This is a genomic window from Klebsiella sp. HN106 (assembly GCF_051209435.1).
Lineage (GTDB): Bacteria > Pseudomonadota > Gammaproteobacteria > Enterobacterales > Enterobacteriaceae > Klebsiella > Klebsiella oxytoca.
The window spans coordinates 57,672-115,342 of record NZ_JBLURD010000003.1; the positions used below are offsets into that span (position 1 = coordinate 57,672).

The 57,671-nt window shown below is 54.9% G+C and carries 47 protein-coding genes and 1 tRNA gene (2 of these 48 cut by a window edge); 25 read left to right on the forward strand and 23 right to left on the reverse strand.

Going from position 1 to position 57,671, the window contains the following annotated elements; all coding sequences use genetic code 11:
• From ACSIPU_RS11275 to ACSIPU_RS11290, 4 genes are all read right to left on the reverse strand, one after another.
• Window positions 1–314, reverse strand: partial view of a hypothetical protein gene (locus ACSIPU_RS11275; protein WP_435322018.1) — the 5' end (the start) only. The gene continues 1,918 nt to the left of window position 1, outside the view; the window shows 314 of its 2,232 coding nt (coding positions 1–314); it begins with the start codon at window positions 312–314; its stop codon lies beyond the left edge, outside the window.
• Window positions 311–5,020 (reverse strand): hypothetical protein, encoded by a 4,710-nt coding sequence (locus ACSIPU_RS11280; RefSeq protein WP_407100525.1) that lies wholly within the window; start codon window positions 5,018–5,020, stop codon window positions 311–313. The genes ACSIPU_RS11275 and ACSIPU_RS11280 overlap by 4 nt, the downstream gene beginning before the upstream one ends.
• Before the next feature lie 1,140 nt (window positions 5,021–6,160).
• Window positions 6,161–7,426 (reverse strand): tyrosine-type recombinase/integrase, encoded by a 1,266-nt coding sequence (locus ACSIPU_RS11285; protein WP_435322020.1) that lies wholly within the window; start codon window positions 7,424–7,426, stop codon window positions 6,161–6,163.
• Between the two features lie 198 nt (window positions 7,427–7,624).
• A tRNA-Leu gene (locus ACSIPU_RS11290) sits at window positions 7,625–7,709 on the reverse strand.
• Between the two features lie 234 nt (window positions 7,710–7,943).
• Here ACSIPU_RS11290 and ahr point away from each other — a divergent pair.
• The 6 genes from ahr to ACSIPU_RS11320 all read left to right on the forward strand — a co-directional run bounded on the left by ahr (window position 7,944) and on the right by ACSIPU_RS11320 (window position 14,264).
• Entirely contained in the window at window positions 7,944–8,963 is a 1,020-nt protein-coding gene (ahr, locus tag ACSIPU_RS11295) for an NADPH-dependent aldehyde reductase Ahr (protein ID WP_004108819.1), read from the forward strand.
• A gap of 190 nt (window positions 8,964–9,153) precedes the next feature.
• Window positions 9,154–10,026 carry a carbohydrate ABC transporter permease gene (locus ACSIPU_RS11300; protein ID WP_004108822.1) on the forward strand — a complete coding sequence of 291 codons (873 nt, stop codon included), beginning with the start codon at window positions 9,154–9,156 and terminating at the stop codon, window positions 10,024–10,026.
• Entirely contained in the window at window positions 10,016–10,903 is an 888-nt protein-coding gene (locus ACSIPU_RS11305; RefSeq protein WP_004108826.1) for a carbohydrate ABC transporter permease, read from the forward strand. The genes ACSIPU_RS11300 and ACSIPU_RS11305 overlap by 11 nt, the downstream gene beginning before the upstream one ends.
• Before the next feature lie 10 nt (window positions 10,904–10,913).
• Window positions 10,914–11,738: a phosphodiesterase gene (locus tag ACSIPU_RS11310; protein WP_004108829.1), complete on the forward strand. Its 825-nt coding sequence runs from the start codon at window positions 10,914–10,916 to the stop codon at window positions 11,736–11,738.
• A 5-nt stretch (window positions 11,739–11,743) separates the two neighbouring features.
• Complete coding sequence (locus ACSIPU_RS11315) at window positions 11,744–12,814, forward strand: ABC transporter ATP-binding protein (RefSeq protein WP_196557801.1); 1,071 nt, start codon at window positions 11,744–11,746, stop codon at window positions 12,812–12,814.
• 139 nt (window positions 12,815–12,953) lie between these two features.
• Window positions 12,954–14,264, forward strand: coding sequence for an ABC transporter substrate-binding protein (locus ACSIPU_RS11320; RefSeq protein ID WP_004108836.1), 1,311 nt, complete (start codon window positions 12,954–12,956; stop codon window positions 14,262–14,264).
• A gap of 172 nt (window positions 14,265–14,436) precedes the next feature.
• Here the strand turns inward: ACSIPU_RS11320 and ACSIPU_RS11325 are convergent, their stop codons facing one another.
• From ACSIPU_RS11325 to iolD, 5 genes are all read right to left on the reverse strand, one after another.
• On the reverse strand, window positions 14,437–15,936 hold the full coding sequence (locus ACSIPU_RS11325; protein ID WP_004108837.1) for a sugar porter family MFS transporter: 1,500 nt from the start codon (window positions 15,934–15,936) through the stop codon (window positions 14,437–14,439).
• Between the two features lie 168 nt (window positions 15,937–16,104).
• Entirely contained in the window at window positions 16,105–17,004 is a 900-nt protein-coding gene (iolE, locus tag ACSIPU_RS11330) for a myo-inosose-2 dehydratase (RefSeq protein WP_004108838.1), read from the reverse strand.
• A 24-nt stretch (window positions 17,005–17,028) separates the two neighbouring features.
• A complete protein-coding gene (locus ACSIPU_RS11335; protein WP_004098146.1) occupies window positions 17,029–17,913 on the reverse strand; it encodes a sugar phosphate isomerase/epimerase family protein in 885 nt (294 codons plus the stop codon).
• Between the two features lie 41 nt (window positions 17,914–17,954).
• Window positions 17,955–18,968, reverse strand: coding sequence for a Gfo/Idh/MocA family protein (locus ACSIPU_RS11340; protein WP_004108840.1), 1,014 nt, complete (start codon window positions 18,966–18,968; stop codon window positions 17,955–17,957).
• Window positions 18,969–19,016: 48 nt separating this feature from the next.
• Entirely contained in the window at window positions 19,017–20,957 is a 1,941-nt protein-coding gene (iolD, locus tag ACSIPU_RS11345; RefSeq protein WP_004117570.1) for a 3D-(3,5/4)-trihydroxycyclohexane-1,2-dione acylhydrolase (decyclizing), read from the reverse strand.
• A 526-nt stretch (window positions 20,958–21,483) separates the two neighbouring features.
• Here iolD and ACSIPU_RS11350 point away from each other — a divergent pair.
• Both ACSIPU_RS11350 and ACSIPU_RS11355 read left to right on the forward strand, forming a co-directional pair.
• Window positions 21,484–23,397: a bifunctional 5-dehydro-2-deoxygluconokinase/5-dehydro-2-deoxyphosphogluconate aldolase gene (locus tag ACSIPU_RS11350; protein WP_004108844.1), complete on the forward strand. Its 1,914-nt coding sequence runs from the start codon at window positions 21,484–21,486 to the stop codon at window positions 23,395–23,397.
• 151 nt (window positions 23,398–23,548) lie between these two features.
• The gene (locus ACSIPU_RS11355) at window positions 23,549–24,406 is read left to right on the forward strand and encodes a MurR/RpiR family transcriptional regulator (RefSeq protein ID WP_004098142.1); all 858 of its coding nucleotides are present in this window, start codon (window positions 23,549–23,551) and stop codon (window positions 24,404–24,406) included.
• Between the two features lie 196 nt (window positions 24,407–24,602).
• Here the strand turns inward: ACSIPU_RS11355 and iolB are convergent, their stop codons facing one another.
• Both iolB and ACSIPU_RS11365 read right to left on the reverse strand, forming a co-directional pair.
• Window positions 24,603–25,412 (reverse strand): 5-deoxy-glucuronate isomerase, encoded by an 810-nt coding sequence (gene iolB, locus ACSIPU_RS11360; RefSeq protein WP_004108848.1) that lies wholly within the window; start codon window positions 25,410–25,412, stop codon window positions 24,603–24,605.
• Between the two features lie 18 nt (window positions 25,413–25,430).
• Window positions 25,431–26,936: a CoA-acylating methylmalonate-semialdehyde dehydrogenase gene (locus ACSIPU_RS11365; RefSeq protein WP_004108850.1), complete on the reverse strand. Its 1,506-nt coding sequence runs from the start codon at window positions 26,934–26,936 to the stop codon at window positions 25,431–25,433.
• Between the two features lie 360 nt (window positions 26,937–27,296).
• Between ACSIPU_RS11365 and ACSIPU_RS11370 the strand changes: the two genes are divergently transcribed.
• Together ACSIPU_RS11370 and ACSIPU_RS11375 are read left to right on the forward strand one after the other, a co-directional pair.
• Window positions 27,297–28,118, forward strand: coding sequence for a TIM barrel protein (locus ACSIPU_RS11370; protein WP_004108853.1), 822 nt, complete (start codon window positions 27,297–27,299; stop codon window positions 28,116–28,118).
• 86 nt (window positions 28,119–28,204) lie between these two features.
• The gene (locus tag ACSIPU_RS11375; RefSeq protein ID WP_004108856.1) at window positions 28,205–29,707 is read left to right on the forward strand and encodes a helicase HerA-like C-terminal domain-containing protein; all 1,503 of its coding nucleotides are present in this window, start codon (window positions 28,205–28,207) and stop codon (window positions 29,705–29,707) included.
• A 41-nt stretch (window positions 29,708–29,748) separates the two neighbouring features.
• Here ACSIPU_RS11375 and lptG read toward each other — a convergent pair whose 3' ends face one another.
• A complete protein-coding gene (gene lptG / locus ACSIPU_RS11380; RefSeq protein ID WP_004108859.1) occupies window positions 29,749–30,831 on the reverse strand; it encodes an LPS export ABC transporter permease LptG in 1,083 nt (360 codons plus the stop codon).
• Complete coding sequence (gene lptF / locus ACSIPU_RS11385; RefSeq protein ID WP_004108862.1) at window positions 30,831–31,928, reverse strand: LPS export ABC transporter permease LptF; 1,098 nt, start codon at window positions 31,926–31,928, stop codon at window positions 30,831–30,833. Before lptF ends, lptG begins: the two co-directional genes overlap by 1 nt.
• Before the next feature lie 267 nt (window positions 31,929–32,195).
• Between lptF and pepA the strand changes: the two genes are divergently transcribed.
• The 5 genes from pepA to ACSIPU_RS11410 all read left to right on the forward strand — a co-directional run bounded on the left by pepA (window position 32,196) and on the right by ACSIPU_RS11410 (window position 38,929).
• Window positions 32,196–33,707: a leucyl aminopeptidase gene (gene pepA, locus ACSIPU_RS11390; protein WP_004108865.1), complete on the forward strand. Its 1,512-nt coding sequence runs from the start codon at window positions 32,196–32,198 to the stop codon at window positions 33,705–33,707.
• Window positions 33,708–33,829: 122 nt separating this feature from the next.
• Window positions 33,830–34,273 carry a DNA polymerase III subunit chi gene (gene holC / locus ACSIPU_RS11395; protein WP_004098129.1) on the forward strand — a complete coding sequence of 148 codons (444 nt, stop codon included), beginning with the start codon at window positions 33,830–33,832 and terminating at the stop codon, window positions 34,271–34,273.
• Window positions 34,273–37,128, forward strand: coding sequence for a valine--tRNA ligase (locus tag ACSIPU_RS11400; protein WP_016808109.1), 2,856 nt, complete (start codon window positions 34,273–34,275; stop codon window positions 37,126–37,128). The genes holC and ACSIPU_RS11400 overlap by 1 nt, the downstream gene beginning before the upstream one ends.
• A gap of 122 nt (window positions 37,129–37,250) precedes the next feature.
• Entirely contained in the window at window positions 37,251–37,754 is a 504-nt protein-coding gene (locus ACSIPU_RS11405; RefSeq protein ID WP_004108871.1) for a GNAT family N-acetyltransferase, read from the forward strand.
• Between the two features lie 152 nt (window positions 37,755–37,906).
• The gene (locus ACSIPU_RS11410) at window positions 37,907–38,929 is read left to right on the forward strand and encodes an alpha/beta hydrolase (protein WP_196557798.1); all 1,023 of its coding nucleotides are present in this window, start codon (window positions 37,907–37,909) and stop codon (window positions 38,927–38,929) included.
• 40 nt (window positions 38,930–38,969) lie between these two features.
• On the opposite strand, the gene miaE is transcribed toward ACSIPU_RS11410, so the two are convergent.
• Both miaE and rraB read right to left on the reverse strand, forming a co-directional pair.
• The gene (gene miaE / locus ACSIPU_RS11415) at window positions 38,970–39,728 is read right to left on the reverse strand and encodes a tRNA isopentenyl-2-thiomethyl-A-37 hydroxylase MiaE (RefSeq protein ID WP_004117554.1); all 759 of its coding nucleotides are present in this window, start codon (window positions 39,726–39,728) and stop codon (window positions 38,970–38,972) included.
• A gap of 52 nt (window positions 39,729–39,780) precedes the next feature.
• Window positions 39,781–40,200, reverse strand: coding sequence for a ribonuclease E inhibitor RraB (rraB, locus tag ACSIPU_RS11420; RefSeq protein WP_004108894.1), 420 nt, complete (start codon window positions 40,198–40,200; stop codon window positions 39,781–39,783).
• A 99-nt stretch (window positions 40,201–40,299) separates the two neighbouring features.
• Here rraB and argL point away from each other — a divergent pair, with 99 nt between their 5' ends.
• A complete protein-coding gene (gene argL / locus ACSIPU_RS11425) occupies window positions 40,300–40,395 on the forward strand; it encodes a putative translational regulatory protein ArgL (RefSeq protein WP_370798676.1) in 96 nt (31 codons plus the stop codon).
• Window positions 40,365–41,369: an ornithine carbamoyltransferase gene (argF, locus tag ACSIPU_RS11430; RefSeq protein WP_004108896.1), complete on the forward strand. Its 1,005-nt coding sequence runs from the start codon at window positions 40,365–40,367 to the stop codon at window positions 41,367–41,369. Before argL ends, argF begins: the two co-directional genes overlap by 31 nt.
• Before the next feature lie 2 nt (window positions 41,370–41,371).
• On the opposite strand, the gene ACSIPU_RS11435 is transcribed toward argF, so the two are convergent.
• The 6 genes from ACSIPU_RS11435 to ACSIPU_RS11460 all read right to left on the reverse strand — a co-directional run bounded on the left by ACSIPU_RS11435 (window position 41,372) and on the right by ACSIPU_RS11460 (window position 47,830).
• On the reverse strand, window positions 41,372–42,097 hold the full coding sequence (locus tag ACSIPU_RS11435) for a GntR family transcriptional regulator (RefSeq protein ID WP_001727696.1): 726 nt from the start codon (window positions 42,095–42,097) through the stop codon (window positions 41,372–41,374).
• An 84-nt stretch (window positions 42,098–42,181) separates the two neighbouring features.
• Complete coding sequence (locus ACSIPU_RS11440) at window positions 42,182–43,600, reverse strand: YfcC family protein (RefSeq protein ID WP_024273635.1); 1,419 nt, start codon at window positions 43,598–43,600, stop codon at window positions 42,182–42,184.
• A 56-nt stretch (window positions 43,601–43,656) separates the two neighbouring features.
• Complete coding sequence (locus tag ACSIPU_RS11445; protein ID WP_064372672.1) at window positions 43,657–45,222, reverse strand: amidohydrolase; 1,566 nt, start codon at window positions 45,220–45,222, stop codon at window positions 43,657–43,659.
• Between the two features lie 94 nt (window positions 45,223–45,316).
• A complete protein-coding gene (locus tag ACSIPU_RS11450; protein WP_032728797.1) occupies window positions 45,317–46,147 on the reverse strand; it encodes a PfkB family carbohydrate kinase in 831 nt (276 codons plus the stop codon).
• Window positions 46,148–46,158: 11 nt separating this feature from the next.
• The gene (locus ACSIPU_RS11455; protein WP_004108909.1) at window positions 46,159–47,133 is read right to left on the reverse strand and encodes an SIS domain-containing protein; all 975 of its coding nucleotides are present in this window, start codon (window positions 47,131–47,133) and stop codon (window positions 46,159–46,161) included.
• A 244-nt stretch (window positions 47,134–47,377) separates the two neighbouring features.
• Window positions 47,378–47,830 (reverse strand): YhcH/YjgK/YiaL family protein, encoded by a 453-nt coding sequence (locus ACSIPU_RS11460; RefSeq protein WP_024273633.1) that lies wholly within the window; start codon window positions 47,828–47,830, stop codon window positions 47,378–47,380.
• A gap of 193 nt (window positions 47,831–48,023) precedes the next feature.
• Between ACSIPU_RS11460 and ACSIPU_RS11465 the strand changes: the two genes are divergently transcribed.
• The 5 genes from ACSIPU_RS11465 to ridA all read left to right on the forward strand — a co-directional run bounded on the left by ACSIPU_RS11465 (window position 48,024) and on the right by ridA (window position 51,839).
• A complete protein-coding gene (locus ACSIPU_RS11465; RefSeq protein ID WP_077260121.1) occupies window positions 48,024–48,128 on the forward strand; it encodes a pyrBI operon leader peptide in 105 nt (34 codons plus the stop codon).
• A gap of 36 nt (window positions 48,129–48,164) precedes the next feature.
• Entirely contained in the window at window positions 48,165–49,100 is a 936-nt protein-coding gene (gene pyrB, locus ACSIPU_RS11470) for an aspartate carbamoyltransferase (protein ID WP_004108911.1), read from the forward strand.
• A 12-nt stretch (window positions 49,101–49,112) separates the two neighbouring features.
• Window positions 49,113–49,574, forward strand: coding sequence for an aspartate carbamoyltransferase regulatory subunit (gene pyrI / locus ACSIPU_RS11475; RefSeq protein WP_004098115.1), 462 nt, complete (start codon window positions 49,113–49,115; stop codon window positions 49,572–49,574).
• Window positions 49,575–49,844: 270 nt separating this feature from the next.
• Window positions 49,845–51,299, forward strand: coding sequence for an N-acetylglucosamine-binding protein GbpA (gene gbpA, locus ACSIPU_RS11480; protein WP_196557796.1), 1,455 nt, complete (start codon window positions 49,845–49,847; stop codon window positions 51,297–51,299).
• Window positions 51,300–51,452: 153 nt separating this feature from the next.
• A complete protein-coding gene (gene ridA, locus ACSIPU_RS11485) occupies window positions 51,453–51,839 on the forward strand; it encodes a 2-iminobutanoate/2-iminopropanoate deaminase (protein ID WP_196557794.1) in 387 nt (128 codons plus the stop codon).
• Window positions 51,840–51,906: 67 nt separating this feature from the next.
• Here the strand turns inward: ridA and mgtA are convergent, their stop codons facing one another.
• Together mgtA and mgtL are read right to left on the reverse strand one after the other, a co-directional pair.
• Complete coding sequence (gene mgtA, locus ACSIPU_RS11490; RefSeq protein ID WP_109220879.1) at window positions 51,907–54,615, reverse strand: magnesium-translocating P-type ATPase; 2,709 nt, start codon at window positions 54,613–54,615, stop codon at window positions 51,907–51,909.
• A 145-nt stretch (window positions 54,616–54,760) separates the two neighbouring features.
• Entirely contained in the window at window positions 54,761–54,814 is a 54-nt protein-coding gene (gene mgtL, locus ACSIPU_RS11495) for a mgtA regulatory leader peptide MgtL (protein ID WP_139025212.1), read from the reverse strand.
• A 180-nt stretch (window positions 54,815–54,994) separates the two neighbouring features.
• On the opposite strand from mgtL, the gene treR reads away from it, so the two are divergent.
• The 3 genes from treR to treC form a co-directional block, all read left to right on the forward strand.
• A complete protein-coding gene (treR, locus tag ACSIPU_RS11500; protein ID WP_016809082.1) occupies window positions 54,995–55,942 on the forward strand; it encodes a trehalose operon repressor TreR in 948 nt (315 codons plus the stop codon).
• A 128-nt stretch (window positions 55,943–56,070) separates the two neighbouring features.
• Window positions 56,071–57,489 (forward strand): PTS trehalose transporter subunit IIBC, encoded by a 1,419-nt coding sequence (gene treB, locus ACSIPU_RS11505; protein WP_004108948.1) that lies wholly within the window; start codon window positions 56,071–56,073, stop codon window positions 57,487–57,489.
• Between the two features lie 54 nt (window positions 57,490–57,543).
• Window positions 57,544–57,671, forward strand: the start of a protein-coding gene (treC, locus tag ACSIPU_RS11510) for an alpha,alpha-phosphotrehalase (RefSeq protein ID WP_108704284.1). It continues 1,528 nt past the right edge of the window; the window shows 128 of its 1,656 coding nt (coding positions 1–128); it begins with the start codon at window positions 57,544–57,546; its stop codon lies beyond the right edge, outside the window.

Below are 57,671 nucleotides of genomic sequence, written 5' to 3' on the forward strand. Positions count from 1 at the left end.
GTTGCAGGCGCCAGGAAAAAAAAGACGTGATGGTAATTTGGTAAGCAATGCAGTTCATATTTTACCTCCTGCCCGGCTTCCAGCCCAAGCTTCTGCCGCACGCAAGATTTTACCTCCTGATGAATTCGCGCATAGTAATCAGCGGATTTTTCTTTTCGCTCTTTAGTAAAGCGCTGAACCATAAAGTCTATCGTATAGATATTAGATATAGGGGCCAATAGACGCTGGATGGTCGTCAGCTGATCTTCTTCAAGCTTGATCAAATTGGTTCGGGCAATCGGAGTATCCGTCAGTTCATTCAAATTAGGGATCATGAGACTTTTCCTTTAGTCGGCAACTTTTCTACACCCAGCAAGGTTAGTAACATTGGGTTAATGTCCAATGTCATGCTCAGTTTCGAGTTTTCCTGAGCTCGTCCGCTCTCTCGATTTTTGGGCTGATAGTACTGGTAGTCGGTTTGCAACAGGTTAAGGTAGTGGATCGTGTGATCCACGTTATCTTGCCACATCAGATTATTGGGGTTCTGGCTGTAGGCGACGTTCAGATAGACAAATCGAATGCGTTCGTAACGGCCTGACAGCACAGCCTGAAGCTGTTTCTGCCCCTCTGTATCCGCCTTTTGGCTGGTGATATTACGGATCTGGCGAATCTTGTTGTTGCTTTTCTCAAGCGTTTCTTCTGCCCGCGTTAAATCATCCAACTGCGTCGCCCAGCGTTTAACGTCGATGCAGAGCAGGTCGTTACCCACTTCAATAAAGCGGTCAAAAAACTCATATACTAGCGGTTCAAGGCGTTCAAACACCTGTTGATCAGAAAGTGGGGTAACGCCATAGCTTTTTAGCACTTTATCGAAGAGATATTCACCGACATTGCCTTTGAGCAACGGAACTAGCCTGGGGTTGGGTACCCATTTTTTGAATGCCGTTTCCTGGATGTTGTCACATTCACGAATCAACTCGCCGACCAGGTTGCCGGGGGTAAAATCGACATCGTTTCTATACTGCGGAAAGAGGGTGAGCTCAGGCCGGTACTCTCTTGCGCCGCCAGCGAAATCCGACAGGGCGGAATAATCTCTGTGGACAAGTCCATCCGGGCCGCGTTTGTGGCAAAGTAAAATAGTTTGGTTGCCCTGATGGCGGTCGATAAACAGGGCGTGGTGGATTGATTGCATTTGCCGATTGGCGGCATACAAGGAATTAGCCTGAAGTTTTTCCAGCCAACGCATGGGATCGGTAAAGGAGTCAGAAGCGCGGAATAAATTACACAATTCGAGATATTCAAGGTTGCCGGCGCGTACCTGATTTATCCAGTCGGTTTTCAGGACTCGCTTTTGAACAGCATCGATGCGGCGACCATTTTCTACGATAGCCTGTTCAAACGCATACCGCTGTTCTGCATCACTAAATGACTGGTTCTGACTCAGCTTTTCGCACTCCTCCATTAGGCGGTGGTTAAGCAAGGACATGCTTTCTGATACTACCTCGTTACCGCTATCTTCACTGAGAGCGGCGAACTGGAATGCAACATTACGGAACACATCGCGGGGTAAAAAGATTTCTGTTTTCAATAGAGTGTCGCGACGCTCGACTCGCCCTACGGCCTGCACGACGACTTTGAATAAGCTCATATCATGTTCGGCCATTAACAGGCGATAGTTTTCGCCGTGGGCGAAATTAACGTTGAAATCGGCCAGCTTGTGGACGGTAATATCGTCATCAGCGTAGTGTTTAAGCACGGTAACGTAGTTAGGTAATGTATTAAGGTTGCCGCTGTTGTCCTTTACTTCGCTGTAAAACGAGGAGTTGATGAGCACTAAGCGCTCAAAATCGACATCCAGACGCGGTGCATTGATATCATTAATATCGCCGTCATGGTATTTAACAAAGTAGTTGAGGCCGGTGCCTGCACTTTTGTAGCTGCTCATAAATACCAGTACGGTATTGCTGTTCTGGAGATAGGTTTCTTGCCTAATATCTTCGACATTAGCCAGTGGTGAATCAAAAAAGACCAAATGGACGGTGTGACGCCCTTTAAATGGGGTAAAGGTCAGGATCTGGTCATGTTTCTTATCGTTATCCGTTTTTTCATCGCACCGGGAGTGCATACCGTACTGCTGACGCCAGGCTGATTGATGAGTGCGCCAGGCGCTGATAAAGGCCCGCTTAAATGTCCCTGAAAGGGACAAAATCAGGCTGTTTTTACCCTCGTAGGCGGCAAGCAATAACGCTTCAAGTTCCCGCTGGTACTGACGCCGTTTATAGGTATTTTTCAGGTCGTACTCCAGCGGTTTCTTCAGCGCGTCGAAAAAGTTGTCATACGTCCTGCGATAGATCTCACAATTTTGGTAGATATCGGTCAATTTTAACTGCTTATCATCGAACACCCTGAAGTCGACGTTGCGGATACTGGCTCTCAACGCGCGTAGTGCTCTAAGCGTATCGATATCTGTTTTTTTACGTTCAATGACTCGATAGCCAAGGTCACGGCTATAGCGCTCCAGGAAGTGACGATTGAAGTTACCGTTTTTGGTGTGGCTAAAACCACTGGTGGCGCTAAGTCCAATCACTTTATTGTGCGTGCCCGTTAATAAACGTAGCAGCATGGCTTCAGGCAACTCTTGTACCAGATCCATCTCAAACGCCAGAATAATTGTACGCTCGGCTCCACTGTTCACGTAATTGAGTTCAACTATCGGCGTCATCGTGAATACGGTTTTGGGTTGCAGATAAGTGTAGAAATGATCAATCAACAGGTTTTTATCGGTGGTGCGATCGAAGATATGTCGCACCACTCCAGCTACATTATTGGCTGCGTCAACAAATTGGCCCAAAGGTGTATTCTGGCTGCTGGAGTTATCCTGGCCACCATTTTTTACCCAGCGCTTAAAGTGTCGGTTGGTGATATCAGAACAGGCGGCGAGGATGACGGAGACCAATTGGAACAGATCGTGCAGGGTGGGATTGGTGTCGCTGGCATCATTTTCGACTTCGTAATATAGCTCGGTGCGCGTTATGTCGCCTTCGCTGTTGCGCATACGAATGCGTTTCAGCCCCTCTTCATTAACGTACATTTTGGGGTTAAAGCTGAACACATTCCGGGTAATGGAAATGATGCGTTCGGCGGCGTCGCCATTAACTTCGAATGCTCCTAACTGGTCGCGAAACATCTCTAGGATCGAGCCCAGCGTCGTACCGGGTGATAATTCGCACTTTTTCGCCAGTAGGTCTCGAAGGATGGTGATGAATTTGACCATCTCTTGCTCAAAGGTCGTTTGCGCTTCTTTGGGCTTTTTCCGGCGCTCCAGGCTGAGTACCGCATTGTGAATACGTCCCGCGACAGAGATAACATGCGCCAGATTATTTTCCTGTGTGATTAGCTTTACATGGCATGTTTCTTCAAGACGGGTGTAGGCTTCATGTAGTTCATCAATGATTACCGTAAAGCGAATATTTTTCTGGCGAAAAGGGCAGTCTGGATTACGTCTGAAGTGTTCATCACGAAGATAAGCAACCTGCCCGGTATGGCCAGCTGCCGCAACGGTGCTGATCTGTGGATCTTTGGGAGCCAGCTTGCCGCCAATCAGCAAATCGAAACCTACGGACTCAAAATGCACGCCTTCACCTCGCTGACGAGGCGCCAGTCGGTAAGTTGATGTGTCGAACTTATTTGTAGTCATTAATAGCACCGACGGGCGGTACTGGCAAACTTCGAAAGGCAATACCTGTTTGATAAGCTCGAAGTAGACTTCGTGTACGCTTAGTTCAGACTTGCTTGGTTTTCGTGCTGTCTCCGCGTGTTGCATTCGCTCTTGGCGCGCCTGGAGCCCGCGACGAATGTACTCTTTAATGGAAGCTTTTTCACTATCTGGTCCAAATAGTAATTTACAGGCTGACTCAATCGTATTGCGGATACTATGGCGACAGTTTTTTAGCTGCTCTTCAAGAATTTCTCTTTCGTAGTTGGTATCCTGAGAACCGTATGTTGTCAGCTTTTTTAACTGCTCTTCACAGCGATCAATTTGTGAGACATGGTAATTGAGCGAACGCATTGCGCTGCCAATATATTTGCTACCCTTCGCCCCTTCGTACCACTGAATATAGCGGTCGCGATTTTTCAGGCCCGTGGCCCAGTCCATAAAGTCGAGATCGGCAATATCCTTACGAGAGAGAACGCAAATGAATTCGCCGCCAGAAGCCAGAATTTTGTCTTTCTGGCTGCTATCCAGGTCGATTTGTGATTTTTGCGGCGACATGAACAGCAGGTTGGTAAAGCCACCTTCGGGAAACAGATCATCTGACTTTTGTTTTTTGGCGAAACACTCCAGATATTCGACATACCCTTGAATTACGCCATAACTTTTGCCGAACCCCGTGCCATCGGAACTGAAGATGACCTCCGCGCCATCACGTTCATGCACGTGGTAAAGTTGAGAAACTTGGGCGCGGCAAGCGTTAATATCTTCAACCAGCGTTATGTCAGGAATTTGCCTGGAGATGAGATCTTGCAGATTATTATTGATAGTTATCTCTCCAACACGCTCACACTCACGGTAACTATTGATGGTTATTTGGCCACTGTCGATCAGAAGCTTTTCTATCTGCATGGAGCAAAGATGCAAGGCTTTTGCAATTTCATTGATAGTATTGGACAGTGATTCGTGTGGATTGCTATTCGTGAAGTGGTTTAGTGCTGCTGCAACGGTATCTGGATGCAATGCTTTTCTGAGAGTGGGAAAGGTGAGGCTGTAATCGTATAGCGCCAAATCATTGTTTATCAGACAGCGAAACAGCTGTTTAGTGGGATCGCCTCCAGGACGGCTGGCAAATCCCAGGATTTTTGCCTGTTCGAGTCGATACAACAATGCTGCGGCATCGCGATCAGGTGAGTCAAATGCATCGTGAAGCTGCTGGCTAAATGGCATTGTGGCATTCAGCCGGTTATGGCTGACCAACGCAGAAAAGTGCTGACGTACCAAGGTAAGCAGCTTACAATCTTCCTTTATAGTCCAGTTTTTTCTCATTCTTCTTCCCCTTAATATAAATGCACCTGCAACCACTCAGCCAAACGCTCAACGTCAAAACCCGTAATCCATACTCCCACGCCAAAAACGTCTTCGATAAATATTCATCATATTTTCGAGGCACTTTTCAGAGATGCTCTTGGCAAGACGGGACTCAGGGGGACAAACCTTCCTGTAGTGCATTGCTTAGCGTCTGCTTAACTTTCCCGAGCGTGTTTTTCAACTTCAACTACGGCAGCAAATGACACGGTCTGAAAACCGTGCAGGATAGGCCATATCTACAACGTGTTTACTATTTGAGCACTCACTGTGATAGGGCAGTCACCTTTCCGATAAATGGTGAACCGTCCCTGACGAACAACAACATGAACGCACATCTCTTCATCGCCTGATCAAAGTAGCTGCCAACTATTTTTCGCCTCAACATTGATGTTTTTTTACTAACGATTTCGACTACCTTCCGAAGCGACCACAACAAATAAAATATTGGTTACATATCAGTCTTATATCACCGGAGTAAGTTGACTTTTGATTAGCTATTTCAAGATATTAATAGCTAATCATGCTTCCCCAAATTGCTTACTTATAGCAAAGTCATATAGCATAAACTGAAGGGCGAATTGTTAAATCATACCGTGACTGCGCTGAAGAACAAGCATAAAAACCACATAGTTAACATGGTTTATGTGTTTCAGTTGAATGATAAATAGACAGTATAAAATCCAATCCAATAGCCGCGTTCAAGCGATTAATTTTTTGATGGGCTTAACAAGCACGAGCTGCAATGTCGGCAAATCCACTTGGTTGCTGGAAGAATATGATACCTTCAACACCTAGCCGATTATCTCCGCCGTTGGCAGAGAACCGTTCAGCGTTGTTAGCCAACAGTTATAAATTTAAATTAATGGCTAGAAGAATCTATCTCGGGGTAGATCATCAACATTACTTACTCTAAACCACGTTACACATGGCCTCCGGCGCAGCGAAGTCATCAAAAAAGAGTATTATAAAAATATGTTGAATTCCGCCTTTAAGGAGAAAGGTTGCCTGGCAGTCGTAATGCCGTTAACGATACAGCGCACAACACGGGTATAAACAGCCATTTCATTGATAAATAACTGAATGGCTGTTTATATTCAATCAAGATAAGGGTTCATTAATCTTTGCATAGAGATAAGGTGATGTGGCCTCATTGCGATTCGCATCAAGATAATCCGCCCACCACTGCAGCATCAACCTGCGCTCCCCCAGATGTTCCGCTTTATGGATGTAGGCAGCCCTAACAGAGCTACGCTCCTGATGGCTCATCTGCCGCTCTACGGCATCCCTCGACCACAAGCCCGATTCAATCAGTGAGCTACACGCCATTGTCCTGAAACCATGCCCACATACTTCCGTTTTTGTATCATAACCCATCACTCTCAGAGCCTTGTTCACCGTATTCTCGCTCATCGGCTTACGCGGATCGTGATTGCCAACGAAGATCAGCTCTCGGTTCCCATTCATGCTTTTGATCTTTTCCAGAATAGCTAAGGCCTGACGCGACAAAGGAACAAGATGAGGTGTCCGCATCTTTGAACCACGCTGTGAATGTTTAACACCGTCCAGCGGTTCACGCTCACCAGGAATCGTCCACATAGCCGTTTCAAAATCGACTTCTGACCAGCGGGCAAAACGCAGCTCGCTTGAGCGGATAAAAACTAACAAGGTAAGTTCGACAGCAAGTCGGGTTAATGGTCTTCCGGAATAGTGATCGATGCGGTGAAGCAATTCAGGAATACGGTTCAGTTCCAGCGCAGCACGGTGCTGTCTTTTTGCCGTAGCAACCGCACCGGCAATCTCTTGCGCGGGGTTATAGTCGATTAAGCCGCTCTGAACAGCAAAGCGCATAATCGCGGTAGTTCGCTGTTGTAAGCGGGCGGCGACTTCGAGTCGTCCGGATGATTCCACAGCCTTAATGGGCACAAGCAGATCTCGTGTCTTCAGGTCAGCAATATTGCGTTTGCCGATAGCAGCAAAGAGATTATCCTCAAGACTTTTCAATACACGAGCACTATGCGATGCGGACCACTTCTGATTGTTGGCATGCCATTCTCGGGCAACCACTTCAAACGTTATCGCTTCCTGCTCTTGCTCTACCTTAACAGCTTTCTTATTCTCACTAGGGTCGACGCCGTTAGCTAATAGCTTACGGGCCTCATCCCGGCGTGCCCGGGCATCCGCCAATGACACTTCAGGGTATTTCCCCAGCGCCAGCATCTTCTCTTTGCCACCGAAGCGATAACGCAGTCGCCAATATTTGGAACCGTTGGGGTGAACCAGCAATACCATGCCGTCGCCATCAGTCAGCTTATAGGCTTTTTCTTCAGGCTTAGCCGAACGAACCTTCACATCACTCAGAGCCATGATGAGTATCCTTTCAAGGGTTCTGTGTGGGTACAAACATTATCGAACCGGGATATACCCACAGTTGTACCCGCATCAGTAAGTTGATGTAGATTGAATCAGGTTGACTTAGGTTGAGTGAAAAAGCGAGGAAAGCCTTGCGGATACTGGATTTCAGGCACAAAAAAAGACGTCCGTTGACGTCTATTGATGTTCCGATGGTGCCGAAGGCCGGACTCGAACCGGCACGTATTTCTACGGTTGATTTTGAATCAACTGCGTCTACCGATTTCGCCACTCCGGCACGGAAAGGATACGGAAAACGTTCTGGATTATACCTGTCATACGCTGCCATGCAAGCAACGTTGCATTCACCTGCCACCAAGTGATGAATTTTTCATCGGCTCAGTGGGTTAGCCTCTTCAGGGCACATTTTTCCCTCCTCTATACCCCTCCTTCCCCCCTCCTTCTGCCAAGCGTCCCCTCGCCCCATGCTCTACACTTCCTTCTTAACTACGCCAAACCCAAGGAAACTGTCATGAGCACTATTAAAAGTTACGCCGCCAAAGAAGCGGGCGCCGATCTGTCGCTGTGGGAGTACGATGCCGGCGACCTTAAGCCGGAAGATGTCGAAGTGCAGGTGGAGTACTGCGGGATCTGCCACTCCGACCTGTCGATGATCGACAACGAATGGGGCATGTCGAGCTATCCGCTGGTGGCCGGTCACGAGGTGATTGGCCGGGTGGCGGCGCTGGGCAGCGCGGCGCAGGATAAAGGGCTGAAGGTTGGTCAGAAGGTCGGCATTGGCTGGACAGCGCGCAGCTGCGGCCACTGCGACGCCTGTATCAGCGGCAACCACGTGAACTGTCTGGAAGGCTCGGTGCCCACCATCATCAACCGCGGCGGCTTCGCCGATAAGCTGCGCGCCGACTGGCAATGGGTGATCCCGCTGCCGGAAAACGTCGATCTTGAATCCGCCGGGCCGATGCTCTGCGGCGGCATCACGGTCTTCAAACCGCTGCTGATGCATCACGTCACGGCGAACAGCCGCGTCGGCGTCATCGGCATTGGCGGCCTCGGCCATATCGCCATCAAGCTGCTGCACGCGATGGGCGCGGAAGTCACCGCCTTTAGCTCTAACCCGGCGAAAGAGCAGGAAGTACTGGCAATGGGCGCCGATCGCGTGGTGAACAGCCGCGATCCCGAAGCCTTAAAGGCGCTGGCCGGCCAGTTCGACCTGATTATCAACACCGTCGCCGTCGACCTCGACTGGCAGCCGTACTTTGAAGCGCTGGCGTACGGCGGCAACTTCCACACCGTCGGTGCGGTAATGAAGCCGTTCCCGGTCCCCGCTTTTACCCTGATTGGCGGCGACCGCAGCATCTCCGGCTCGGCCACCGGCAACCCGTCCGAGCTGCGCAAGCTGATGAAATTTGCCGGACGCAGCAAAGTCGCGCCAACCACCGAGCTGTTCCCGATGTCGCAGATCAACGAGGCGCTGAAGCACGTTCGCGAGGGCAAGGCCCGCTACCGCGTGGTGCTGAAAGCCGACTTCTGATCGTTCCTCATCATGCTTCAGGCCGCAGCCGCGCGGCCTGAACGCCACTGGCCGGGGTGATGCCGGGCGGCCCGTCTGCCCGGCGCTTGTTTCCCTGGTCATTAAACCGTCATCTCCCCGCCATACGTTTGCAGTCAATCCTTCTCACAATCCGGGCTTCTACAAACGCCTGAATGAGACGTCCGCCACCATGAGAAAAACCTGGCTTCCCTGGCTGATACTGTCGCCTTCCCTGCTGTTTTTATTACTGTTTACCTGGTTTCCCCTCGGGCGATCGATTTATGACAGCCTGTTCGATACCCGCATGGTCAGCGACGGCGGCCAGTATGTCGGGCTGGAGAACTTTAGTCGTCTGTTCGCCGACAACGTCTTCTGGCAGTCGCTGGTGAATAACCTGCTTTATATCCTGCTGACGGTGGTACCGGGCGTGACCCTCGCCCTGCTGCTGGCGGTCGCCCTGACCGAGAATCACCGCGTCAACCGCTGGCTGCGCACCGCGTTCTTCTTCCCGATGATTATCCCGATGGTCAGCGCCGCCGCGCTGTGGCTGTTTATCTTTATGCCGGGCCTTGGCCTGCTCGACCACTATCTGGCGAAGCTGTTCGGCCCGATGAACAACAACTGGCTGGGGCGCAGCAATAGCGCGCTGCTGGCGCTGGCGCTGATTGGCGTGTGGAAGTTCGCCGGTTATTACATGCTGTTTTTCCTCGCCGGGCTGCAAAGCATTCCGGCCTCCACGCGCGAAGCGGCGATCATGGAAGGCGCCACCCGCACGCAGATATTCTTTAAGGTCACGCTGCCGCTGCTGCGCCCGACCCTGAGCTTTGTGATAACCACGGCGCTGATCTACTCCATCACCCAGATCGACCACGTGGCGGTGATGACCCGCGGCGGGCCGGATAACGCCACGACAGTACTGCTCTACTACATCCAGAACCTCGCCTGGGACACCCATGATTTAGGTAAAGCTTCCGCCGCCACCTTCCTGACGCTGGCCGGGCTGTTTGCCTTCTCGCTGATTAACCTCAAACTGCTGGAGAAAGGAGCGCACTATGAGCGCTGAAATCTCGCCGCTGGCGCTGCGATCGCACAGCGCATCGCGCCCGCTCTGGCTGCGCCTGCGCCGCTCGCAGCCCTTTACGCTCACGGTATTAATGTGCTGCCTGGCGCTGCTGTGGATGAGCCCGTTTTTATGGATGCTGGCGACCTCGTTTAGCGCCACGACCTTCGGCGAGGATATGGCCTCCCTGCTGCCCCGTATGCCGCTGACGCTGGATAACTTTCGCGATGCCTGGGCCAGCGCCGACTGGCTGAGCCTCTACGCCAATACCCTTATCTTCACCTTCGGCACCTTCTTCGTGCAGCTGTTGACCATCACCACCGCCGGCTACGTCTTCGCCTGCCACGAGTTTCGCGGCAAGAAGACGCTGTTCCTGATGTTCCTCGTCCAGCTGATGATCATGCCGGTGGTGATGATGGTGCCGAACATGCTGACCCTGAAAACCTTCGGCCTGCTCAACACCCTCACCGGGGTGATGATGCCCTACTTCACCTCGGCGTTCGGCGTGTTCCTGATGCGTCAGGCGTTTCTGGCCATACCCAAAGAGCTGGAAGAGGCGGCGCTGATGGAGGGCTGTCGCTGGTGGCAGGTGCTGTTCCGCGTGCTGCTGCCGATGTCCTGGCCGTCGGTGCTGGCCTTCGCCACCGTCAGCATTACCTACCACTGGAACGAGTATCTGTGGCCGCTGATGATGCTGAACGACCCGGACAAACAGGTGCTGACCGTGGGGCTGGTCTCGTTCGCCATGGGCGCCGAATCCGGCGGTCAGTGGGGCATCATCGGCGCCGGCACGCTGATGGTCTGCCTGCCGCTGATGCTGGCGTTTATCCTCTTCCAGAAACAGTTCCTGCGAAGCTTCGGCTTCTCCGGGATCAAATAAGGAGCTCTTCATGCTGTTAGCGCAAATTTCCGATACCCATTTCCGCAGCCGCGGCCAGAAGCTGTACGGCTTTATTGACGTCAACGCCGCCAATGCCGACGTCGTCTCCCAGTTGAACGCCCTGCAGGAGCGTCCGGACGCGGTGGTGGTGAGCGGCGATATCGTCAACTGCGGCCGCCCGGAAGAGTATGAGGTCGCCCGCCAGATCCTCGGCAGCCTGAACTATCCGCTGTATCTCATTCCCGGCAACCACGACGATAAAGCGCTGTTTCTGGAATACCTGTATCCGCTGTGCCCGCAGCTCGGCCGCGACGCGCAAGACATGCACTACGCGGTAGACGATTTTGCCACTCGCCTGCTGTTTATCGACTCCAGCCAGGCGGGTACGTCGAAAGGCTGGCTGACCGAGGAAACCATCAAGTGGCTGGAAGCCCAGCTGTTTGATGGCGGCGATAAACCGGCGACGGTGTTTATGCATCATCCGCCGCTGCCGCTGGGCAACGCGCAGATGGACCCTATCGCCTGCGAAAACGGCCATCGTCTGCTGGCGCTGGTTGAGCGTTTCCCGTCGCTGACGCGCATTTTCTGCGGCCATAACCACAGCCTGACCATGACCCAGTATCGTCAGGCCATCATCTCCACCATCCCGGGAACCGTCCACCAGGTGCCCTATTTTCATGAAGATACCCGTCCGTATTACGACCTCTCTCCAGCGTCGTGCCTGATGCATCGCCAGGTCGACGAGCAGTGGGTGAGCTATCAGCATCCTCTGACCCATTACGCCGGACCGTGGATGTACGACGAAAATATCAGCTGCCCAACGGAAGATTGCTAAACGCCATGCTTAGTCTGCAAAACATCAGTAAACAGTTTGACGGTAAATCGGCCCTCAGCGCCCTGTCGCTGGATATTCGCGAAGGGGAATTCGTGGTGCTGGTGGGCCCGTCCGGCTGCGGTAAAAGCACCCTGCTGCGCCTGCTCGCCGGGCTGGAGCCGGTCAGCGAGGGGGAGATCTGGCTGCACGATGAGAACATCACCGAAATGTCGCCCAGAGAGCGCAACTTCGCGATGACCTTCCAGAACTATGCGCTGTTTCCGCACCTGTCGGTGCGCGACAACATCACCTTCGGCATGAAGGTGCGCAAAGAGGAGAAGACCAGCTGGCAGCCGCGGGTGGATAAAGTCGCGCAGATGCTGCAGCTGGATACCCTGCTCGATCGCAAACCGGCGAAGCTCTCCGGCGGCCAGCGGCAGCGGGTGGCGATGGCGCGGGCGATTGTGCGCAATCCGCGCCTGTTCCTGATGGATGAGCCGCTCTCCAACCTCGACGCCCGCCTGCGTAGCGAAGTGCGCGACAGCATTATGGATCTCCACCAGCAGCTCAGAACCAGTACCGTCTACGTCACCCATGACCAGACGGAAGCGATGTCGATGGCCGACCGCATCGTGGTGATGAACAGCGGCCACGTACAGCAGGTCGGGCGACCGGAGTATCTGTACGCCAACCCGGCCAACCTGTTTGTCGCCGGGTTTATCGGATCTCCGGCGATGAATCTGCTCTCACTGCCCTGCGCTGATGGTGAGGTATTACTGGGTGAGCTGCGCTATCCGCTGCCGCCGCGCTACCGTGAAGAATCCCGGGTGTGGTTAGGCATTCGCCCGGAACATATCAGCGACCGCGTGGAGGAGAGCCATCTGCGCCTGCCCGCCACCGTGCTGCAACGAGAACTGATGGGAGCCGATTATTTGCTCCACGTCAGCACCCCCATCGGCACCTTACGCTTTAGCCGTCGCCATCGCGGCGCGGTGCCGGAGAAAGGCGATTCGCTGATCCTCGGCTTTTCACCTGCCGATGTGCATCTTTTTCATGCTGAGAAACAGCATAATTTAGCGCCGGTACATCAGGCGTAATTGTTGCAGTCAGTTTGGACACGGACAGCGCGGAAGAACCGGAGCGTACGTGTAGTACGTGAGGATTCTGAGCACTGCCTAGGGCCAAACTGGCAAATAAAATAGCCTGTGGACAGGTGCTTACTGATGGAGACAAACTATGTTTAAACCTCTCACCGCTCTCGCGGTTGGGCTCAGCCTTGCCCTGAGCGGCGCGGCGCTGGCGAAAGAGAAGATCGACTTCATGTTTCCGGCGCCGGTGGACGGCAAGCTGACCATGGAGATGACCCGCGTCATTAAGCAATTCAACGAGTCGCAGCAGGATGTCGAAGTGCGCGGGATCTTTACCGGCAACTACGACACCACCAAGATCAAAGCCGAATCAGCGCAGAAAGCCGGGCAGCCGCCCGCGCTGGTGATTATGTCCGCCAACTTCACCACCGATCTGGCGCTGAAAGATGAGATCCTGCCGATGGACGAACTGTTCCAGTATGGCGATCAAAAAGCGGGGGATTTTCTGGTGAAGGCGTTCTGGCCCGCCATGCATAAAAACGCCCAGGTGATGGGCACCACCTATGCGATCCCGTTCCATAACTCGACGCCGATCCTCTACTACAACAAAACGATGTTCGATCGGGCCGGGATCAAACAGCCGCCGCAAACCTGGGCCGAGCTGCTGGCGGACGCCAGAAAGCTGACCGACGAAAGCAAAGGCCAGTGGGGGATCATGCTGCCGTCGACTAATGATGATTACGGCGGCTGGATCTTCTCGGCGCTGGTGCGCGCTAACGGCGGGAAATACTTTAACGAGGACTATCCGGGCGAAGTCTATTACAACACGCCAACCACCATCGGCGCCCTGCGCTTCTGGCAGAACCTGGTCTATAAAGACAAAGTGATGCCTTCCGGGGTGTTAAATTCGAAACAGATCGGCGCCAGCTTCTTCTCCGGCAAAGTCGGAATGGCGATGCTGAGCACCGGCGCGCTGGGCTTTATGCGCGAGAACAGCAAAGATTTTGAGCTGGGCGTGGCGATGCTGCCGGCTAAAGAGCAGCGGGCGGTACCGATCGGCGGCGCCAGCCTGGTCAGCTTCAAGGGCATCAACGACGCGCAGAAAAAAGCGGCGTATCAGTTCCTGACGTATCTGGTGAGCCCGCAGGTCAACGGCGCCTGGAGTCGCTTTACCGGTTACTTCTCCCCGCGTAAGGCCGCCTACGATACGCCGGAAATGAAGGCGTATCTGCAGCAGGATCCGCGCGCGGCTATCGCCCTCGAACAGCTGAAGTATGCCCACCCATGGTACTCCACCTGGGAGACCGTTGCCGTGCGTAAGGCGATGGAAAATCAGCTGGCCGCGGTGGTCAATGATGCCAATGTTACCCCGGAAGCCGCGGTGCAGGCGGCGCAGAAGGAAGCCGATGCGTTGATGAAGCCCTACGTCGATAAAACCGCGCTGGCGGAAGTGAAGTAGCCCTTTCCCTCGCTATCCCCGCCGATAGCTGAGGTATCTTCTGTCATACCGTACGGAAGCAGTGTACCCCCTCCCCCTGTTTCAAGGGGGAGGGGATCGTTCGATACGGCTCATTAGCCCGGTCCGTACAGACCGCTGAGTACCGCTCCAGCATCGCAGATACCGCTCAGCGTTACACTTTATTCGCCTGCGATTCAGCCACTATTCGCCGGGCCCTGGCGGCCTGCCCTTCTTCACTGGTGTCCAGCTTATCCCGCAGATAGTGCTCGATTTGTTCAAGACTACGGTGGCGAGTTTCCGGTACGCATTTAATGACGAATATCGCGCCAAATACGCCAATACCAGCGAAGATAAAAAAGGTGCCTGAAAGCCCTAACCACGCCAGCAGTATCGGGAAGAACAGGGAGATCAGGAAGTTGGCAATCCACATTGAAAATACCGCCCCCCCCATAAAAATACCGCGCAGACGGGTTGGGAAAATTTCCGACATAAGCAGCCAGGTCACCGGTGACAGCGCCCCCTGCTGAAAGCTCAGAAACAGTAACATCCCTGCCAGAACCATATAGGCACGCAGCGCATCAGGCTGGCCGTTAACCGTCTCCGGTAACAGATAGCTGACCGCACCGATAAAGACCAGGCAGGCGGTGCAGCCGAACTGACCAATCATGGTCATCGGGCGACGGCCAATTTTGCCAAGCATCCAGATGCCAACGAATGTCATCAATACTGAGACTACGCCGTTGGCGATAGTGGCAAACAGTGCGGCATTATCAGTCATACCAACCGAGGTCAGTACCGTGGGGGCATAGTACATAATGGTATTTACACCGGTAAGCTGTTGAATAACCGCTATACCAATACCGATCATAAACAGCTTGAACAACCACGGGGTCATAATCTCGCTGAACCGGGGCTTACCGAGATTGCGCTGTTCATCCAGCGTTTCGGTGATTTCCAGCAGCTCCCACTCAACATCATCTTTATGCCGGGTGCGCTCAAGCACGCGACGAGCTTCCGCCAGGCGCCCTTTCATCGCGTACCAGCGCGGTGAATCCGGCATAAACATCATGCCAAACCAGAGCAGCACGGCGGGTAGCGTCGCCACCGCCAGCATCCAGCGCCAGGTGCTTTCCCCGCCCCAGACTTCATGGAACGTGGCATTAGAAATATAGGCCAGCAGTTGACCGGATACGATCATCAGTTCCTGCAAAGTAACCAGCTGTCCGCGCTTATTCGCGGGAGCTATCTCGGCAATATAGACCGGAACGGTAGCCGCCGCCCCGCCGACCGCGACGCCGAGAATAAGACGAAAGAAAATCATCCAGTTAACGTCCGGCGCCATAGAGGTACCTATCGCGCCGATGGCAAAAAGCACCGCCAGCCACAGAATAATTTTCTTTCTGCCCGCCGCATTCGCCAGATTGCCAGATAGCAGTGCGCCAAAGGCGGCGCCGAACAGCAACGAGCTGGTGACCAGACCGGTGGTAAAGGGAGTGAGATGAAGCTCGGTGCCCATAAAGAGTAAGGCACCGGAAATCACCCCGGTATCATAGCCAAAAAGTAAACCGCCAAGCGTCGCGATCAGGGCGACAACTTTTACAAAGGGCGTTGTCGGGGTATTGCTATTCGGTCCCGACGCTTTATTGAGTGTAAGATATTGTTCCTTAGACATAATAGACTCCAGTAACCCGCCTTGTTTGAGGGAAGATTTGCTCTAGTCTGAATGCAGAGGCCGAGGCCTCACCGACGTGTTGTTTTCGTTCTACGTCTTGAGCTACTGCTGAGTGATGGGGCAAAAAAAGCAGGCCATACGGCGTATGGCCTGAAAATGAAACAACGATTAGATTCCTGCCGTCTCGCGGATGTATTTACGCGCTTTTACGGCGTATTCGAATGGGTTGGCCAGCGCCGGATCCTGCTCGGCCTCAACCACCATCCAGCCTTTATAGCCATGCTCGTCCAGCAGTTTAAACACCGGACGGAAATCAATGACGCCGTCGCCCGGCACGGTGAAGGTCCCCTTCTTCACGCCGTCCAGGAAGGAGAGTCCTTCGCGGCGCACCTGCTCGATCACCGGCGGACGTACGTCTTTCAGGTGAACATGGTTAATGCGCGGCAGATATTTTTTCAGAATCGCCAGCATCGGCTCTTCGCCGCCTTCGGAATACCAGGCGTGTCCGGTGTCGTAGAGCAGGAAGACCTTGTCATCCACCAGCGACATAAACTTGTCGATCTCTGCCGTCGTCTGAATACCGGTCCCCATATGGTGGTGCAGACAGACCTGCATGCCCTTTTCCGCCGCCAGACGACCGAGGGTGTTATAGCCTTCCGCCACCCGCTGCCACTCTTCTTCGCTAAAGCACGGTTTCTCATTCTCCAGGATAGGCTTTTCCAGCCCCTGAATACTGCCGCTCTGCTCCGAGCAGCCGATCACTTTCGCGCCCATAGCATGCAGGAAATTCATGTGGTTAACGAATTCATCAATGGTTTTTTCCCGCTGGCCGTTAGCAAAAAAGGTGCTGAACCAGGCGTTGCAAATCTGAATGCCGCGGATATCCAGCATCGGCTTGAGAACCGCCGGATCGCGTGGATATTTGCTGCCGACTTCGCTGCCGGTAAAACCCGCCAGCGCCATTTCGCTGACGATTTGCTGAAAAGTATTCTCGCTGCCCAGCTCCGGCATATCGTCGTTAGTCCAGCCAATCGGGGCGATAGCCAGTTTTACGTTATCTTTGTTCATAGTAGGGGGCTCCTGCCGCTGCGCCTACCGGCGCAGCAATTCACGTTCGATGAGTTCACGGGTTTCCACTGCCTGGTATTTCATTTTTTCCGGGTAGCCGAACAGCGAGGTGGCCACGATAGGCTCACCGCCGACCTTGAAGGTCTGCTCGGCAAATTTCATATCGCGCAGGGTGCGGAACAGCGCGTCGAAATCAACATCCCCTTCCCCGACGCCCACGTGCTGGTGAACGACGGCATCTACGCCCGGTGGATTAACGATATAGCGGCAGTGTTTTGTATGGTTGCGGGTATCCGCGATCAGCACATGGGAGAGATCGCTTCCCGCGTAGCGCAGCATCTTCTCAACGTCACCCACGCCTTTGTCATAGAAGAAGGTGTGCGGGACGCTGTAAACGTACTTAACGTTATCGCTGCGGAACGACTTCACGATATCGACGGTTTCGTTGTTCTCTTCGCAGAAGTCCCACGGATGCGCCTGAATTTCAACGCGGATGCCTTCGCGCTCAAAAATCGGCAGCAGCTCTTCCATGGAGCGATAGAACATCTCATCGCAAATCTCCGGCTGGTTAGGATCGCCGGAGAACTCGGTGTTGATCACCTGTACACCCATTTCAACCGCGATTTCGATCAGCCGTTTCCAGTTTTTTACTGCTGCCTGACGGCGCAGCTCATCCGGACCGGACCAGCGGTAGACGCAGATAAACGAAGAGAGCTCTACGCCGGTATCGCGCAGCGCCTGCTTGTACTCAGCCATAATTTCCCGGCTGGCGCGCGGGTGCTTGTAGAACGGGTTGATCTGCGGGTGCGGCGATTGCTCAATGTACTTGTAGCCCCACTCCGCCACCTGATGGACCATTCGGGTGACCCCGAGGTCTTTAATGACATCAACGTCAAAAGCAATTTTCATCGTCGTTACCTGTGCAAAGAAGTTCCGTCAGCAAAGCGGGATTAGCGTTTGTAGAAATCAGGGCACTCAGGCAGCGTCACCTCAACCGGTTCGCTGGTGCCCTGGGCTTTGATACAGGCGTCGGCTGCAACGGATGCCGCGTAGCCATCCCATGCCGATGGGCCGTGCAGCTGGCCGGCCTGAACATCATTGATAAAGGCCTGCAGCTCAACGTCATACGCTTTGATAAAGCGATCCTTCCAGTCGGTCAGGATAGCGGTCGACAGGTTAGCGGCTTTGCGCATCTGCACAGCCGACGGCTCAGGCAGGCGGGCAATACCGGTTTCCCCCACCACTTCACACTGGATGTCATAGCCGTACTGACAGTTCACAAAGACTTCCACGTCGATCAGCGTGCCTTTTTTCGTTTCAAACGACACGATCTGCGGGTCTTTCAGGCGCGCATGGGTGTGGGAAGTGGAGCGCGGAAAGCGCACCTGCACGGAAACATAGTCGTCATTCAGCAGCCAGCGCAGTACATCCAGCTCGTGAATCAGGGTGTTGGTGATCGCCATGTTGGTGATGTAATCCTCACCTACCGACTGGTTGCGGTGCGCGCAGCGCAGCATCAGCGGCGCGCCGATATCGCCGTCATCGATCACTTTTTTCAGCGCCAGATAGCCTTCGTCATAAGGACGCATAAATCCGACCTGCACCAGGCGGCGACCGGCTTTCATTTCCGCATCAACGATGCGGCGGCAGCCTTCCGCGCTCATCGCCAGCGGCTTCTCGCAGAACACCGGCTTCCCGGCGGCGATGGCGGCCAGCGTGTACTCTTCGTGGGTGGGGTCCCATGAGGTAACCAGAATGGCATCCACATCGCTGGCCTTAATCACGTCATGACCGTCGGCGTACACTTCGGCATGCACGCCCGGCAGCGCAACCGCGGCGCGCGCGTTCTCTTCGTTGATATCCGAAACCGCCACTACCGTGGCTCCCTGCAGTACCTGAGTGCAACGACGGATATGTTCTTTACCGATAGCGCCGGCACCGATGACACCTAATTTGAGTGACATAGTTGGTTTTCTCCCGAGATTTGTAGGGTTCAGGGTTTGTGTTCTGTTTTAGTAATCCCGCGCCTGAGCGCGTTTTTCATTGATCATTTGCGCAACCTTACGGATCCGCTCGGAGAGCGCTGACTGCGCGACGCCGACGTTCCACCAGCTGCCATATTTGTGCACCATGGTTTTCGGCAGCACTTTAATGTCTATCAGGGTGCTGACGGTTTCGCGGCGCGCGGCGTCCAGCGCGTGGCGTAGTTCTTCTAGCGTCGTGACGCGCCAGGTTTTGCAGCCGTAGCCGGCAGCGACGGTGGCGAAATCTACCGGTACCAGGCCGCCCTGCAGCTGGCCCGATTCGGCGCAGCGGAAGCGGAACTCGGTGCCGAAGCTGTCCATACCGTGTTCCATCTGCAGGTTGTTGATACAGCCGTTGGCCATGTTGTCGAGCAGTACGATGTTGATCTTCGCGCGCTCCTGCAGGGAGGTCACCAGCTCGGAGTGCAGCATCATGAATGAGCCGTCGCCCACCAGCGAATAGACCTCGCTTTGCGGTTGGGCTAACTTCACGCCCAGCGCGGCGCTGACTTCATACCCCATGCAGGAGTAGCCGTATTCAACGTGATAGGTGTTGGTGGCCCGGTTGCGCCAGACGCGCTGCAGGTCTCCCGGCAGGCTACCTGCCGCCGCCACAATCACCGCATCCGCCGGCAGCGTTTCGTTGAGTACGCCAAGGACGCTGCTTTGCGTCAGGGTGGAGTCGGTTATCTGGCGAAATTCGCGATACACCGATTCCCGATCCAGATGGTCGTCGATTTCCGGGACGAAAGCGGTTTCCTGCCATACCGCCTGGTAAACGCGCTGGGTCTCTTTCAGCTGGCGGCTCTGCACGCTTTCAATCTGCTCGCCCCAGCCTGCTTGCCAGGATTCGCCGGACAGGGCGTCATCGAGGGCGGTGAGGGCTTCGCGGGCATCCGCCAGCATCGGAATCCCATCCAGCTTCCAGGCATCGAAGTTGCTGACGTTAATATTGAGGAAGCGCACGCCCGGGTGCTGGAAAATCCATTTTGACGAGGTGGTGAAATCGCTGAAACGCGTGCCGAGACCGATGACTAAGTCCGCCTCTTTCGCCAGCAGGTTCGCTGCCAGGCAGCCGGTTTCGCCGACGCCGCCCACGTTATACGGATGCGAAGAGACAACGCTGCCTTTACCCGCCTGGGTTTCGGCAAACGGTACGCCGTAGCGTTCGGCAAAATGGGTCAACGCTTCGCCGGCGCCGGAGTATTTCACCCCGCCGCCGCAGACGATCAGCGGCTTACGGCTGGCTTTAATCGCCGCCACGGCATCCGCCAGCTGTGCGGCGCTGGCCGGACGGCGGTCAAGGCGGTGTACCCGACGGGTAAAGAAGGACTGCGGATAATCCCAGGCTTCGCCCTGGACATCCTGCGGCAGACAGAGCGTGACCGCACCGGTTTCCGCCGGGTCGGTCAACACGCGCATGGCGTTGATGCAGGCGCTCATCAGCTGTTCCGGACGGGTGATGCGATCCCAGTATTTACTCACCGCGCGAAACGCGTCATTAGTGGTAATGCTGAGATCGTGGCTCTGCTCAATTTGCTGTAACACCGGGTCAGGCTGGCGGGTCGCAAACACATCTCCCGGCAGCAGCAGCAGAGGGATGCGGTTGGCGGTCGCGGTGGCGGCAGCGGTAATCATGTTTGCCGCGCCGGGGCCAATGGAGGAGGTGCAGGCAATAATCTGACGACGCAGGGACTGTCTGGCAAAACCGGTGGCGACATGCGCCATCCCTTGCTCGTTACGCCCCTGATAGACCCGCATTTCACCGCTATCTTGTTCAAGAGCCTGGCCCATTCCCAGCACGTTGCCGTGGCCAAAGATAGCAAAGATACCTTTGACGAACTTATGCTCTTCGCCATCGACTTCCAGGTACTGGTTATCCAGGAACTTCACCAGCGCCTGCGCCATTGTCAGTCTCAGTTTGCCCATGTTGCCCAATCCTTATTGTTCAGTATTTGCGTGTAGGTCAGCGTTTTACCCCGCCCAGCGTGACAAGCGATGGGCCAGGAAAATCGTTAACGCCACTGGAATACTTCTGGATTATAGGCAAACATTTTTTTCATTAAATAGAAATACAGAAGAAATATTTCATTTTGCGAGAGGGATCAAACTCTCTATGCATTTCACCCGTTTCATTCACATCCTGTATCCGGGATAACACGCAATTTACGCGGTACTGCTCTTAATATCCCCTTAAAAATCATAGGTAAAGAGTGATAGTAAATGGCCGGTAGTTCAGCTTTACCTCGGCGCGCAGGATCTGAGGCAGAATGGGGCTCGGCGCGGCAGAGTGGTATATCCCTCACATTTTTGGTTTTTTAATTTCGATCTAGTTTGCAAATGAAATATTTATTTCTCAAACTAGGGATAACCAATAACCCTCAGGCTGTTTTCGGAGACGCTGTCGGCATCCCGACTCTTCCGTACAGCAGAAATGCAAAAGGAAACCCTAGCTATGAATGCAGCAGTAAAGCGACTCGACGTCATCTGTATTGGCCGGGTGGCAGTCGATCTCTATGCCCAGCAGATTGGCGCGAGGCTGGAAGATGTTGCCAGTTTTTCTAAGTACCTGGGTGGCTCTTCCGGCAACGTCGCCTTCGGCACCGCTATACAGGGATTAAAATCGGCGATGCTTGCCCGCGTGGGCGATGAGCACAATGGTCGTTTTTTACGCGAAACGCTCAGCCGCGCCGGCGTCGATACCGAATATCTGATCACCGATAAGCAGCGCCTGACGGCGTTAGTGATGCTGGGGATTAAAGATCAGGAGACATTTCCGCTCATTTTTTACCGCGATAACTGCGCCGATATGGCCCTTTCGCCAGAAGACATTAAGGAAGAGTACATCGCCTCCTCCCGGGCGCTGGCGGTAACCGGTACCCACCTTTCGCACGCCAACACGCGTGAAGCGGTGCTGAAGGCGCTGGAGTACGCGCGCCGTCACGGCCTGCGTACGGCGCTGGATATCGACTATCGTCCGGTGCTTTGGGGGTTAACCTCTTTGGGCGACGGCGAAACGCGTTTCATTGAGTCCGGTCAGGTGACCAGCCAGCTGCAGGAAGTCCTGCATCTATTCGATTTAGTGGTGGGGACTGAAGAGGAGTTTCATATTGCCGGCGGCAGTACCGATACTCTGACCGCGCTGAAAAACGTGCGTAACGCCACGAAAGCGACGCTGGTTTGCAAACGCGGTCCGATGGGCTGCGTGGTGCTGGAAGGCGACATTCCCGACAGCTGGGATAGCGTGCCGCTGCAGCAGGGCGTGCGCGTAGACGTGCTTAACGTCCTCGGCGCTGGCGATGCCTTTATGTCCGGCCTGCTGCGCGGCTGGCTTAACGACGAAGGCTGGGAGCAGGCCTGTCGCTACGCTAACGCCTGCGGCGCGCTGGTGGTTTCACGTCACGGCTGCGCGCCCGCGATGCCAACCAAAGCCGAACTTGACGACTATCTGTCGCGAGCAGAATCTGTCCCGCGTCCGGATATCGACGCTCGCCTCAACCATCTCCATCGCGTCACCAGCCGCCGCCAGGCGTGGCCGGAGCTGTGCATTTTCGCCTTTGACCACCGTAAGCAGCTGGCAGACCTGGCGCTGGAAACCGGGCGTGATGAATCCTGTATTCCGCAGCTGAAGCTGCTGCTGCTGGCGGCCGCGGAAGCCGCCGCAGACGAAGCCGGTCTTGACGGCCGCAGCGGCATTCTCGCCGATGGCACCTACGGCCAGCGCTCGCTCAATGCCATCACCGGCAAGGGCTGGTGGATTGGCCGGCCGATTGAAATGCCAAGCTCGCGCCCGCTGCGCCTGGAACATGGCAACATCGGTTCCCAGCTTATCGACTGGCCGCTGGAGCACGTCGTGAAATGCCTGGTCTTCTATCATCCTGCCGACCCTGCCGAGCTGCGCGCCGAACAGGATGCGCTGCTGCTGGAGGTCTGGCAGGCGTGCAATAAGTCCGGGCATGAGCTGCTGCTGGAAATCATCCTGCCGGAAAACGGTCCGGATAAAGATGAACGCCATTACCACGACATGCTGGAGCACTTCTATCAGCTGGGCATCCAGCCGGACTGGTGGAAGCTGCCGCCGCTGTCGAGCGCGGAGTGGGAAAGGATTGGCAAACTGATCGCGCGCGAAGATAGCTGGTGCCGCGGGATCTTAATCCTCGGCCTGGACGCCCCTTCGGACCGTCTGCGCGCCGGTTTTGCCGAAGCGGCGAAGCATCCGATGATCAAAGGTTTTGCCGTAGGACGCACCATTTTTGGCCAGCCTTCACGGCGCTGGATGCAGGGAGAGCTCAGCGACGAGGCGCTGATTAACGAAGTGAAACGCAACTACCTCACGCTCATCGGCTACTGGCGAGAAGCCCGCGGCTGATACTAACCAGGCCCGCATCCTTTCCCCAAGATGCGGGCTTTTTTCTGGATCTTCGTGAAATGAATCGCGTATTTCATCGTAGTAAATGAAAAATTCGCTTCATTTGATACACTGGAAATTATATTCCTTTCATTTTCTCAGAGCGCAATCTATGGCCAATAATCCAACCCAACTTACCATCTTGCAGGATGAAATCAGGCGTCGCTACGATACGTTAAGCAAACGCCTGAAACAGGTAGCCCGCTATATTCTCGATAACAGCAATAGCGTGGCTTTCGATACCGTGGCCTCTATCGCGCAACAAGCTGACGTCCCCCCTTCCACGCTGATCCGCTTCGCTAACGCCTTTGGTTTTAGCGGTTTCAACGAAATGAAGCAGATGTTCAAGCAGCACCTGATGGAAGAGACTGCTAACTATACCGAGCGCGCGCGTCTGTTCCGCCAGACCACCACGGATGACGCAACCCCGCCGGAAACGCCGACCGAAATCCTGAATATGTTCACTATGGTTAATACTCAGGCGCTGCAGCAGCTGGCGATGCAGACCTCCGGCGACGATCTGCAGCGTGCGGTCGCGCTGTTGGCGGAAGCGGAAAATATCTACGTTATCGGCCTGCGCCGCTCTTTTAGCGTTGCCTCCTATCTGACCTACGCCCTGCGCCATCTGGACCGTAAAGCGTTCCTGATTGACGGTCTGGGCGGCATGTTTACCGAACAGCTCAGCCTGGTCGGGCCGAAAGATGTCGTCGTGGCGGTGAGCTTCTCTCCATATGCGCGGGAAGTGGTTGAACTGGTGGAGCTCGGCGCGCAGCGTAAAGCACGTCAGATAGCGATTACCGACAGCCAGGTCAGCCCGCTGGCGGCCTTCAGCGACGTCTGCTTTGTCGTGCGCGAGGCGCAGGTTGATGGTTTCCGCTCGCAGGTGGCCTCCCTGTGTCTGGCTCAGACGCTGGCGGTCTCGCTGGCGCTGAACAGCAGCAAGGATGCAGAAACGAAGCAGTTGGCTTAAATTTTTCATTATTCCCGGATTGCGACGTAAACGTCTTATCCGGGCGACTTGTCCGCAGACGATGGTAAACCCGTAGCCCGGCTGAGCGCAGCGCGAGCCGGGGATGTGGCAGAATTGCGACGACGATCTTATTCGGGCTACAGGATCAAAAAGGCTGGCTAGCATGGCTAACCGGCCTTTTTGTCTTCAACTGTTGTTAATCGTGGCGGGGATAATCAGGGCTGTTGATCCACGCGTGATCCTCTTCCCAGGTAAACATCCATTTGCGATCCGGACCGGCCATCACGTTCAGGTAGTAGCTGTCATACCCGGCAATCGCCGCTACCGGATGGTAGCCGCGCGGTACCATGACCACATCGTGGTTGTAGGGAGCCATACAGGCATCAAGGCTACGGTCATCGGTATAGACGCGCTGGAAGGCAAAACCCTGCGGCGGATCGAAACGGTGGTAGTAGGTCTCTTCCAACTGGGTTTCCTGACCCGGCAGCGCCGTGTCGTGCTTGTGCGACGGCCATGAGCTGGTCGCTCCTTCGTCAGTGTAAACCTCCACCACCAGCAGGCAGTCCGCCTGCGCGCTATCCGGCAGAATATTGTGCACCAGCCGCTGGTTACGCCCTTTACCGCGATGCTCTACGCCCACGTCCTGCGGGGAGATAACTCGAGCCGGTAAAGTTCCTTTACCCGGGGCGCTGCATACCGCCAGCTCAAGGTCAGAATCTGCCGTCACTTCGACTTTATCCTGCGGCGGCACGTAAACTGACCAGGGCGGGGTCCGCTCAAACGGCGACATACGCTGGCCCAGATTCGGAAAATCGGCCTGCGAGGTTTTTACCGAAGCCAGCCCGGCGACCAGCACCAGGCACAGCTCGCGATCGCCGCTTTCCAGGGTAACGGTTTGCCCTTTCTTTAACATCCAGACATCAAAACCAATGTACTTCCACCCCGCGCTCTGCGGGGTGATGTGCTGAATCTGCCCTTCTTTTTTTGCTTTAGCCAGTAAAGACATGGCGCTCTCCTTCGCCGATTAGCCTAACGTCGGCATGCTGAATTCAGATACGGTTTGCTGACCCTGCGGCCAGCGGACGGTGGCGGTTTTCATACGCGTATAGAAACGCACGCCATCCGGCCCATGCACGTTCAGTGCGCCAAATACGGAGCGTTTCCAGCCGCCAAAGCTATGGAAGGCCATTGGAACGGGTACCGGTACGTTGACCCCAACCATTCCGGCCTGGACATCATGTACAAACTCACGCGCGGTGTGGCCGTTGCTGGTAAAGACGGCGCTGCCGTTGCCGAACTCATGGCTGTTTACCAGCTCCAGCGCGCTGTGGTAGTCCGCCACGCGGACAATACCCAGTACCGGGCCAAAAATCTCTTCGCGCCAGATAGTCATTTCCGGCGTCACGTTGTCGAACAGCGTTCCGCCAACGTAGTAACCCTCTTCGAAACCGGCAACTCGCAGCTTACGCCCGTCAACTACCAGCGTCGCCCCTTCGCTGACGCCTTTATCAATATATCCCAGCACTTTTTTCTGATGCGCCTCTGAGACGACCGGACCCATTTCGTTTTCTTCTTTTCCACGCATACAGCCCGGGCCGACCTTCAGGGACTCCACCAGCGGCTTGAGGCGCGCAATGAGTTTATCTGCCGTTTCATCGCCCACGGCGACGACCACCGGCAGCGCCATGCAGCGCTCGCCCGCAGAGCCGAACGCGCCGCCCATAATCGCATTCACGGTGGCATCAAGATCGGCATCCGGCATCACAATCGCGTGGTTTTTCGCCGCGCCAAATGCCTGAACGCGCTTACCATAAGCGCTGGCGGTTTTATAAATATGCTCCGCCACGCCGGAAGATCCCACAAAGCTTACCGCCGCAATACGCGGATCCTTGTACAGCTGCTCAGCATCTTCATTGCTGCAGTGCACCACGTTAAAGACGCCGTCCGGCAGCCCCGCTTCTTTCAGCAACTCCGCCAGGCGCACCGCAGCGCCAGGGGCCAGCGCTGGCGGCTTAAGGACAAAGCTGTTGCCGCAGGCCAGCGCCAGCGGGAACATCCACATCGGAACCATCGCCGGGAAGTTGAACGGCGTAATGCCCGCCACTACGCCCAGCGGCTGCATCAGAGAATAGCTATCGACGCCGGTGCCGACATCCGATGAGAACTCGCCTTTGATCAGGTGCGGAATCCCGCAGGCAAACTCAACGACTTCCATGCCGCGCGTCAGTTCGCCCATCGCATCGGAAAAGACTTTACCGTGTTCGCTGACGATAATCCCCGCCAGCTCTTCAGCGTGCTGTTCAAGTAACATTTTAAAATTAAACAGCACGCGGGCCCGGCGCAGCGGCGTGGTACGCGACCAGCCATCAAAAGCATCATGCGCCACCTGAATCGCATCGGAGACTTCCTGCGCGGTCGATAACGTGACTTCGCGGACCACTTTGCCCGTCGCGGGGTCGAAAACCGGCATTGTATTGTTGCTGCCGCTGGTAACGGTCTTCCCGCCAATAAAGTTTCCTGTGATAGTCATGCTCTCGCCTCATATGTATGGGGTATCGGGGGCCAACGCAGTACGGCCCATTACTGGATCTGCTGTGTTGTACCGTAGTAAAATGAAATTAATATTTCAATATTCATCATTAATGAAATTGTATTTTGGTGATGATGGTCGCATTTTCTTGTAAGGAAACGCTGTCTTACAGGCAAAGCCCCCATAAAAAGAGAACAGGCGTAGCGCCTTCCGGAACCCGCCGCAATGCAAGAAGCCAAGAAAAATATTTTGCGAGTCGGCTCAAAAAATCGCCATTTCATGCATTGCTAATTTTGGAATAAATGTTTTGACTATGGGGTAATCGAACGACGCCGAACTATCTATTTCAGGAGAGTCAAAATGGCTATTGCAGCACAGCGTTTCTGTATCAACCGCAAGATTGCCCCTTCCCTCAGCATTGAGGCCTTCTTCCGGCTGGTGAACAGCCTCGGGCTAAACAAAGTCGAGCTACGTAACGACCTCCCCAGCGGAAAAGTGACCGACGACCTGAGCCACCAGCAGGTTCGTGAACTGGCTGACCGCTACCATATTGAGATCCTCACTATCAACGCGGTTTATCCTTTCAACTGCCGCACCGCAGAGGTTCGCAGCCTGACGGAGTCCCTGCTAAAAGAGGCCAAAGCCGTCGGCGCGAAATCGCTGGTGCTGTGCCCGCTGAACGATGGTACCGAGGTTCCGGCGAGCGAAACCCTTAACGCCCTGCGCGACCTGGCGCCGCTATTCGCCTTCTATGGCATTGAGGGACTCGTCGAGCCGCTCGGCTTCCCGCAAAGCTCGCTGCGCTCCTCGGCGCAGGCGCAAACGCTGATTCACGACGCACGGGTGCCGTTTAAGCTGCTGATCGATACCTTTCACCATCATCTTTATCCGCAGGCGGAGCAGGAGTTTAGCCAGGTGGATATCGGCGAAATCGGCCTGGTGCATCTTTCCGGCGTAGAAGATACCCGCCCGCGCGAAACCCTGACCGACAACGAACGCATCATGCTGACCGAAAAAGACCAGCTGCAAAGCTGCGAGCAGGTCAAAAACCTGGAGGCCCGCGGCTATCAGGGCGTATATGCGTTCGAGCCTTTCTCACCGGAGCTGGCAAACTGGAGCGAAGACGATATCCGCCGCGAAATCGAGCACAGTATCGCGTTAATTCAGCGCCACTGCGCCTGAAGGGAATAAGCGAAGGCGTGCGCGATCTCCCCACTTTTGCTATCAGGTTGCCTATACTCGCAGCAGGATAAATGGAGAAATCGCTCATGAGCTCACCGCTGCTGATTGCACGCACGCTGGAAAAACAGCTGCATTTATTGCCCGCTATGGCGAACCGCCACGGCTTAATTACCGGCGCCACGGGGACCGGTAAAACCGTCACGCTGCAAAAGCTGGCGGAATCTTTCTCGGAAATCGGCGTTCCGGTATTTATGGCCGATGTGAAAGGCGACCTTACCGGTATCGCTGAGGCGGGCCAAAGTTCGGAAAAACTGCAGGCGCGGCTGGAAAAAATCGGCGCAACGGACTGGCAGCCGCATGCTAATCCGGTAGTGCTATGGGATATCTTTGGCGAGAAAGGCCACCCGGTCCGCGCCACGGTTTCCGATCTCGGGCCGCTGCTGCTGGCTCGCCTGCTCAACCTCAATGAGGTTCAGTCCGGGGTATTGAATATCATCTTCCGGATCGCCGACGACCGCGGGCTGCTGCTGCTCGACTTTAAAGACCTGCGCGCGATTACCCAACACATTGGCGACAACGCCAAAGCTTTTCAGAACCAGTACGGCAACATCAGCAGCGCCTCCGTCGGGGCGATTCAGCGCGGATTGCTGACCCTGGAGCAGCAGGGTGCAGAGCACTTTTTCGGCGAACCCATGCTCGATATCCAGGACTGGATGCGCGTTGATGCGCAGGGTAAAGGGGTAATTAATATCCTGAGCGCGGAAAAGCTCTATCAGATGCCGAAGCTGTACGCCGCCAGCCTGCTGTGGATGCTTTCCGAGCTTTACGAACGTCTGCCGGAGGCCGGTGACCAGGAAAAGCCAAAGCTGGTCTTTTTCTTCGATGAGGCGCATCTGCTGTTTAACGATGCGCCCCAGGTGCTGCTGGATAAAATCGAGCAGGTCATCCGCCTGATTCGTTCTAAAGCCGTCGGAGTCTATTTTGTTTCACAAAACCCGGCGGACATTCCCGATGCGGTGCTGGGTCAACTGGGCAATCGGGTGCAGCACGCCCTGCGCGCTTTCACGCCGAAAGACCAAAAAGCGGTAAAAACCGCCGCGCAAACTATGCGCGCGAATCCGGCGTTCAGCACCGAGCAGGCGATCCAGGAGCTGGGCACCGGCGAGGCGCTGATCTCCTTTCTTGATGAGAAAGGCAGCCCCTCGATAGTAGAGCGGGCGATGGTTATCGCGCCCTGCTCGCGCATGGGCCCGGTCACCGATGACGAACGTAACGGACTGCTTAACCACTCGCCGCTGTACGGAAAATATGAAGAAGAGATCGACCGTGAATCGGCGTTTGAAATGCTGCAGCAGGGCGTGCAGACCACAACTGAGCAGCAGCAATCCCCGCCCGCAAAAGGCCAGCCAAACGGCGATGACGACGGCCTGCTCGGCGGGCTCAAAGATATCCTGTTCGGCACTACCGGGCCGCGCGGCGGCAAACGCGACGGCATTGTGCAAACGGCAGCGAAGAGCGCGGTGCGTCAGGTCACCAGGCAGATAGTCAGGGGAATGCTGGGAAGCTTACTTGGCGGACGGAAACGCTAAAAAAACGCCCCCTTTCTGATTCAGGAAGGGGGCGCGTTACGTCAGGATTTACGCATCATCAGCCAGAGGCTCAGCAAGAAGAAGCTGGCGCTCGGCAACAGCGCGCCGATTATCGGCGGGATGCCGTAGACCAGGGTGAGCGGGCCGAAAATCTGGTCCAGCACGTAGAAGATAAAACCGAAGCTGATCCCGGTCACGACTCTGACGCCCATCGGCACGCTACGCAGCGGGCCAAAGATAAACGACAGCGCCATCAGCATCATCACCGCCACCGACAGCGGCTGGAAGATTTTGCTCCACATATTGAGCTGATAGCGGCCCGGATCCTGACCGCTGGACTTCAGATAGGTAACATAGTTGTGCAGGCCGCTGATTGACAACGCATCCGGATCCAGCGCCACCACGCCAAGCTTATCCGGCGTCAGGTTGGTCTTCCAGGTCCCGCTGACGGTCTGCGTCCCCGTGACCTGTTTCGGATCGGTCAGGTCGGATTCATCCACCTGCGACAGTCGCCAGAGCTTATTTTCGGTATCGAATTTTGCCGAAGCGGCGTAGCGAACGGACTGCAGACGGCGCTGGTCGTTAAACGCGTAGATGCTCACTCCGCCCAGCTCATCGTTACCTTTTACCCGCTCGATATAAACAAAGTTATGGCCGTCTTTCGCCCACAGGCCCTGCTGAGTGGAAAGCAGCGAACCGCCGTACATCTGCTGAGCACGATAGTTGCGCGCCATCTGCTCGCCCTGCGGGGCTACCCACTCGCCCATCGCCATGGTCAGCAGCACCAGCGGAATCGCGGTTTTCATCACCGACAGCGCCACCTGGAGGCGGGTAAAGCCGGAAGCCTGCATCACCACCAGCTCGCTACGCTGCGCCAGCATGCCCAACCCCAGCAGCGCGCCGAGCAGCGCCGCCATCGGGAAGAAGATCTGGATATCTTTCGGCACACTGAGAATCGTGTAGATTCCGGCCCCTAACGCATCATAGTTGCCCTGCCCGGCCTTTTTCAGCTGGTCGACAAACTTGATGATGCCCGACAGGGAAACCAGCATGAACAGGGTCATCATGATGGTATTGAAAATCGTCTTACCGATATAACGGTCAAGTACGCCAAACGCCTGCATCACGCCGCTCCTTTGTTAAAACGGGCACGGAAGCGGCGCATCGGCACCGTATCCCACAGGTTCAACAGCACGGCCAACGCGAAATAGAGCAGGTTTACCGCCCACATCCAGATCATCGGATCCATTTTGCCTTTACCGCCGCTCGATTTAATCGACGTTTGCAGCAGGAAGAACACCAGATAGAGCAGCATCGCCGGCAGCATCGACAGCACGCGACCCTGGCGCGGGTTCACCACGCTGAGCGGCACCACCATTAGCGCCATGATGAATACCGTTGCCACCAGCGTGAAGCGCCAGTGCAGCTCCGCCCGGGCGCGATCGGTATCGGTACGCCACAGGGTGCGCATATCCATCTGCTCGGTATCGTTCGGATCGGAGGCCACCGCCTGATGGCCAACAATCGCCTGATAGTTTTTAAAGTCGGTAATGCGAAAGTCGCGCAGCATCGCGGTGCCTTCAAAGCGGGTGCCCTGATTCATGGTCACCACCTGCGAACCGTCTTTACGCAGCGAGAGCTCGCCGGTATCCGCGACCACCACCGAAGGGCGCGCGTTGCCTCGTGGCCGCAGTTGGGCAAGGAAGACGTCGCTGAAACGGTTGCCGTTGACGTTCTCAATAAACAGCACTGCGCTGCCGTCGCTGGCCTGCTGGAACTGGCCCTGGGCCAGCGCGGCCATGCCGGGGTTTGCTTTCGCTTCCGCCAGCACTTCATCCTGATGACGGGACGACCAGGGCCCTGCCCACATCACGTTGACCGCCGCGATAATGCCCGTAAAGAGCGCAAGGATCATGGCGGCTTTCACCAGCACGGCCTTACTCAGGCCGCAGGCGTGCATCACCGTGATTTCGCTTTCGGTATACAGTTTGCCCAGCGTCATCAGCAGCCCGAGGAATAAACTCAGGGGCAGAATAAGCTGCGCCATTTCAGGTACGCCCAACCCTAACAGCGAGAGCACCAGATTTGTCGGGATATCGCCATCAACAGCGGCGCCGAGGATCCTGACCAGTTTCTGACAGAAGAAAATGAGTAGCAGGATGAATAGGATCGCCAACTGGCTTTTCAGCGTCTCACGAACCAGATATCTTATGATTATCACTATAAATACGCCCGTAAAAACCCGTTTTATTGCAGGAAAATTGCTTGTTTCATGGCTTAAACGTCATTTATTCTCTTTAGTCGTCGAAAACATCGCTAAGATTAAATGACTCGCTGGTTCTGCGTATCAGGATCTTTTCTGACGAACCAAGGCCGTAATAACGTTAAGATTAACACGAAGTCACCACAACAGCGGACATGAGTTACGAAAGCTTTCAATTCTATCCGTAGCCACCGTCGTTGTCTTTAAGATTCAGGAGCGTAGTGCATGGAGTTCAGTGTAAAAAGCGGTAGCCCGGAGAAGCAGCGGAGCGCCTGTATCGTGGTCGGCGTCTTTGAACCACGTCGTCTCTCCCCCATCGCCGAACAGCTTGATAAAATTAGCGACGGTTATATCAGCGCCCTGCTGCGTCGCGGCGAGCTGGAAGGCAAACCTGGCCAGACTTTATTGCTGCACCATGTGCCGAACATTCTGTCGGAGCGCATTCTGCTTATTGGCTGCGGTAAAGAACGCGAGCTGGACGAGCGTCAGTATAAGCAGGTTATTCAGAAAACCATCAATACGCTGAATGATACTGGTTCAATGGAGGCCGTCTGCTTCCTGACCGAACTGCACGTCAAAGGCCGCAATAACTACTGGAAAGTGCGGCAGGCCGTCGAGACCGCCAAAGAGACGCTGTACAGCTTCGACCAGTTAAAAACCAACAAAAGCGAGCCGCGTCGCCCGCTGCGTAAAATGGTCTTCAACGTTCCCACCCGTCGCGAGCTGACCAGCGGCGAACGCGCTATCCAGCACGGTCTGGCGATCGCCGCCGGCATCAAAGCGGCGAAAGATCTGGGCAACATGCCGCCCAACATCTGTAACGCCGCGTATCTGGCCTCCCAGGCGCGCCAGCTGGCCGATACCTATAGTAAGAACGTCATTACCCGCGTTATCGGCGAGCAGCAGATGAAAGAGCTGGGAATGAACTCTTATCTGGCGGTCGGCAACGGCTCGCAGAACGAATCGCTGATGTCGGTTATCGAATACAAAGGTAACCCGGCAGAAGACGCGCGGCCTATCGTGCTGGTGGGTAAAGGCCTGACCTTTGACTCCGGCGGTATCTCCATCAAGCCTTCAGAAGGCATGGACGAGATGAAATACGATATGTGCGGCGCGGCGGCGGTGTACGGCGTGATGCGCATGGTGGCGGAACTTCAGTTGCCGTTGAACGTTGTCGGCGTGCTGGCCGGATGTGAAAACATGCCTGGCGGCCGCGCCTATCGTCCTGGCGACGTGTTGACCACGATGTCCGGGCAAACGGTGGAAGTGCTGAACACCGATGCCGAAGGTCGCCTGGTGCTGTGCGATGTGCTGACTTACGTTGAGCGTTTCGAGCCGGAAACGGTTATCGACGTGGCCACCCTGACCGGCGCCTGCGTGATCGCGCTCGGCCACCACATCACCGGCCTGATGTCGAATCACAATCCGCTGGCCCACGAGCTGATCGGCGCGTCCGAACTGGCGGGCGATCGCGCATGGCGTCTGCCGCTTGCCGACGAGTTCCAGGAACAGCTGGAGTCAAATTTTGCGGATATGGCCAATATCGGCGGCCGTCCTGGCGGAGCGATTACCGCAGGCTGCTTCCTGGCGCGCTTTACCCGTAAATACAACTGGGCGCATCTGGATATTGCCGGCACCGCCTGGCGTTCCGGGAAGGCCAAAGGCGCGACCGGTCGTCCGGTGGCGATGCTGTCGCAGTTCCTGCTCAACCGCGCCGGATTTACCGGCGAAGAGTAATTGCCGTCTGATGCCCGGCGGCGTTACGCTTGCCGGGCCTCTGGAAAGATACCGTTTATAGGCCGGGTCAGCGTAGCGCCGCCCGGCTTAAGCATTTAAAGTCACCACAAGAAGCCCCATATATGAAAAACGCAACGTTCTATCTTCTGGACAATGATACGCAACAGGATGGCCTGAGCGCCGTTGAACAGCTGGTGTGTGACATTGCCGCAGAACGTTGGCGCAGCGGTAAACGCGTGCTCATCGCCTGTGAAGATGAGCAGCAGGCCATTCGTCTGGACGAAGCGCTCTGGGCACGCCCCGCAGAAAGTTTCGTTCCGCATAATCTGGCGGGGGAAGGTCCGCGCGGCGGCGCGCCGGTAGAGATCGCCTGGCCGCAAAAACGCAACAGCAGCCCGCGGGATATTCTGATTAGCCTGCGGCTAAACTTTGCAGATTTTGCCACCGCTTTCACAGAAGTGATAGACTTCGTCCCTTATGAAGACTCTTTGAAACAACTGGCGCGCGAACGCTACAAAGCGTACCGCATGGCTGGTTTCAACCTGAACACGGCAACCTGGAAATAATGGAAAAGACATACAACCCCCAAGATATCGAACAGCCGCTTTACGAGCACTGGGAAAAGCAGGGCTATTTCAAACCCAATGGCGACGAAAGCCAGGAAAGTTTCTGCATCATGATCCCGCCGCCGAACGTCACCGGCAGTTTGCATATGGGTCATGCCTTCCAGCAAACCATCATGGATACCATGATTCGCTACCAGCGCATGCAGGGTAAAAATACCCTGTGGCAGGCCGGTACCGACCACGCGGGTATCGCTACCCAGATGGTGGTTGAGCGTAAGATTGCCGCCGAAGAAGGTAAAACCCGCCACGACTACGGTCGCGACGCCTTTATCGATAAAATCTGGCAGTGGAAAGCGGAATCCGGCGGCACCATTACCCGTCAGATGCGCCGCCTGGGCAACTCCGTGGACTGGGAGCGCGAGCGCTTCACCATGGACGAAGGCCTGTCCAACGCCGTAAAAGAAGTCTTTGTCCGCCTGTACAAAGAAGATCTGATCTATCGCGGCAAGCGTCTGGTCAACTGGGACCCGAAACTGCGTACCGCCATCTCCGATCTGGAAGTGGAAAACCGCGAGTCTAAAGGCTCGATGTGGCATATCCGCTATCCGCTGGCCGACGGCGCGAAAACCGCTGACGGTAAAGATTATCTGGTCGTCGCTACCACCCGTCCGGAAACCGTGCTGGGCGATACCGGCGTGGCCGTTAACCCGGAAGATCCGCGCTATAAAGACCTTATCGGCAAATTCGTCATTCTGCCGCTGGTTGACCGCCGTATTCCGATTGTTGGTGATGAACACGCCGATATGGAAAAGGGCACCGGCTGCGTGAAGATCACCCCGGCGCACGACTTTAACGACTATGAAGTGGGCAAGCGTCATGCGCTGCCGATGATCAACATCCTGACCTTTGATGGCGATATCCGCGAAACCGCGGAAGTCTACGACACCAAAGGCAACGAGTCCGACGTCTACTCAAACGCCATCCCGGCGGAGTTCCAGAAGCTGGAGCGCTTTGCCGCGCGTAAAGCGGTGGTTGCCGCCATCGACGCGCTGGGCCTGCTGGACGAGATTAAACCGCACGATCTGACCGTACCATACGGCGACCGCGGCGGCGTCGTTATCGAACCGATGCTCACCGATCAGTGGTACGTACGTGCCGACGTGCTGGCTAAACCGGCGGTTGAAGCGGTCGAGAACGGCGACATTCAGTTCGTGCCGAAGCAGTACGAAAACATGTACTTCTCCTGGATGCGCGACATTCAGGACTGGTGTATCTCCCGTCAGCTGTGGTGGGGTCACCGCATCCCGGCATGGTACGACAACGACGGCAACGTTTACGTTGGCCGCACCGAAGACGAAGTACGCCAGGAAAATAACCTCGGCGCCGACGTGGCGCTGCGCCAGGACGAAGACGTGCTGGATACCTGGTTCTCCTCCGCGCTGTGGACGTTCTCTACTCTTGGCTGGCCGGAAAACACCGATGCCCTGCGCCAGTTCCATCCGACCAGCGTGATGGTTTCCGGCTTCGACATCATCTTCTTCTGGATTGCCCGCATGATCATGATGACCATGCACTTCATCAAAGATGAAAACGGCAAGCCGCAGGTGCCGTTTAAAACCGTCTATATGACCGGTTTGATCCGCGATGACGAAGGCCAGAAGATGTCCAAATCGAAGGGCAACGTTATCGACCCGCTGGATATGGTTGATGGCATCTCCCTGCCGGAGCTGCTGGAGAAACGTACCGGCAACATGATGCAGCCGCAGCTGGCGGAGAAAATCGCCAAACGCACCGAGAAACAGTTCCCGAACGGCATTGAGCCGCACGGTACCGACGCCCTGCGCTTTACCCTGGCGGCGCTGGCCTCTACCGGCCGCGACATTAACTGGGATATGAAGCGTCTGGAAGGTTACCGTAACTTCTGTAATAAGCTGTGGAACGCCAGCCGCTTTGTGCTGATGAATACCGAAGATCAGGATTGCGGCTTTAACGGCGGCGAAATGACCCTGTCGCTGGCGGACCGCTGGATCCTTGCGGAATTCAACCAGACCATCAAAGCCTACCGCGAAGCGCTGGACGGCTTCCGCTTCGATATCGCCGCAGGCATTCTGTACGAGTTTACCTGGAATCAGTTCTGCGACTGGTATCTGGAGCTGACCAAGCCGGTAATGAACGGCGGTTCCGAGTCTGAGCTGCGCGGCACCCGTCACACGCTGGTGACCGTTCTGGAAGGTCTGCTGCGCCTGGCGCACCCGATTATTCCGTTCATCACCGAGACCATCTGGCAGCGCGTGAAGGTCATTTGCGGTATCACTGCCGATACCATCATGCTGCAGCCGTTCCCGCAGTACGATGCGTCTCAGGTTGACGAAGCGGCGCTGGCCGATACCGAATGGCTGAAGCAGGCGATCGTCGCCGTGCGTAACATCCGCGCGGAAATGAACATCGCCCCAGGTAAGCCGCTTGAGCTGCTGCTGCGCGGCTGCAGCGACGCCGCGATTCGTCGCGTGAACGATAACCGCAGCTTCCTGCTGAACCTGGCGCGTCTGGAAAGCATCACCGTGCTGCCGGCCGATGATAAAGGTCCGGTTTCCGTGACCAAAATTATCGACGGCGCCGAGCTGCTGATCCCGATGGCTGGCCTCATCAATAAAGAAGATGAGCTGGCGCGCCTGGCGAAAGAAGTGAGCAAAATCGAAGGCGAGATTAGCCGCATCGAAAGCAAACTTTCCAACGAAGGCTTTGTGGCCCGCGCGCCGGAAGCGGTGATCGCCAAAGAGCGTGAGAAGCTGGAAGGCTATGCGGAAGCGAAAGCGAAGCTGATTGAGCAGCAGGCGGTTATCGCCGCGCTGTAATTCACTCGCCCCTTATCCATTCGGATAAGGGGCGTTTTCTGTGAAAGATCCTCGCTTGCACTCTCCCCTCCAGCAGTGTTATTAACAACATTATCCGTCATTATTTTGCAATGAGTCTTCACATGAATACGAGCGCAACCCTACCGCTGACCCTGCGCCGCATCACGGCTAATGATAATCCGGCGATAGCCGCTGTTATCCGCCAGGTTTCCGCTGAATATGGCCTGACCGCCGACAAAGGCTATACGGTAGCCGATCCGAATCTGGATGAACTCTATGAGCTATATAGCCAGCCGGGCGCCGCCTATTGGGTAGTTGAGCAAAACGGTCAGGTTGTTGGCGGCGGCGGGGTTGCGCCTCTGACCTGTAGCGAGCCCGATATCTGCGAACTCCAGAAAATGTATTTTATGACCTCCGCGCGCGGCCAGGGGCTGGCGAAAAAGCTGGCGCTGATGGCCCTGGATCACGCCCGCCAGCAGGGATTCAAACGCTGTTATCTGGAAACCACCGCTTTCCTTAAAGAAGCGATCGGTTTATATGAACACCTTGGCTTCGAGCATATTGCTGAGCCGCTGGGCTGCACCGGCCACGTTGACTGCGAAGTCAGGATGCTGAAAGTGCTGTAGCGCCAGCGAAAAGGCGATGCGGATTAATCGAAAAAACGCATGGTTTTCATGCAAAAAGAGCGTTATTCACCGCACGTGTTCGCTAATACACTCTTCGAGCATTGGATCTTTTAGCCTGCCGCCGCGGCAGGCCTTGCTCAGGATAGAACACAATGAAAAAACTCTCCCTCCTGCTCACCGGCAGCATGATACTTGCCGGCATGGCTTCCAGCGTTAACGCCGGCGAACTCGCTGGCAATACCGAAGGCGCTCAGATCATCCGCGTGGAAAAAACCCGGGGCCGTATCGATGCGCTCAACGATATCGTATATAGCCAGGTAAAAAGCACCGTCGCCGTTCGTCAACTGCATATGTCTTTGCTGGTGCCGCGTAACGGCGATCTGAAACCGGCAATCGTCTATTTCCCCGGCGGCGGTTTCACCAGCGCGGCCTGGAATAAGTTTATCGAGATGCGTATGGCGCTGGCGTCGGCGGGATTCGTCGTCGCGGCGGCGGAATACCGTACGGTTCCCGATACCTTCCCGGCCCCGGTTATCGATGGTAAAGCCGCCGTTCGCTATCTGCGCGAACATGCAGCTGAGTACGGTATAGATCCGTCGCGTATTGGCGTGCTGGGGGATTCCGCAGGTGGCTATATGGCGCAGATGCTGGCGCTTACCAATGGCGAAAAAACGTTCGATCGTGGCGATAACCTGGCGCAGTCATCGGACGTGCAGGCCGCCGCCACGCTGTACGGAATTTCGAATCTGTTAAATATCGGCGAAGGTTTTCCGCAGGCGATTCAAAAAGTGCACCAGTCACCTGCAGTCACTGAAGCGCTGCTGGTCCACGGTAGCGCCTTTCGCGACTGGCCGGGAGCGACGATTGCCAGTGACCCGCAAAAAGCGCTGGCTGCCAGCCCGATGGGCCATATCCGCGGTAAAAAGCCGCCATTTTTAATTATGCACGGCAGCGCCGACACTCTGGTTTCACCGGTACAAAGTCAACAGCTCTATCGCGCGCTGAAGAAAGAGGGTAACCCGGCCGATTACGTGCTGCTGGAAGGCGCGGAGCACGGCGATGACAGCTGGTACCAGAAGCCGGTTATTGAACGGGTAGTGAACTGGTTTAAAACCACCCTCGGCGCGCCCAAAGCCGCCGCGACAGCAGAAAAAGATAAAAACGCCAATCTGTAATGGATCGTCAGGCCGCTGCGATGAAGCTGCGGCCTGACGCTCAGGCGGGCACGCCGCTGTGAAAGCGAAACTCAGCCTCGGGCGCGTTAATGAGCGCCGCTTCCGCCTCGCCAAGCTGGCGTACGCGTTCACTGATATCGTCCCCGGCAATCCTCTGCGCCAAATCCAGATAGTCCTGATAGTGGCGCGCTTCAGAGCGCAGCAGCGACAGATAAAACTTTTGCAGATCGTCATCCAGCCATGGCGCCAGCGCGGCAAAACGCTCGCAGGAACGGGCTTCAATATAGGCTCCGCAGATGAGTTTATCGATCAACATGACCGGTTCATGCGAACGCACTTCCCGGCGCAGCCCGCGAGCATAGTTGCTGGCGGTGATTTTGACGTATGGGATATCGCGGGAAAGCATAATTTCCCTCACCTGCCAGAAGTGATGCAGCTCTTCTTTGATTAGCAGGATCATGCTGTCGAGTAGCTGACGTCCCCAGGGATCGTCGGTCTGCGGCATAGCGCTTTTATTTATCTGCTTATGCAGCGCGACGAAATCCGGTTCCGGCCCCCAGCGGTAGGTAAAGTCCTCGTACGGCTTCAGGCAGGCCAGCAGTTCATCCGCGCCTGCTTTATCCGCGACGTATCGACGCACCAGCAGCATGGCGTTTTGCGCCGCTTTCAGTTCGCACACCATATGGTCGGTCAACAGCAGCGGGAGGTTTTCCGGTTTACGGGCTTCATCAATCCACGCCTGAGGTGTTGGGCAATGCAGAAAGCTTAAAATCGGAGCGAGTATTTGCGGGTAATCCATTGAAGTTCCTTGCTATACGGCGGCATACCGTGCCGCCGTATACCTCTGCTACTTAGTGGCGGACGCCGTCGTCGTCTTCATCAACGAGATCTTCGTCGTCATCGCCTTCTTCCCCGTTAGGATCTTCGTAGTAGGTACCCCAGCCGTCGTACTCGACGTCGTATTTTTCCGCCAGGGTCATCAGCTGCTCAACCTGGGCATCGATCAGCTCGGCATTCAGCGCGGATTCGCTGAGGATATCGCAGCAAATCACGGTATCACCCTCTTCAACTTCCAGCTCTTCTGGCTCAGTCACTTCATAACCCAGCTTGAAGGCCTCGACCGCCACTTTTTCCAGCGTTTCGAAATCATCGGCAGAAAGATGGTGTTCAATGGTGTACAGCGCGTCAGGATCGCTGCCGTCTTCGAGCAGTTCTTCAATAATCAGACGCGTTTCTTCACGCTGTTCTTCCAGTAATTCCGGGTTAGCCATGGCTCGTTCCTCATAATGTGTCGCAGATACTTCTATTGTCACATACCGCCGTGATTGCCTCCACCTTCTGAGAGAAAGATTTATGATGCGGGGTTGCAAATGAATATTCATACATATAAAGTGAATTTTAATTCAACAAATGGCTTGAGCCACGTGAGGGAACCATGTCCGCGTTTTATCAGAAGCATTTTTTAAAGTTGCTCGATTTTACCCCCGCCGAAATCACCGCTCTGCTTGAGCTGGCCGCCAGGCTTAAAGCTGATAAGAAAAACAATATCGAAATTCAGCATCTCGCCGGTAAAAACATCGCGCTCATCTTCGAAAAAGACTCTACCCGCACCCGATGCTCTTTCGAAGTTGCCGCATTTGACCAGGGCGCTCGCGTCACCTATCTCGGACCAAGCGGCAGCCAGATTGGCCACAAAGAGTCGATTAAAGACACCGCTCGCGTATTGGGGCGCATGTATGACGGTATTCAATATCGCGGCCATGGCCAGGAAGTGGTGGAAACCCTTGCCGAGTATGCCGGCGTTCCGGTGTGGAACGGCCTGACCAACGAATTTCACCCCACCCAGCTGCTGGCGGATTTACTGACTATGCAGGAACACCTGCCGGGCAAAGCTTTTAACGAGATGACTCTGGTCTACGCCGGCGACGCGCGGAATAACATGGGTAACTCCATGCTTGAAGCCGCTGCGTTGACCGGGCTGGATCTGCGTCTGGTCGCGCCAACGGCCTGCTGGCCGGAAGAGAAGCTGGTTGCGCAGTGCCGCACGCTGGCGCAGAAAAACGGCGGCAATATTACGCTAACTGAAGATATCGCTGCGGGCGTGAAGGGCGCGGACTTTATCTATACCGACGTCTGGGTATCGATGGGCGAAGCTAAAGAGAAGTGGGCGGAGCGTATCGCGCTGCTGCGCGGGTATCAGGTGAACCGCGAGATGATGGCGCTGACCGGCAATCCGCAGGTGAAATTTCTCCACTGTCTGCCCGCGTTCCACGACGACCAGACCACGCTCGGCAAACAGATGGCGGCGGAGTACGGCCTGCACGGCGGAATGGAAGTGACCGACGAGGTATTTGAATCCGCGGCGAGCATCGTTTTCGATCAGGCGGAAAACCGCATGCATACCATCAAAGCGGTGATGGTTGCGACGCTTTCCCACTGAAATCAAAAACTAAACGTGTAACGCTCGGCGACAATATACTGTTCTCCATAGTGAATAGGCTGATGCTGGCTATCCAGAATCAGCGTTTTCATTAGGAATAACGGTTCGCCGGGCGGTTGCTGCAGCAGCGGTGCGTTGTCAGAATGCGCGCGCACCATCTCTACCGTCGTTTCACCCGCATAGGTAGGCACGATCGCGTATTTATCACGCAATAGCTGATAAAGCGACCCGCTGAGATCTTCCTGCTGTAAAAATCCTAATCGTTTCAGAGAGTAGTAATTATTCTCTAACATTAACGGCGCATCGCCAGCGATCCTGAGGCGTTGGATATAAAGCACGGAATCATCCCTCTCAAGCTCAAGAAGCTGACGCGCATTACGATAGTCCGGCAGAATCTCACGACGAGTCACTACGCTGTGGGTTGGTAGATGGTTAGCATCGCATGCGGCAGTAAAGCTAAGCAGGTGCACAACTTTACGCTCAATTTTAGGCAGACAGACAAAAGTCCCCTTCCCCTGCTTTTTCACCAAATAGCCTTCGGCTACCAGCTCTTTCACTGCGTTGCGCACCGTAATGCGGCTGATATTGTAAAGTTCGCTGAGCTCAATCTCGGTGGGGATTTTCTCTCCTTCAGCGAGTTTCCCGGACGAGATATCGCTGAGGATTTTATCTTTAAGCTGCCTGTATAACGGTACGGAAGTATTCTGTTGCAGTCCAAAATTCGACATAAAAGAGGTACCAGCACGGCCATTGATGCGAAGCAGGATTATAATCGAAGCGCGCCCATCAAACTACGACGGCGCGCATATCCCTTAGACCCAGGCCGAAATCGCAGCAAACACGGCGCTGACTATCCACAGCACCGGAAACAGCGGCGCAATCGCCTTTAACCACTGACCAAATCCAATGCGCGCAATAGACAGCCCGGCCAGCAATACACCACCGGTAGGAGAAACCAGGTTCGTCAGGCCATTGCCAAATTGATAAGCCATTACCATCGCCTCTTTATTGATACCCACTAAATCGCCTAATGGCGCCAGCACGGGCATAGTGAGCGCAGCCTCGCCCGAAGAGGAGGGGACAAAAAAGGTGATGACGTTATGCCCTAATAGCATCAGAGTGGTGAATGCGTACTGCGGCAACCCTTCCAGCATTTCCGACAAGCCAAAGAGCAACGTGTCGATAATTCGTCCGTTCTCCGCCACCACCAAAATACCGCGCGCGAGTCCTATCACTACGGCGGCGTAAACAAACTCTTTACACCCTTCGACAAAGCTGTCGGCCATCCCGCTAATACCCATGCGCCCGACGATCCCAGAAAATAGCCCCAGAGCCAGGAACACGGAGCCGATCTCAACCATGTACCAGCCACGCGTGATTAACCCCCATGAGATGATGGTCAGCGCCAGCACAAAAGCGATGATAATCACTCGATCGGCGATGGAAAAATGGACCGACGTATCCTGTATCGACAAAAACTGCTCACGGTTGCGGCAATCATTCTCATATACCGGCGACTTTTGTGGAGTGCGTTTAACACGATGTGCGTACCACATGGTGTAAGTCATCGCCAGCAATGTGAAGACCAGCCATGCGATGGCACGCAGCCAAAGCTGCGGATTTCCCTGAATACCCGCTACGCCCTGGGCAATGAGTACAGAGAACGGATTGGTCATTGCGCCAACATAGCCAATCTGGGTTCCCAGAAAAAGAATCAGGATCGCGGTCATTGAGTCATAACCCAGCGCGAACATGAGGGATATAAAGATCGCATAAAGAGGGATCACCTCCTCGCTCATACCAAAAGTTGCGCCCCCCAGGCTAAACAAGGTCATTGCGATAGGGATAACCAGAATCCCTTTACCAGCCAGACGTTCAGCCAGCGCCACCAGCCCCCGCTCAATAGCGCCAGTACGTAAAATAACGCCAAAAGCACCACCAACAATGAGTACAAACGCCACTACGTCGGCGGCCTTGATAATTCCCTCCATCGGCGCGGCCAGTACGGCGGCAATACCCTGACGTAAATCGCCCTCGCTGCTGACTTTTTCCAGCAGATGATAAGACCCCGGGATCACTAATGTTTTCGTTTCACCGCCGGGTAAAGTCACTGAGTGATAATCAAAACTGCCGCTGGGAATACACCATGTCAGCAGCGCTACTAATATAATAATGAAGAAAATCAGAGCGTAGCAGTGTGGCATCGCCCACTTTATTTTTGCAATACGCATAATCCGCCTCGGTAAGATGTTTATATTATGTTCGCCGTCATTCGGCATTTTTAGAGTCACAGAAGTTCATGGGTAATACGGCCATCCACCAGGGTCAGTACAACGGTGGAAGTCCGTAACTCATCATTCGGGCAGCTCAACAAATTACGGTCAAAAACCGCGATATCCGCACGTTTTCCCGGCTCAAGGCTACCGGTCATATCTTCCATGCCGTGATGTCGAGCACTATTCAGCGTCCAGGCCGTTAAGAGCTGCTGTCGCGTCATTCCGCGTTCGCGGTACCAGCCATTCACGGGTGAACCATCAGGGAACTGGCGACAGCAGGCGGCATACATCGCGTCAGGAACAGAAGGAATAAACAGGGGCAGATCGGTACCAATAGTGACCGTTACGCCAGCCCCGAATAGTGCGGCATAATCGTAGAATTGCGCTTCGCGCTCTTCGCCATAGCGTTCGCGCATATAGGCTTCGGCTTCGCAGGGGTTAAGGAGCAGAATTTGTGCATAAACTTCGGCAAAGAGGCCGAGCTCAGCCATTCTGGGAATATCGTTTGGATGCGGGCATTCCAGATCGCTCAGAGAATGTCTGATCACACTCTGCGGGTGACGCTGACGGCATTCGGCAAAAATATCTATACAGCGGCGAATTGCGGCATCGCCCTCCGCATTCATACAGCAGTTGAATCCACGAGCATCAGCCAGCAAAACCTGCTGGCGCAGGGCATCATAGTCAACGGGCCTTTCATTGTTCGTGCCGGGACGATCGGCATAGGGGTAAATCATATCGCCGGTATGATCGGCAATAACGCCATCGACCATAAATTTAAAACCATGAAACCGCAGCCATGGCGAATGAAAGCGGCGTCGGGCCTGTTCACCGAAAGCAAGATCGACAGGCGCAGATACGGGCTGAGAAACAATGCTCACCCTCAGCGACAGCGCATCCTCTTTTTCCAGTTCATCCCAGGCATTCATCAACCGCGGCGCATCGTTGAAACAAACGTCTTTTATCGCCGTGATTCCCTGTCCGGCAAGTCGGGTCATAAATGCCCGCATTTCTTTTTTTAACTGTGCGGTATCAGCCAGCATCTCATCCAATAATGCGATTCTCGCCTCCGCGCTGCACTCTTCAGCGGTAAAGCCATAAAGCTCCACGGCGGCACGGTTCATCCAGCAATAGCTTTTGTCATCGTTAATGGCGACAACCGGCCTCTGCGGGAAAGCGTCATCCAGTAACCTGGCATCAGGCACCGCTCCCCAACGGGCAACAGACCAGCCCCAGCCATAGAGGCTTTTCCCCTCAGGGAGAAGATTTTCTGCAGCCTGTAGTAGTTCAAGAGCATGATTACTGTCGCGGGCGGCATGGAGATCGACGCCACGCCGCATGCTCATATAGCCGGTAAAAAACGTGTGATTATCGCAAAATCCCGGACAAATCAGGCGATCGCCAAGTTCGATAAAGCGAGTACTTTCACCTCTCCAGGGTTGAATATCTTCCCCATTCGCTATCATCGCCGCGATAGCGCCATTTTTAATGACGACATATCCGCTAAATAGCTCATTTCTGGCAGCAGTAAAAATAGCATCAGAACGTAAAATCAAATCAGCAGCTTCACTATGCATATTTCTTTCCTCACGGAAAAAGCGCACAAATCCCCGTTTCCGCCCGGCAAGCGGACGGAAATCAGTACGGAAAAATGAGAGAGGGCGTTATAGGTTAGTAGTGAGTCCCGTAGCCAAACGCCCCTTCTTTCAGGCAAATTTGTGCCGAGAAAGCTGCTGCTTTTTGCAGGCTATTGGTAATCGCTTCGCGCTTGTTACCCGTAGGTTGGGCCAGAAAATGGCAAACGAAAGCGGTAATAAAAGCATCACCTGCGCCCATTGTATCGACTGGAGTGACGTAATCGGGCGCCTGCTGATACCAATCCTGCCCGTCAAATAAAATCGCGCCTTCATCCCCACGCGTCGCGCAGACAATGCGACTCCCGCTGGCCTGCGCCTGTTGCACAATTTCACGCGTTTGCGCCAGGCTGTAGTCAGCGCATGAGAAGAATGCGAAGTCGACGTAGCGGCACAGCAGCAGCGCCTGCTCCAGTACAAAGTCATCTGAAAAATCGAAAGAGACAGGAATGTTGAGCTTGCGTAACTGAGGTAATTGCGTCTCCATGTAGCTGTAACAACCGCTATGGATCAGATCAAACTCACGCAGGTATTGCTCATGCTGAAAAATAAAATCCATCGAAGTTGTCTTACGAATCCCCCCGGCGTTCGAACCAAGAAATATCCGTTCTCCCTCTTCGATTTTCAGCTGCGCACAGCCGTTCTCCCCGGCCACCTGCAGACAGTGGGGCCACTTGACGCCAACTTTATCCAGCACCTGCATAACGTGCTCCGCAGCGGCATCATTACCAAAAATCCCCAGATAGGCCGCATTGTGTCCCAACATGGCCGCATAAGCGGCAAAGTTCAACGCATTTCCACCGGGATACATGGTCTGAGTATGGGCGTATTTATCGACGACGTTATCGCCAATTCCAATCACATTCATCATAATTCCCCTTAGTATTCCACCAGCCCCATATAGCGGCGGGTATCCAATGGATGCTGACGAATGTCGGCAAGCGCAGAACGATATTCACACATGATGCTGTAAAACAGCACCGGGTTGAAAAACTCCACGACTGACGGAGGGAGAACCCCGATGCCCAGTTCTTTAGCATCAACGACTTCCACTTTCTCTGCATACTTGGTGAGGAAGACCAAAGCTCGCTCATCCATCGCCCGCGTACGGCCTTCGTTCATTAATAAAATAAACGGCGTCTCTTTATCCGTAACTTCGAAAGGCCCGTGGAAGTACTCACCGGAGTGAATAGGTGCGGCATGTAGCCATTGCATTTCCATTAGTGAGCAGATAGCAAAACCATAAGCATGGCCGTAAGAAGCTCCGCTGGAGAGGATATAGAAGAGTTTTTCATCCTGATATTTTTGGGCAAAACGCTGGCAGCGATCCGCAACCTGCTGACGGCCATGAGCAATGACGCCGTTAATTTGGGCCATTCCCTGTTGGAAATCAGCGTAATTATCGAAACCTTCAACCTGCTGCAGCGTATCAACGCACAGATTGAGGATAATCGCCATCGGATTATCGACCACATTAGTATCGTTACCCCAGGCATAGAGAATGTTGTGGCTGGCGTATTCGATCAGCTGTGCCTGAGCGTTGTGAGTCAGCGTAATAGTATGCGCTTGATGCTGCTGTGCAAGCTTAGCCGCAGCGACGGATTCTGGCGTGTTGCCCCCGTGCGAACAGACGATAACCAGCGAATTCACCCCCAAAGTTTTTGGCGTCGCGTAGACAAACTCATTGGCGGTATACATGCCTACATGAAGCGTTGTCGCCTCGCTATCAAGAAAGTATTTAGCCGGATACATATCCACTAATGACCCGCCGCAGGCCACAAGGAACACCTGGCGGATTCCGCCTTTATCTTCTATCTCTTTCGCAACGGCATTAATTATTTCTTTAGTATTCATATAGTAATAACTCCACATCTCACTATTGATTGTTCAAATTAACGGAAACAACATTAATACGTTATATAACGTATTAATGAGATCGCCATCAAAATTTGCACAATGCGCGCGGTATGAGCATTTGGCTGAAGCATCAAATGAGAGGGAATAAGAAGTAAAAAATCGGGAATAGCCAGAAAAAACAAAGGCTAACAATGGTCACAAGACGACAATTGCTAGCCTTGGGTAAAAATACGCTCGTCAACTAAACCATCAGCATCTTCACAACCGCTTTGCGCACCTTCGCCGGTGCGCCAACCGCGCATAGCGGCTTATGCACTTCGCCGGGATAGAACACGACAAAGTCGCCTTCGCTGAGAATCACGGTTTTTTCCTGCGCCCCTTCAGCCAGGAAAGCGATGTCTTTATCCGCCAGCCAGTCGGTATCCGGCTCGCCGGCAGGGAGAACGCTAAAGGTCATGCCCTCCTGACCTTTCAATACAATCTGGATGTCCAGGTAGCGGGCGTGATACTCGGCGCGGCGGTCGGCCATCGGCTCGGTAGTATCTTCAGAAATGAGATAAAACAGATTGTTACCGTCAATATCATGTTTACCCAGCGGCGTCGCGTCGGTGACATGGGCTTTCACGTATTCAATAGCTTTGCGCAGAGGCTCCGGCAACCCGCTTTGCAGATGGTGAATATTTCCAACGATCATAGTAACCTCAAATGTAAAACAGCTTTTCATTTTCAGGTTTTATACCCCCCTTCTGACTGCCATACCACCACTTTTTACGGGTTTTTTGCGTTAACGCATGATTACCCAGGCAAACGTTTACCTGTTTGTGGATTAATCGCTTGATCCGAAAAATGAGCTGCGTATAATGCCACCCGTTTTGCCGGGAGGAATTATGGTTCAGTGTGTACGACATCGCGTCTTACCGCGTCTGAGAACAGACGCTGGCCTGCCGTTTTTCCTTTCCGTTGCATCCGTATTCGTAAAGCCCCTTATTTAAGGGGCTTTTTTTTTGCCCAGGCGTCAGGAGATAAACATGGCTAACCCGCTATTCCAAAAACATATCATTTCCATAAACGATCTCAGCCGCGAAGACCTTGAACTGGTACTGGCGACCGCTGCAAAACTGAAAGCAAATCCACAGCCGGAGCTGCTCAAGCATAAAGTGATTGCCAGCTGCTTTTTTGAAGCGTCGACCCGCACACGCCTGTCTTTTGAAACCGCCATGCACCGCCTGGGCGCCAGCGTGGTCGGTTTCTCAGACAGCAGCAACACCTCGCTGGGCAAAAAAGGCGAAACCCTGGCCGACACCATCTCGGTCATCAGCACCTACGTCGATGCTATCGTGATGCGCCACCCGCAGGAAGGCGCGGCGCGCCTGGCGACCGAGTTCTCCGGCGGTATTCCGGTACTCAACGCCGGCGATGGCGCTAACCAGCATCCGACGCAGACCCTGCTCGATCTCTTCACCATTCAGGAGACGCAGGGCCGTCTGGAAAATCTTAACGTGGCGATGGTCGGCGACCTGAAGTATGGCCGTACCGTCCACTCCCTGACGCAGGCGCTGGCGAAATTTAACGGCAATCGCTTCTACTTTATCGCGCCGGACGCGCTGGCCATGCCGCAGTACATTCTCGATATGCTCGACGAAAAAGGCATTGCCTGGAGCCTGCATAACGCGATTGAAGAGGTGATGGAAGAGGTGGACATTCTGTATATGACTCGCGTACAGAAAGAGCGTCTCGACCCGTCAGAATATGCCAACGTCAAGGCGCAGTTTGTTCTGCGCGCCGCCGACCTGGAAGGCGCCCGTGAGAATATGAAGGTGCTGCATCCGCTGCCGCGCATTGACGAAATTACCACCGATGTTGATAAAACGCCGCACGCCTGGTACTTCCAGCAGGCGGGCAACGGCATCTTCGCGCGCCAGGCGTTACTGGCACTGGTACTGAATAGCGATCTGGCACTGTAAGGGGAAATAAAGATGACACACGACAATAAATTACAGGTAGAAGCCATCAAACGTGGCACCGTTATCGACCATATCCCGGCGCAGGTCGGTTTTAAGCTGCTGACGCTGTTCAAACTAACCGAAACGGATCAGCGCATCACCATCGGCCTGAACCTGCCGTCAGGCGAAATGGGCCGTAAGGATTTAATCAAAATTGAGAACACCTTCCTGACCGATGAGCAGGTCAACCAGCTCTCCCTGTATGCGCCTCAGGCCACGGTGAACCGCATTGATGAGTATGAAGTCGTTGGTAAATCCCGACCGAATCTGCCGGACCGTATCAATAACGTGCTGGTATGCCCGAACAGCAACTGCATCAGCCACGCCGAGCCGGTGTCCTCCAGCTTTGCAGTGAAGAAACGTGAAAACGATATCGCGCTGAAGTGCAAATACTGTGAAAAAGAATTTTCACATCATGTCGTGCTGGCAAACTAAATTTATTAGCGTCATCAGGAGCAGCCCCGAAAAGGGGCCTGTTCCTGAAAGCATCATATACATTAAACGCGCGGCTGCCATTTCAATGTTCGTTTGAAAAGGCATCACTCTATCTCAGTTTATTATCATTTACGATCGTCTCACCTCATTGCTAAAATGAGTCATTATTTATATTCATCATTAAATATCATCGATATTGCTCCGGTATTTTTCGCTTTATACACTGCATAAACGCTTTCCAATAATTAATCATTGTTCACTGGATGAATTATGCAACTGAAGAAATTATCGATATATACCGCCGCATTATTATTTACCACCTCGGCGTTGGCTCATGGCTACGTGGCGTTTCCGCCCAGTCGGGCCTATCAATGTAATACAGGCAAAAACAGCGACTGCGGTTCAGTACAGTGGGAGCCGCAAAGCGTTGAGCAAACGAGCGGTTTTCCTGAAGGCGCAATGCCGCCGGACGGTCAACTGGCCAGCGCGGGTAAAGCCAACTTCTCGCAGCTTGATAGCCAGAGCCCGACTCGCTGGGCTAAAAGCGCAATAAAGAGCGGGGCAAATAACTTCATCTGGCACCATTCTGCCCCCCATAAAACCACCAACTGGCGTTATTACATAACCAAACAGAACTGGGACCAAAATAAGCCGCTGACGCGCAGCGATTTTGAAAGTAAGCCCTTCTGTCAAATTGACGGTAACGGCATGACGCCGGCTATTGAGGTCACCCACTCATGTAATGTGCCAGAGCGTACCGGTTATCAGGTTATTTATGCAGTCTGGGAAATCGCCGATACGGCAAATAGTTTTTATCAGGCCATTGACGTCGATTTTGGCGGTACCGGCGATGACGCTGAGAACGGTTCCCTCTGGACAACGCAGCTTACCGGTCAGCTGAGCGGAAAAGATCTTCATGCTGGTGATAAAGTCATTGCCCATGTCTTTAATGCCAGCGGAGAGGTTCATTCGCTGCAAACGGAATTGACTATTGCCAGCGAAGCACAAGGGAAATCCAGTCAATGGTCTTACGATTTGGCGGAAGTCATTAATACCGCACACCATGATAGCCTGCGTGCCGGAGTAAAAGACGGCAGTGGCAACATTAATCCCATCTATGGCGTTAACCAGGTGTATGCGCCGCAAGGCAGCGCGTTGCAAAGCGTCACGCTGAGTTATAGCGAATCGCAAGCGGACGATACCGCGAAAGAATCCCTGAGCCTCAGCAACGTCGCCGCAACCCCCATCGAAAACGGCAAAGCAACGGTGACTTTCAACGCCGCGGCCAAAGGCGAAATGCATCTCACCGCCGTCGTCAGCGATCATGCTGGTGCAGAGAAAGGGAGTCTCCAGCAAACGATAGATAATCGCTCTCTGCCGTTATCGATTCCACTGACCAACGTTCAGGCAGGCCATCATATGCTGCGCTACTCAGCCAGTAATGCGCAGGGCGCCATTATCAGCCAGGGTGTGATCAACCTGATGCTGGAAGAGAAGAGCGAACCAACGCCAGCGCCTGCGGGAAACTACGATTATACCTTCCCGGATAACCTGAAAAGCTATACGGCGGGGACGAAGGTCATGCAGCCTAAAAATGGCAAAGTGTACCAATGTCGTCCGTTCCCCTACAGCGGCTACTGCGTGCAGTGGAGCCAACACGCCAGCCAGTACGAGCCGGGGGTTGGCTCTGACTGGGCGATGGCCTGGACCGAAGTCGCCCAATAATTTCTCCCGGCGGCTCACGCCTTATGCGGATAGCGCCCTGCGTTATCCGCTTTTCTCCTTCGCAAAATGCGGCCTGCTTAATGATAAAGCAGCCAGCACTCTTTATAATGGCCCACGCCAGTCTGATTACATTTAAATATTTCAGGAGAACTCATGTCTAAAACTATCGCGACGGAAAATGCGCCAGCAGCCATCGGCCCGTACGTTCAGGGCGTTGATCTGGGTAACATGATCATCACTTCCGGGCAGATCCCGGTAGACCCGAAAACCGGCAGCGTGCCTGAAGAGGTTGCGGCTCAGGCGCGTAAGTCGCTGGAGAACGTGAAAGCTATCGTCGAAGCCGCGGGCCTGAAAGTGGGCGATATCGTTAAAACCACCGTTTTCGTGAAAGACCTCAACGATTTCGCAACCGTTAACGCTGCGTATGAAGCCTTCTTCACCGAGCACAACGCCACCTTCCCGGCGCGCTCCTGCGTAGAAGTGGCGCGTCTGCCGAAAGACGTGAAGATTGAGATTGAAGCGATCGCCATTCGCCGCTAATCATAGACAGTATGAACAAAGGCAGCTCGTGGCTGCCTTTGTTGTTTCTGCTCGTAAAGCGCCTCGCTCACTGCCAGCCGTAGCGACGGCTGTAAAAGCCCTTAACCATTTGGGTCAGGGTCATATAGCCCGCCAGGATAGCAATCAGCCACGGGAAGTAGCTTAACGGCAGCGCCTGAAGCTGTAGATACCCCGCCAGCGGCGAGAACGGCAGCGCTACTCCAACCACCATGACCAGCAGCGTCATCACGATCAGCGGCCAGGCCGCACGGCTCTGGATAAAGGGGATCCGCCGCGTGCGGATCATATGCACGATCAGCGTCTGCGACAGCAGGCCCACCACAAACCAGCCGGACTGGAACAGGGTCTGATGTTCCGGCGTATTGGCGTGGAATACCCACCACATCAGGCAGAACGTCAGAATATCGAATATCGAACTGATCGGCCCAAAGAAGACCATAAAGCGCCCGAGATCCGCCGGGTTCCAGCGCTGCGGTTTACGGATCTGCTCATCGTCAACGTTATCAAACGGAATGGCGACCTGGGAGACATCGTACAGCAGATTCTGGATCAGCAGATGCAGCGGCAGCATCGGCAGGAACGGCAGGAAGGCGCTGGCCACCAGCACGCTGAACACGTTGCCGAAGTTGGAGCTGGCGGTCATTTTGATGTATTTGAGCATATTAGCGAAGGTCCGGCGGCCTTCAATAACCCCTTCTTCCAGTACCATCAGGCTCTTCTCCAGCAGGATGATATCCGCCGCTTCACGAGCAATGTCCACGGCGCCGTCGACGGAAATACCGATATCCGCCGCGCGCAGCGCCGGGGCGTCGTTAATGCCGTCGCCCATAAATCCCACCACGTGTCCTTCGCGTTTCAGCAGAGTCACGATACGCTCTTTGTGCAACGGCGCCAGGCGCGCAAACAGGGTGGTACGTTTTGCCAGCTCGGCCAGTTCATCATCGCTCAGCGCTTCAACCTGGCTGCCGATCACCACGTCCCCCGCATCCAGACCTACTTCGTGGCAGACTTTGGCCGCCACCAGCTCGCTGTCTCCGGTCAGGATTTTGACCGTAATACCGCTGGCCTTCAGCGCTTTCAGCGCCGGGGCTGTGGTCTCTTTCGGCGGGTCCAGGAAAGCGATATAGCCTTCAAGGATCAAGTCGGATTCATCCGCGCGCTGGTAGTCGCCTTCGCGGGCGGGCAGATACTTCGTCGCCACCGCCACAACGCGCAATCCCTGACGATTGAGGCTGTCGGTCACCCGACGGATGCGCCGCAGCATGGTGTCGTCCAGCGGTACGATGTCGCCGTTATAGCGCACCTGGGTCGAGACGTTGAGGATCTCCTGCAGCGCCCCTTTGCAGATCAGTTGATGAACGTTGCTCTGCTCCTGCACCACCACCGACATGCGGCGACGCTCAAAATCAAACGGGATCTCATCCACTTTCTGCCAGCGTTCCGCCAGCCCGCGCGCCGACTCCTGTTCAACGCCTTCCAGCACTGCGGTATCGAGCAGATTCTTCAGTCCGGTCTGATAGTGGCTGTTCAGCCAGGCCGTATGCAGCACGCGTTCGCTCACCTTGCCGGAGACATCGGTGTGGTTCTCCAGCACGATTTTATCCTGCGTCAGGGTACCGGTTTTATCGGTGCACAGAATATCCATCGCGCCAAAGTTCTGTATCGCGTCGAGGTGCTTGACGATCACTTTCTGTTTTGACAGCTTCACCGCCCCGCGCGCCAGGGTCGAGGTGACGATCATCGGCAGCATCTCCGGGGTCAGACCCACCGCGACGGAGAGCGCGAACAGCGCCGCTTCCCACCAGTCGCCTTTGGTATAGCCGTTAATCAGCAGCACAACCGGCGTCATCACCAGCATAAAGCGGATCAGCAGCATGCTGACCCGGCTGATCCCTTTCTGAAAGGCGTTTGGCTCGCTTTCCTGCTCGCTAACGCGGCCAGCCAGTTGACCAAACCAGGTACCGCCGCCGGTGGCGAAAACAATCGCCTGCGCCGAACCGCTCACCACGTTGGTACCCATAAAGCACAGAGTGTCGCACTCCAGCGGGTTCGTCTGCAGCGGGTCGCGGGTATGGGCGACTTTTTCAACCGGCAGCGATTCACCGGTCAACGATGCCTGGGCGACAAACAGATCGCGCGCCTGAATAACGCGCAGGTCTGCGGGGATCATGTCTCCCGCCGATAGCTTAACGATATCCCCCGGCACCAGCTGGTCGATGGGCAGCTCGCACCAGCGGCTTTCACCCTGCTCATTCACCACCCGCAGTACCGTCGCGGTATTGCTGACCATCGCCTTCAGGGCGTCCGCCGCTTTGGTCGAGCGGGCTTCCTGGATAAAGTTCAGCAGCGTGGAGATCCCCACCATCAGGGCGATGACCGCCGCGGCAAACAGATCTTCCGTCGAGTAGGAGACGATACCCAGGACGGTCAACAGCAGGTTGAAGGGGTTGCGATAGCAGCTCCACAGATGCACCCACCAGGGTGACGGCTTCTGCGCCGGGATCTGGTTTTCGCCATACCGGGCGATTTTCTGCGCCACTTCGCCTGCATTGAGCCCTTCCGGATGGCTGGCGAAAGCGCGCCAGATTTCATTATCATCCATTGCCGCGACGTTCAGGCACTGCTTGCCAAGAGAATCGGGGATTGGCGCGCTCGCCATATTGCGGGCATCAGGAAGCGGATCGCGCTGGACTAAACGATGCGGTAAATGGCGGCCAAGCTGGGCGAACAGCTGGCGGGTAAAATTTTTCAACATAAACGGTCCCTCCGCGCTCGCACGAGCGAACGCAGCGCTAACGACAGGCGCAAGTCAACCTTACCTGTCAGGCATGTTATTTTTATGGCAGGGACATCAAAGACATCGCTGCTTTACGCTTCCGGTAAAGCAGCGCTAAGCAGATTTACCGGAAAAAGTGGTAGCTCCATCGAGGATGAGGAGTGGGATCGGGGTCCATAAAATCTCCGGTAAATGAATACAAACGGCGCGAATTATAACGTCACCGATAATCTATTTGTGGCTATTATGGCGATGATACCCCCCGGCAACTAAACCAGACGTAAACCAGACTTTGCTCATTGTGGTTTCGTTGAGTAGCATTAGGCTCACTTTAAGCGGACTACAACGAGAACCCTGCATGCAAAACCGGCTGACCATCAAAGATATCGCGCGCTTAAGCGGCGTCGGGAAATCGACGGTATCGCGCGTGCTTAATAACGAAAGCGGCGTTAGCGAACGTACTCGCCAGCGAGTCGAAGCGGTGATGCAGCAGCACGGTTTTTCACCCTCTCGTTCTGCCAGGGCGATGCGCGGCCAGAGCGACAAAGTGGTGGCGATTATCGTCACGCGTCTGGATTCATTGTCGGAAAACCTTGCCGTCCAGACCATGCTGCCCGCCTTTTACGAGCAGGGCTACGATCCGATTATGATGGAAAGCCAGTTCTCCCCGGCGCTGGTAGAGGAGCATCTCGGCATGCTCGCCCGGCGCAATATCGACGGCGTGGTGCTGTTTGGTTTTACCGGCATCCATGAAGAGATGCTCACCCCGTGGCGGGAGACGCTGGTGCTGCTGGCCCGCGACGCGCCGGGCATCGCCTCCGTGTGCTATGACGATGAAGGGTCGATCAGGATGCTGATGCAGCGCCTGTACGATCGCGGGCATCGCCACATTAGCTTCCTCGGCGTTCCGCACAGCGACGTCACCACCGGGCAGCGCCGCCACCAGGCCTACCTCGATTTCTGCCGTCAAAAGCACCTCTCGCCCCTTGCCGCGCTGCCGGGCCTGGGCATGAAGCAGGGCTACGAAAACGTCGCCTGCCTGCTGTCGGCTGAAACCAGCGCGCTGGTCTGCGCCACCGACACCCTCGCGCTGGGGGCCAGCAAATATCTCCAGCAACAGGGTATCGATCATCTCCAGCTTGCCAGCGTCGGCAGCACGCCGCTGATGAAGTTTCTCCACCCGGAGATCCTGACCGTCGATCCCGGCTACGCCGAGTCCGGACGCCAGGCGGCTAAGCAGCTGATCGAGCAGATCGCCGGCAGTCGGGAGCCTCGTCAAATCGTCATTCCCGCCGTACTGAATTAAGCCTGTCTTAACGATTTATGTGATCTTCGCTGCGTTTCGGGAACGTTCCCATTTTGCAATTCAAACGGAGCGAGTAGGATCCACTGCAAGTTAAATGCAACCTCTCCCCTCGGTCATGAGGCCTCATCATGAGTAAAGTAAATCAGCAGGACATCGATAAACTTATCGAACTGGTGGGCGGACGCGATAATATCGCCACCGTCAGCCACTGTATTACCCGTTTGCGCTTTGTGCTGAATAATCCAGCCATTGCCAAACCGAAAGAAATTGAACAACTACGCATGGTGAAGGGCTGCTTTACCAACGCCGGTCAGTTCCAGGTGGTGATCGGTACCGAGGTTGGCGACTACTATAAAGCGCTACTGGCGACCACCGGCCAGGCCAGCGCGGATAAAGAGCAGGCCAAAAAAGCCGCACGCCAGAATATGAAGTGGCATGAACAGCTCATTTCACATTTCGCGGAGATCTTCTTCCCGCTGCTACCTGCGCTGATCAGCGGCGGCCTGATCTTAGGCTTCCGCAACGTGATCGGCGATCTGCCAATGAGCAACGGCCAGACGCTGGCGCAGATGCATCCGTCGCTGAAAACCCTTTATGACTTCCTGTGGCTGATTGGCGAGGCGATCTTCTTCTACCTGCCGGTGGGTATCTGCTGGTCTGCGGTAAAGAAAATAGGCGGCACGCCGATCCTCGGCATCGTGCTGGGCGTTACGTTAGTTTCTCCGCAGCTGATGAACGCCTACCTGCTGGGTCAGCAGGTGCCGGAGGTATGGAACTTCGGCCTGTTTACGATTGAGAAAGTCGGCTACCAGGCGCAGGTGATTCCGGCCTTGATGGCGGGGCTGGCGCTCGGCTTTATTGAAACGCGGCTGAAACGCATCGTGCCTGACTATCTTTACCTGGTGATCGTGCCGGTCTGTTCGCTGATCCTGGCGGTCTTCCTCGCGCACGCCTTTATCGGACCGGTTGGCCGCATGATTGGCGACGGCGTGGCCTGGGCCGTGCGTCATCTGTTAACCGGCAGCTTTGCGCCGATTGGCGCCGCGCTGTTCGGCTTCCTGTACGCCCCGCTGGTGATCACCGGAGTCCATCAGACCACGCTCGCCATCGATATGCAGATGATTCAAAGCATGGGCGGTACGCCGGTATGGCCGCTGATTGCGTTGTCCAACATCGCTCAGGCGTCGGCAGTGGTGGGGATAATCATCGCCAGCCGTAAACAGAACGAACGCGAAATCTCCGTTCCGGCCGCCATTTCCGCCTATCTCGGCGTGACGGAACCCGCTATGTACGGTATCAATCTGAAATACCGCTTCCCGATGCTTTGCGCGATGGTCGGCTCCGGTCTTGCCGGGCTGCTGTGCGGACTGAACGGTGTGATGGCCAACGGCATCGGCGTCGGTGGCCTGCCGGGCATTCTCTCTATTCAACCCACCTACTGGCAGGTTTACGCACTGGCGATGGCCATTGCCGTGATTGTGCCGATTGTCCTGACGACAGTCGTTTACCAACGCAAATTCCGCCAGGGCACCTTACAGATTGTCTGACATCTTATTTTCGGGGCGCGCTGTCGCCCCCCTCTTTTGTAGCAGGAACGCAATATGAATACCCTTCCCCTCTGGTGGCAAAACGGCGTTATTTATCAAATCTATCCGAAGAGTTTCCAGGATACGACCGGCACCGGTACCGGCGATCTGCGCGGCGTCACCTCTCGCCTCGACTATCTGCA

What these genes read in the sequence shown, in the direction of transcription:
- ACSIPU_RS11280 (WP_407100525.1), bottom strand. Translation starts at nt 5,020, where the DNA reads ATGAGAAAAAACTGGACTATAAAGGAAGATTGTAAGCTGCTTACCTTG.
- ACSIPU_RS11285 (WP_435322020.1), bottom strand. Translation starts at nt 7,426, where the DNA reads ATGGCTCTGAGTGATGTGAAGGTTCGTTCGGCTAAGCCTGAAGAAAAA.
- ahr (WP_004108819.1), top strand. Translation starts at nt 7,944, where the DNA reads ATGAGCACTATTAAAAGTTACGCCGCCAAAGAAGCGGGCGCCGATCTG.
- ACSIPU_RS11300 (WP_004108822.1), top strand. Translation starts at nt 9,154, where the DNA reads ATGAGAAAAACCTGGCTTCCCTGGCTGATACTGTCGCCTTCCCTGCTG.
- ACSIPU_RS11305 (WP_004108826.1), top strand. Translation starts at nt 10,016, where the DNA reads ATGAGCGCTGAAATCTCGCCGCTGGCGCTGCGATCGCACAGCGCATCG.
- ACSIPU_RS11310 (WP_004108829.1), top strand. Translation starts at nt 10,914, where the DNA reads ATGCTGTTAGCGCAAATTTCCGATACCCATTTCCGCAGCCGCGGCCAG.
- ACSIPU_RS11315 (WP_196557801.1), top strand. Translation starts at nt 11,744, where the DNA reads ATGCTTAGTCTGCAAAACATCAGTAAACAGTTTGACGGTAAATCGGCC.
- ACSIPU_RS11320 (WP_004108836.1), top strand. Translation starts at nt 12,954, where the DNA reads ATGTTTAAACCTCTCACCGCTCTCGCGGTTGGGCTCAGCCTTGCCCTG.
- ACSIPU_RS11325 (WP_004108837.1), bottom strand. Translation starts at nt 15,936, where the DNA reads ATGTCTAAGGAACAATATCTTACACTCAATAAAGCGTCGGGACCGAAT.
- iolE (WP_004108838.1), bottom strand. Translation starts at nt 17,004, where the DNA reads ATGAACAAAGATAACGTAAAACTGGCTATCGCCCCGATTGGCTGGACT.
- ACSIPU_RS11335 (WP_004098146.1), bottom strand. Translation starts at nt 17,913, where the DNA reads ATGAAAATTGCTTTTGACGTTGATGTCATTAAAGACCTCGGGGTCACC.
- ACSIPU_RS11340 (WP_004108840.1), bottom strand. Translation starts at nt 18,968, where the DNA reads ATGTCACTCAAATTAGGTGTCATCGGTGCCGGCGCTATCGGTAAAGAA.
- iolD (WP_004117570.1), bottom strand. Translation starts at nt 20,957, where the DNA reads ATGGGCAAACTGAGACTGACAATGGCGCAGGCGCTGGTGAAGTTCCTG.
- ACSIPU_RS11350 (WP_004108844.1), top strand. Translation starts at nt 21,484, where the DNA reads ATGAATGCAGCAGTAAAGCGACTCGACGTCATCTGTATTGGCCGGGTG.
- ACSIPU_RS11355 (WP_004098142.1), top strand. Translation starts at nt 23,549, where the DNA reads ATGGCCAATAATCCAACCCAACTTACCATCTTGCAGGATGAAATCAGG.
- iolB (WP_004108848.1), bottom strand. Translation starts at nt 25,412, where the DNA reads ATGTCTTTACTGGCTAAAGCAAAAAAAGAAGGGCAGATTCAGCACATC.
- ACSIPU_RS11365 (WP_004108850.1), bottom strand. Translation starts at nt 26,936, where the DNA reads ATGACTATCACAGGAAACTTTATTGGCGGGAAGACCGTTACCAGCGGC.
- ACSIPU_RS11370 (WP_004108853.1), top strand. Translation starts at nt 27,297, where the DNA reads ATGGCTATTGCAGCACAGCGTTTCTGTATCAACCGCAAGATTGCCCCT.
- ACSIPU_RS11375 (WP_004108856.1), top strand. Translation starts at nt 28,205, where the DNA reads ATGAGCTCACCGCTGCTGATTGCACGCACGCTGGAAAAACAGCTGCAT.
- lptG (WP_004108859.1), bottom strand. Translation starts at nt 30,831, where the DNA reads ATGCAGGCGTTTGGCGTACTTGACCGTTATATCGGTAAGACGATTTTC.
- pepA (WP_004108865.1), top strand. Translation starts at nt 32,196, where the DNA reads ATGGAGTTCAGTGTAAAAAGCGGTAGCCCGGAGAAGCAGCGGAGCGCC.
- holC (WP_004098129.1), top strand. Translation starts at nt 33,830, where the DNA reads ATGAAAAACGCAACGTTCTATCTTCTGGACAATGATACGCAACAGGAT.
- ACSIPU_RS11400 (WP_016808109.1), top strand. Translation starts at nt 34,273, where the DNA reads ATGGAAAAGACATACAACCCCCAAGATATCGAACAGCCGCTTTACGAG.
- ACSIPU_RS11405 (WP_004108871.1), top strand. Translation starts at nt 37,251, where the DNA reads ATGAATACGAGCGCAACCCTACCGCTGACCCTGCGCCGCATCACGGCT.
- ACSIPU_RS11410 (WP_196557798.1), top strand. Translation starts at nt 37,907, where the DNA reads ATGAAAAAACTCTCCCTCCTGCTCACCGGCAGCATGATACTTGCCGGC.
- miaE (WP_004117554.1), bottom strand. Translation starts at nt 39,728, where the DNA reads ATGGATTACCCGCAAATACTCGCTCCGATTTTAAGCTTTCTGCATTGC.
- rraB (WP_004108894.1), bottom strand. Translation starts at nt 40,200, where the DNA reads ATGGCTAACCCGGAATTACTGGAAGAACAGCGTGAAGAAACGCGTCTG.
- argL (WP_370798676.1), top strand. Translation starts at nt 40,300, where the DNA reads ATGAATATTCATACATATAAAGTGAATTTTAATTCAACAAATGGCTTG.
- argF (WP_004108896.1), top strand. Translation starts at nt 40,365, where the DNA reads ATGTCCGCGTTTTATCAGAAGCATTTTTTAAAGTTGCTCGATTTTACC.
- ACSIPU_RS11435 (WP_001727696.1), bottom strand. Translation starts at nt 42,097, where the DNA reads ATGTCGAATTTTGGACTGCAACAGAATACTTCCGTACCGTTATACAGG.
- ACSIPU_RS11440 (WP_024273635.1), bottom strand. Translation starts at nt 43,600, where the DNA reads ATGCGTATTGCAAAAATAAAGTGGGCGATGCCACACTGCTACGCTCTG.
- ACSIPU_RS11445 (WP_064372672.1), bottom strand. Translation starts at nt 45,222, where the DNA reads ATGCATAGTGAAGCTGCTGATTTGATTTTACGTTCTGATGCTATTTTT.
- ACSIPU_RS11450 (WP_032728797.1), bottom strand. Translation starts at nt 46,147, where the DNA reads ATGAATGTGATTGGAATTGGCGATAACGTCGTCGATAAATACGCCCAT.
- ACSIPU_RS11455 (WP_004108909.1), bottom strand. Translation starts at nt 47,133, where the DNA reads ATGAATACTAAAGAAATAATTAATGCCGTTGCGAAAGAGATAGAAGAT.
- ACSIPU_RS11460 (WP_024273633.1), bottom strand. Translation starts at nt 47,830, where the DNA reads ATGATCGTTGGAAATATTCACCATCTGCAAAGCGGGTTGCCGGAGCCT.
- ACSIPU_RS11465 (WP_077260121.1), top strand. Translation starts at nt 48,024, where the DNA reads ATGGTTCAGTGTGTACGACATCGCGTCTTACCGCGTCTGAGAACAGAC.
- pyrB (WP_004108911.1), top strand. Translation starts at nt 48,165, where the DNA reads ATGGCTAACCCGCTATTCCAAAAACATATCATTTCCATAAACGATCTC.
- pyrI (WP_004098115.1), top strand. Translation starts at nt 49,113, where the DNA reads ATGACACACGACAATAAATTACAGGTAGAAGCCATCAAACGTGGCACC.
- gbpA (WP_196557796.1), top strand. Translation starts at nt 49,845, where the DNA reads ATGCAACTGAAGAAATTATCGATATATACCGCCGCATTATTATTTACC.
- ridA (WP_196557794.1), top strand. Translation starts at nt 51,453, where the DNA reads ATGTCTAAAACTATCGCGACGGAAAATGCGCCAGCAGCCATCGGCCCG.
- mgtA (WP_109220879.1), bottom strand. Translation starts at nt 54,615, where the DNA reads ATGTTGAAAAATTTTACCCGCCAGCTGTTCGCCCAGCTTGGCCGCCAT.
- treR (WP_016809082.1), top strand. Translation starts at nt 54,995, where the DNA reads ATGCAAAACCGGCTGACCATCAAAGATATCGCGCGCTTAAGCGGCGTC.
- treB (WP_004108948.1), top strand. Translation starts at nt 56,071, where the DNA reads ATGAGTAAAGTAAATCAGCAGGACATCGATAAACTTATCGAACTGGTG.